This window comes from Pseudomonas sp. TE31087 (genome assembly GCF_057284075.1).
In genome coordinates, this window is the sequence record NZ_JBXVNN010000001.1 from 5778419 (window position 1) to 5836089 (window position 57671).

Sequence of the window (57671 nt, forward strand, 5' to 3'; positions counted from 1 at the left end):
AAGCTCATCTGCTGGCCCAGGTAGATGGTGCCCGGGCCAGGCAGGGTGCAGGCCACTGCGGCGCTGATCAGCGCGCCGCTGAACATGCCGTGGGCGATGCGTTCCTTGAACATGCTCTTGGCGGCGAACTCGGCATCCAGGTGCACCGGGTTGTGGTCGCCGGACATGGCGGCGAACAGCTGGATGTCGCGTTCTGCCACGGACTTCTTGTATTCAGCTTTCTGACCGACTTCGAGGGCTTCGTAAGGCGTGTTGGTGACCTGGGTCATCAGGGGCTTCCTTGTGGAACGGACGAGGCTGCCGATCATTCACTGCGGGCAGGGCGGCCAAGGGCCAGCGCCTGCTCCAGCCAGCCGATGATCTCGGCGGTGACCTCGTCGCGATGGGTTTCGTTGAGCACTTCGTGGCGTGCGCCGGGGTAGATGCGCAACTGTACATGACGGTTGCCGGTCGCGCGCAGGGCGTCGGCCAGGTGGGTGAGACGCTTGCCGGCACTCACCGGATCACATTCGCCGCCCAGCACGAAGATCGGCAGGTTCGGATCGATCTGCGCCAGGTTCTTCTTCTGACTGATCTGCGCCAACCCCTGCAGCAGGTCGAGCCACAGCTGGTTGCTGCAGCGAAAGCCGCACAGCGGATCGGCGATGTACTTGTCCACCTCCGCGGCATCACGGCTGAGCCAGTCGAAAGCGGTGCGGTTGGGCTTGAACGCCTTGTTGAACGAGCCGAACGACAGCCAGTCGATCAGCGCGCTCTTGCCCAGCGGGCCCTGGCGCCAGGCCTCGAGACGGGCAATCAGGCGCGCCGCGCGGTACAGCGCCACCGGCTGGAAGTTCGAACCGCTGAGGATCGCGCCCTGTAGGCTGGCGCTGTGGTGCAGCAGGTAGGCCTGGCCGATGTAGCTGCCCATGCTGTGGCCGAACAGGAACAGCGGGGTTCCCGGAAACTGCTGGCCGATGTGCTGGGCCAGCAGGCCCAGGTCGTTGAGCACGGCATTCCAGCCATTTTGCCGGGCGAACAGGCCCAGGCTGCCCAGTTCAGCGGTGCGGCCGTGGCCGCGCAGGTCGGGGGCGAGCAGCCCGTAGCCGGCCGCGTTGAGCGCATGGCCCAGGCGCTGGTAGCGCCCGGCATGCTCGGCCATGCCATGGGCCAGCAGCACCACGGCCTTGACCGGTGTGGCCGGCAGCCATTGGTGGACATAAAGGCTGCAATGCTCGCTGGCGGGGAGCCAGAAGGCGTCGTGGGGCATGGCGGGTCCTTGCGCGCGGAGGTTGCCCAACAGTGTATGCGCAAAGCCATCGATTGCAGGAAGGGCGGAAAAGAGATTCACAATGTTAATGGCGGCACTTGGCGTATTTGCCACCTTCGACAGAGCTGCTAACGTCGGCTGAACACCTTTTTGCCAGCAGGCGAACAGGTCAGGAATGTCCCGGTAGAGGAACAACAATAAATGCAAGCCGATTTCTGGAACGACAAGCGCGCCGCGGGCGTACCTTCCACCATTGACATGAATGTCTACACGTCCGTCGTCGACGTCTTCGAGCGCTGCTGCAAACGCTTCGCCGACCGCCCGGCGTACAGCAACCTCGGGGTCACCCTTAGCTATGCCGACCTCGAGCGTCATTCGGCCGCCTTCGCCGCCTGGCTGCAACAGCACACCGAACTGGTGCCGGGCGACCGCATCGCGGTGCAGATGCCCAATGTCCTGCAATACCCCATTGCGGTGTTCGGCGCCATGCGCGCCGGCCTGATCGTGGTCAACACCAACCCGCTGTACACCGAGCGCGAGATGCGCCATCAGTTCAAGGACTCCGGCGCCCGAGCCCTGGTGTACCTGAACATGTTCGGCAAGCGCGTGCAGGAGGTGCTGCCCGATACCGGCATCGAGTACCTGATCGAGGCGAAGATGGGCGACCTGCTGCCGACGGCCAAGGGCTGGCTGGTCAACACCGTGGTCGACAAGCTGAAGAAGATGGTGCCGGCCTACCAGTTGCCCCAGGCCGTGTCGTTCAAGCAGGTGCTGCGCCAGGGGCGCGGGCTCACTCACAGGCCGGTGGCACAAACCCTGGAGAACATCGCGGTGCTGCAGTACACCGGCGGCACCACCGGGCTGGCCAAGGGCGCCATGCTTACCCACGGCAACCTGGTGGCCAACATGCTCCAGGTGCTGGCCTGCTTCGGTCAGCACGGCCCCGATGGCCAGCCGCTGATCAAGGAAGGGCAGGAGGTGATGATCGCGCCGCTGCCGCTGTACCACATCTATGCCTTCACCGCGAACTGCATGTGCATGATGGTGACCGGCAACCACAACGTACTGATCACCAACCCCCGGGATATTCCCGGTTTCATCAAGGAGCTGGGCAAGTGGCGGTTCTCGGCGCTGGTGGGCCTGAACACGCTGTTTGTCGCGCTGATGGACCACCCGGGCTTCAAGTCGCTGGATTTCTCCGCGCTGAAGATCACCAATTCCGGCGGCACCGCGCTGGTCAAGGCCACCGCTGAACGCTGGGAAGCCCTCACCGGTTGTCGTATCGTCGAAGGCTACGGCCTGACCGAAACCTCGCCGGCGGCCAGCACCAACCCCTATGGCCAGCTGGCGCGCCTGGGCACCGTGGGGCTGCCGGTGCCCGGCACGGCGTTCAAGGTGATCGACGACGAGGGCCACGAGCAGCCGCTGGGCGAGCGTGGTGAGCTGTGCATCAAGGGGCCGCAGGTGATGAAGGGTTACTGGCAGCAGGTTGAGGCCACCACCCAGGTCCTGGATGCCGAAGGCTGGCTGAAGACCGGCGATATCGCCGTCATCGATCCGGACGGTTTCACCCGCATCGTCGACCGCAAGAAGGACATGATCATCGTCTCGGGCTTCAACGTGTATCCCAACGAGATCGAGGATGTGGTGATGGGCCATCCGCAGGTGGCCAGCTGCGCGGTGATCGGCGTGCCGGACGAGCGCACCGGCGAGGCGGTGAAGCTGTTCGTGGTGCCGCGTGCGGGTGGGGTGAGCGTCGATGAGCTCAAGGCGTTCTGCAAGACCAACTTCACCGGCTACAAGGTGCCCAAGCACATCGTGTTGCGCGAATCGCTGCCGATGACTCCAGTGGGCAAGATCCTGCGCCGGGAGTTGCGCGATATCGCCTGACGGTGGCTAATCCAATCCTGTGGGATCAGCGCAACGCCGTTCCCGCAGGCCCTCTCTAGGGCAGGGCTTTCAGGCGGATTCGCGACATTTTGTATAATTACTCTAAAAATGACCTGCATTGTTCATTGAGTCATTTTTGTGACCTGTCGGCCCATTTCGACCTCTAGGCGACCCCTTGCAAAGCTGTTACTCTCGGCGCGCTTTCAGAGGATCCGGTTTGCAATGAGCCGGCCTCTCATATCAATAATAAGCGCATCGACGCGTACCGAATTCGCTGTTGCTGAAGGAGCGGGCTTCCATGATCGAACATTTTTGGAAGGATAAGTACCCAGCCGGGGTCACGGCGGACATCAATCCTGACGAATTCCCCAATATCCAGGCGGTACTCAAGCAATCCTGCCAACGCTTTGCCGACAAACCTGCCTTTAGCAACCTGGGCAAGACCATCACCTACGGCGAGCTGTACACCCTGTCCGGCGCCTTCGCCGCCTGGCTGCAGCAGCACACCGACCTGAAGCCGGGTGATCGCATCGCGGTCCAGCTGCCCAACGTCCTGCAGTACCCCGTCGCCGTGTTCGGCGCCATGCGCGCCGGCCTGATCGTGGTCAACACCAACCCGCTGTACACCGCGCGGGAGCTGGAGCACCAGTTCAACGATTCCGGGGCCAAAGCCCTGGTGTGCCTGGCCAACATGGCGCACCTGGCGGAAAAGGTAGTGCCCAAGACCCAGGTCAAACATGTCATTGTCACCGAAGTGGCCGACCTGTTGCCACCTCTCAAGCGCCTGTTGATCAACAGCGTCATCAAGTACGTGAAGAAAATGGTGCCGGCCTACCACCTGCCGGGCGCCGTGCGCTTCAACGACGCCCTGGCGCTGGGCAAGGGCGGCGCGGTGACCGAGGCCAACCCGCAGTCCGGCGATGTCGCCGTGCTGCAGTACACCGGCGGTACCACCGGCGTGGCCAAGGGCGCGATGCTCACCCACCGCAACCTGGTCGCCAACATGCTGCAGTGCCGCGCGCTGATGGGTTCGAACCTGCACGAAGGGTGCGAGATCCTCATCACCCCGCTGCCGCTGTACCACATCTACGCCTTCACCTTCCATTGCATGGCCATGATGCTCATCGGCAACCACAACGTGCTGATCAGCAACCCGCGCGACCTGCCGGCCATGGTCAAGGAACTGGGCAAGTGGAAGTTCAGCGGCTTCGTCGGCCTCAACACGCTGTTCGTCGCCCTGTGCAACAACGAGACGTTCCGCAACCTCGACTTCTCGGCGCTGAAGATCACCCTGTCCGGCGGCATGGCCCTGCAACAGAGCGTGGCCGAGCGCTGGAAGACGGTGACCGGCTGCGCCATCTGCGAAGGCTACGGCATGACCGAGACCAGCCCGGTGGCGGCGGTCAACCCGACTTCGGCCAACCAGCTGGGGACCATCGGCATCCCGGTGCCGTCCACCCTGTGCAAGATCATCGACGACAACGGCCAGGAGCTGCCCCTGGGCGAGGTGGGCGAGCTGTGCATCAAGGGGCCGCAGGTGATGAAGGGCTACTGGCAGCGTGAAGACGCCACCGCCGAAATCATCGACAGCAATGGCTGGCTGAAGACCGGCGACATCGCCCTGATCCAGCCGGACGGCTACATGCGCATCGTCGACCGCAAGAAGGACATGATCCTGGTGTCAGGCTTCAATGTGTACCCCAACGAGCTCGAAGATGTGCTCGCCGCGCTGCCGGGCGTGCTGCAGTGCGCGGCCATCGGCATCCCGGACGAGAAGTCCGGCGAGGTGATCAAGGTGTTCATCGTGGTCAAGCCGGGCATGACCCTGACCAAGGAGCAGGTGATGGAGCACATGCGCGCCAACGTCACCGGCTACAAGGTGCCCAAGGCCATCGAGTTCCGCGACGCGCTGCCGACCACCAACGTCGGCAAGATCCTGCGCCGCGAGCTGCGCGACGAAGAGCTGAAGAAGCAGGGCCTGAAGAAGATCGCCTGATCCGCAGCGTGCGCGATCGATGTAGGAGCGGCCTTGTGCCGCGAAAGGGGTGCGAAGCACCCCCATCGATTGATGCGTTGCCGCTGAAATCCTGGGGCTGCTTTGCAGCCCTTTCGCGGCGCAAGGCCGCTCCTACAGAGAGGTTGCGGCTCAGCGCAGCTTTTCCAGCATCTGGTAATACCACATCCCCGCCGCCAGCAGCGGATTGCCCAGCAGGTCGCCCATCGGCACCTTGATGTGCCTGCACCCGGCAAAGGTATCGAACTTCTCCAGCGTCCCGGTCAGCGCCTCGGCCATGATCTCGCCCATGATGTGGCTGGTGGCGATGCCGTGCCCGGAATACCCCTGGCAGTACCAGACGTTGTCCGACAGCTTGCCCAGCTGCGGGATGCGGTTGACCACGATGCCCATGGCGCAGCTCCACTGGAACTCGATCGGCACGCCCTTGAGCGCCGGGAAGGTGCGCTCGATGCACGGGCGCAGCTCGCCTTCGATGTCCCGTGAATCACGCCCGGAGTAGTTGGCGCCGCCGCCGAACAGCAGGCGCTTGTCGGCGGTCAGGCGGTAGTAGTCGAGGACGAAACGGCAGTCGTACACCGCCAGGTCCTGCGGGTTGATCTGCTCGGCCAGCTCGCCCAGCGGCGCGGTGGTGACGATGCCGCCCATGGCTGGGAAGATCTTGCCCTTGAGCTGGCGCTTTTCCAGCTTGTGATACACATCGCCGGCCAGCATCACCTGGCGTGCCTCGATCCGTCCTTGGGCGGTGACCACCGCCGGGCGCGGGCCGTGGACGATCTCCAGCACCTCGGAGTTTTCGAACAGCAGGGCGCCCAGCCCGTGGGCGGCGCGGGCCTCGCCCAGGCACAGGTTGAGCGGGTGCAGGTGCAGGTTGCGGCGGTTCTTCAGCGCGCCGAGGTACAGCGGGCTCTGCAGATGATGTTGCATGGCGCTGCGGTCGAGCAGTTGCACCTGGTCGCCCATGCCGCGGCGCTGGGCCTCGGCCTCGAAGGCGCGCAGTTCGTTCATGTGCGACGGTTTCATCGCCGCGTGCAGATGGCCGTGCTTGAGGTCGCACTGGATACCGTAGCGCTCGACGCGCTGCTCGATGATCTGGTGGCCACGCCAGCGCAGGTGCCAGATGAAATCGTCCACCTCGGCGCCCAGTCGGTCGCGCATCTGCGTGCGCATGGCCTCGTCGCCCGACAGGCTGCCGGTGACCTGGCCGCCGTTGCGCCCGCTGGCGCCCCAGCCGATGCGGTTGGTCTCGACGATGGCCACTTTCAGGCCGCGCTCGGCCAGTTCCACGGCGGTGGCCACGCCGGTGAAGCCGCCGCCGATGACCGCCACGTCGACCTGCACCGTGCCCTTGAGCGTGGGGTATTCGGTGGTGTCGTTGAGGGTGGCGCTGTAATAGGACGGCGCGCGCTGGGCCGGGCCGTTGTTCACTGCTGCGTTCATGGTTGTTCCTTCTTGTAATCTCGTGGGCATCAGGCCTGGTGCAGGTACCAGCGCCAGTCCTGCTCGCCGACCTCGGCCATGAACTGGCGGTACTCGGCGCGCTTGACCTTCAGGTAGACGCCGAGGAAGGTTTCGCCCAGCGCCTCCCGGGCCCAGGTCGAATGCTCCAGGGCCTCGAGGGCGGTCAGCCAGTCGGTGGGCAGGTGTTCGGTGGCCTGGGCGTAGCCGTTGCCTTCGACCGGGGCGCCGGGATCGAGTTGTTCACGGATGCCCTGGTGGGTGGCGGCGAGGATCGCGGCGGCGGCCAGGTAGGGGTTGGCGTCGGCGCCACAGATGCGGTGCTCGATATGCCGGCTGGCTGCCGGGCCGCCGGGCACGCGCAGGCTGACGGTGCGGTTGTCCACGCCCCAGGTCGGCGCCAGTGGCGCATAGCTGTTGGCCTGGAAGCGGCGGAACGAATTGGCGTTGGGGCAGAACAGCAGCAGCGATTCACGCAGGTGACGCAGCATGCCCGCCACCGCCTGGCGCAGCAGCGGGGTGCCGGCCTTGTCCTCGCTGGCGAACAGGTTGTTGCCGGCGGCGTCCGCCAGGCTCAGGTGCATGTGCATGCCGGTGCCGGCCAGCTGGGCGAACGGCTTGGCCATGAAGCAGGCCTGCATGCCGTGGGCGTTGGCGATGCCCTTGACCAGGCGCTTGTAGCGCACGGCCTGGTCCATCGCCTGGAGCGCGTCGCCGTGCTCCAGGGTGATCTCCACCTGGCCGGGCGCGTACTCGGAGATCGCCGTGCGGGCCGGAATGCCCTGGGCCTTGCAGGCGGCATAGAGGTCTGCGAGGAAGGGTTCGATCTGCTCCAGCTCGCGCAGGCCATACACCTGGGTCCCGCACGGACGTCCGCCGTCGCTGTCCAAGGCCGGCTGCGGCCGGCCCTGGGCGTCGCGCTGCTGGTCGAGCAGGTAGAACTCCAGCTCGCAGGCCATCACCGGGTGGAAACCATCGGCCTTGAGCGCGTCGATCACCCGCAGCAGCACATGGCGCGGATCGGCCACGCTGGCCGGCAGGCCTTCGCTGGGGTGCATGCTGACCTGCACGGCGGCGGTCGGCACCCGGCGCCAGGGTAGGCGCACCAAGCTGCCGTCCAGCGGGTAGGCGCGGCAGTCGATGTCGCCGACGTCCCAGACCAGGCCCGAGTTTTCCACGTCGTCGCCATTGAGGGTCAGGCCGAGGATGGTGCTGGGCAGCGGGCGGCCGCTTTCGAACACCGCCAGCAGCTCCTCGCGGTGCAGCAGCTTGCCGCGGGGCACGCCGTTGGCGTCGAGGATGAACAGCTCGATCAGGTCGATATCGGGGTTGTCGGCCAGGAAACGCCTGGCTTGCTCTGCGGGGGCAAAGTGCATGGTGGATTCGCTCTGGGGCACACGTGACCGCCGCGCAGGCGAGCGGTCAGGCTGAGTCAATCGGCCAGAAGGCGGCCGGGTCGGGTCAGGAGTGCGTGAGCGACGTGTCCGGTGGGCGCGCGTGACGGCAATGCCACAGCGCCCAGAACGCCATGATGATATGGACCAGCGGATTTTCACCGGCACGGGCCCGGGCCTTCGGCAGCGAAGGGTAGGGCAGCGGGCGGGCAATCATCGGGTCGAGAAGCATCCCTGGATACTCACATGGCCTGTAAGGTTGATTAAAGCAGTGAATGGCGACGTTCATTCCGGTGGCAGCTAAACATTGGCAAGGTCTTTCCGCCGCGTTGCAGCAGCTTAGGAAGCTTCCCACAGTTTTATCGGACCTAGGCTAATTGGCAGGTGGCGCGCCAGCGGTGAAAGTCCCTTTCTTTGTAAGAATGGTCAGGGATCGCCATGCAAGCGCAAAGGACTTATCAGGTAATCGCCCATCTGGCATAGGTCCTCAGACGTCCAGCCTGATGTTCATTATTTGATCGAAGGGTAGCCATGACTGAGATCTTTTTTCTAACCCTTTATGGGCTGGTCGCCGGCCTATTGCTTGACTGGGCATGTCGCTCACCAACGCTCAGATGCTGCGTCTGCGTGGCGTTGATGGCAACTGGCATAACGGCGTGCACACAACTTGGCGAGCGTGAATTCTTGCGGCTGGATGGGATGTACTGGTGGATTCTTTGTGATGCAGTTGCAACGCTGCTGCTTTTCAAGCGCTCCCGCTATTTCGAGCGTGATCGTGACTGAACGGTGGGCACAGCAACCGTGAAAGGCGGTATTGGTCCCCAATCCAGCAGCCTGATGTTGATTATCTGAAGGGGAGCGGATATGTGGGTGCTTTATGGTATTTGCTATGCCCTCGTGGTCGGCACGTTGGTCGACTGGGCATGCCGGTCAAGGTGCATCAGGTTTCTTCTCTATATCGTCTTCAACGTCACGGGGATTACCGCCTGTAATCAACTGGGTGAAGAGCAGTTCCTGCAACTTGATGGTATTGGCTGGTCAGCTTTTTTCGTGGCAATTGCTACCCCGTTGTTGTTCAAGCGCTCCCGCTATTTCGAGCGTGATCGCGACTGAACGGCGGGCACAGGCAGCATCGATTTCGCAAATCTGCGACAATCGCGCCTCTTACGCCTGCCGATCATGAAAAAGCAGCACTCGCCTGCATCATTAAAAAGTCCCATGACAGACCACGCCATCGACCAACTGCTGAAGAACCTCGACCACGCCATGATCGCCGACCGCCATCGGTTGCGCCGGCAATTGCACGAGCTGCGCAAGCGCCCCGACGAGGGCAAGCTCGCGCAGTGGGTGGAAAAGGTCCAGGCCTCCTGCGCCCAGGTCACCGCGCGCCAGCAGAGCGTGCCGAGCATTCGCTACGACGACAACCTGCCCATCGCCGCCAAGCGCGACGAGATCAAGAAGGCTCTGGCCGAGCACCAGGTGCTGGTGATCGCCGGCGAGACCGGTTCCGGCAAGACCACCCAGCTGCCGAAGATCTGCCTGGAGCTGGGCCGCGGCAGCCATGGCCTGATCGCCCATACCCAGCCCCGGCGGATCGCCGCGCGCAGTGTCGCGGCGCGGGTTGCGGAGGAGCTGGGCACGCCGTTGGGGGCGCTGGTCGGCTACCAGGTGCGCTTCGAGGACCAGAGCGATTCGAACACCCTGGTCAAGCTGATGACCGACGGCATCCTGCTGGCCGAAACCCAGCACGACCGTTTCCTCGAGCGCTACGACACGATCATCGTCGACGAGGCTCATGAGCGCAGCCTGAACATCGACTTCCTGCTCGGCTACCTCAAGACCCTGCTGCATCGCCGCCCGGACCTGAAGCTGATCATCACCTCGGCGACCATCGATCTGGAGCGCTTCTCCAAGCACTTCGACGGCGCGCCGATCATCGAGGTGTCCGGGCGCACCTACCCGGTGGAAACCTGGTACCGGCCGCTGACCAGCGAGCACGACGAGGAGGGCAACCAGGTCGAGGAGGACCTGTCCGTCGACCAGGCGATCCTCGCCAGCCTCGACGAGATTGCCCAGCACGAGCGCAGCCAGGGCAAGGGCCCGGGCGATGTGCTGGTGTTCCTGCCCGGCGAGCGCGAGATCCGCGACGCCGCCGAGATCCTGCGCAAGGCGCAGTTGCGCCACACCGAGATCCTGCCGCTGTATGCGCGGCTTTCACCGGCCGAGCAGCAGCGGATCTTCCAGTCCCACAGCGGCCGGCGCGTGGTGCTGGCGACCAACGTTGCCGAAACCTCGCTGACCGTGCCGGGTATCCGCTACGTGATCGACAGCGGCACCGCGCGCATCAGCCGCTACAGCTACCGCGCCAAGGTCCAGCGCCTGCCCATCGAGGCGGTGTCCCAGGCCAGCGCCAACCAGCGTAAAGGCCGCTGCGGGCGTGTCGAGCCGGGCATCTGCATCCGCCTGTACAGCGAGGACGACTTCAACGGCCGCCCGGCGTTCACCGATCCGGAGATCCTGCGCACCAACCTGGCTGCGGTGATCCTGCAGATGCTGCACCTGCGCCTGGGCGCGATCGACGCCTTCCCGTTCATCGAGCCGCCGGATGGCAAGGCCATCAGCGACGGCTTCAACCTGTTGCAGGAGCTGTCGGCGGTCAACCGCGAGAACCAGCTGACACCACTGGGCCGCCAGCTGGCGCGCCTGCCGATCGATCCACGGTTGGGTCGCATGCTGCTCGAAGGCGCCCGTCAGGGCAGCCTGCAGGAAGTGCTGATCGTCGCCAGCGCGCTGTCGGTGCAGGACCCGCGCGAGCGCCCGCCGGAGCGCCAGCAGGCTGCCGACCAGGCGCACGCGCAGTGGAAGGATGTCGATTCCGACTTCGCCGCGCTGGTCAACCTGTGGCGCGGTTTCGAGGAGCAGCGCCAGGCGCTGACCGCCAGCCCGCTGCGCAACTGGTGCCGCAAGAACTTCCTCAACTACCTGCGCCTGCGCGAGTGGCGCGACGCCCATCGCCAGCTGGCGCTGATCTGCCGTGATCTGCAATTGGCGGTCAACAAGGACGCCTGCGACTACCAGCCCCTGCACAAGGCGATTCTCCGGCAGCGGCCTGCTCAGCCAGATCGGCCAGAAGACCGAGGAGGGCGACTACCAGGGCGCGCGTCAGCGGCGTTTCTGGGTTCACCCCTCGTCGGGCATCGGCCGCAAGCGCCCGCAGTGGGTGATGGCCGCGGAACTGGTGGAGACCACCAAGCTGTACGCGCGCATGGTGGCCAAGATCGAGCCGGACTGGATCGAGCCGCTGGCCACCCACCTGATCAAGAAGAACCACTTCGAACCGCACTGGGAGAAGAAGCGCGGCCAGGTGGTGGCCTACGAGCAGATCACCCTCTACGGGCTGATCCTGGTCGGCCGTCGGCCGGTGCATTTCGGCCCGATCGACCCGGTCACTTCCCGCGAGCTGTTCATCCGCGACGGCCTGGTCGGTGGCGAGATCCAGTCCCGGGCCAAGTGCCTGGCGGCCAACAAGCGCCTGCTCGAGCAGCTCGACGAGCTGGAGGCCAAGGCCCGTCGGCGCGATATTCTGGCCGACGAGGAGACGCTGTACGCCTTCTACGAGGCGCGCCTGCCCGAAGAGATCCACCAGACCGCGACCTTCGACAGTTGGTACCGGATGAACAGCCAGAAGGATCCGAACCTGCTGATCATGCGCGAAGAGGACGTGCTCGCCCGCGAGGCCAGCGAGGTCACCGCCGCGCAGTATCCCGACCACCTGCAGGTGGGCGAGCTGCGCCTGTCGCTGAGCTATCACTTCGAACCGAACCACCCGCGTGACGGTGTGACCGTGCGGGTGCCGGCGCCGCTGTTGCCGAACCTGCCGGGCGAACGCCTGGAATGGTTGGTGCCCGGCCTGCTGGAGGCCAAGTGCATCGCCCTGGTACGCAACCTGCCCAAGGCCCTGCGCAAGAACTTCGTGCCGGTGCCCGACTTCGTCAAGGCGGCCCTGTCGCGCCTGGCGTTCGGCCAGGGGGCATTGCCGCAGGCCCTGGGCCAGGAGTTGCTGCGCATGACCGGGGCGCGGGTGTCGGACGAGGCCTGGGCGGAAGCGGCCGGGCTGGTCGAGGGCCATTTGCGCATGAACATCGAAGTGGTCGATGCCCAGGGCAAGTTCCTTGGCGAAGGCCGCGACCTCGCCGAGCTGACCGCCCGCTTCGCCGCCGCCAGCCAGGCGGCGCTGGCCCTGCCGCGCAGCGAGAAGGCCGAGCAGCCGGTACAGGCCAAGGCCTTCGCGCAGGTGGCGCAGACCGCCCAGCAGAAGATCGCCGGGCTGTCGATGACGGTCTACCCGGCGCTGGTCGAGGACAACGGCACGGTACGCGAAGGGCGTTTTTCGACCCAGGCCGAAGCCGAGTTCCAGCACCGACGCGCCTTGCAGCGCCTGTTGCTGCAGCAGTTGGCGGAACCGGGCAAGTTCCTGCGTGGCAAGCTGCCGGGGCTGACCGAGCTGGGGCTGCTGTACCGTGAACTGGGCCGGGTCGAGGCGCTGGTCGAGGATATCCTCCTGGCCAGCCTCGACAGCTGTGTGCTGGAAGGCGAAGACCCACTGCCGCGCGATGGCGCGGGCCTGGCCTCGCTGGCCGAACGCAAGCGCGGCAACTGGACCGAGCACGCCGAGCGCCTGGCCCGCCTGACCCTGGAGGTGCTGAAGCTGTGGCATGGCCTGCAGAAGCGCTTCAAGGGCAAGATCGACCTGAGCCAGGCGGTGGCGCTCAACGACATCAAGCAGCAGCTGGCCAACCTGGTGTACCCGGGCTTCGTGCGGGAGACGCCGGGTGCCTGGTTCAAGGAGCTGCCGCGTTATCTCAAGGCGGTGGAACTGCGTCTGGAGAAGCTGGGTTCGCAGGTGCAGAAGGACCGGGTGTGGAGCGCCGAGCTGGCCAATTGCTGGGCGCAGTACCAGGCCCGCGCCGACAAGCATGCCCAGGAAGGCAAGCGCGATGAGCAACTGACCCTGTACCGCTGGCTGCTGGAGGAATACCGGGTGTCGTTGTTTGCCCAGCAACTGGGGACGAAGGTGGCGGTTTCCGACAAGCGACTGAGCAAACAGTGGAGTCAGGTGGAAGCCTAAGCTCCCAAAGTTGTGGCAAACTTGCAGGAATTTGCGGCCGCTGTGCGGCCGATCGCGGCACAAGGCCGCTCCTACAGGAGAACGCCGATTCTGTAGGAGTGGCCTTGCGCCGCGAACGAGGGCTCAGCCCTCGCCTCAAAATTGGTACCAAGGTGCCATTAAGTTGCCCTTATTCCGGCCAGCGCCTTGTGGCGATGGCCCCAGACCAGAGGAACGACCGTGCACAACGTCGTCATCAGCGGCACCGGCCTGTACACCCCGGCCCAAAGCATTTCCAACGAAGAACTGGTGGAATCCTTCAACGCCTGGGCACAGCGTTTCAACCGTGACAACGCCGCCGCCATCGAGCGTGGCGAGGTCGAGGCGGCGCCGCTGTCCGACGCCGCCTTCATCGAGAAGGCCTCGGGTATCAAGAGCCGCTTCGTCATGGACAAGGTCGGCATTCTTGATCCGCAGCGCATGAAGCCGCGCCTGCCTGAGCGCGGCAACGACGAACAATCGATCCTCTGCGAGATGGGCGTGGCCGCCGCCCGCCAGGCCCTGGAGCGTGCCGGGCGCACCGCCGCCGATGTCGACGGGGTGATTGTCGCCTGTTCCAATCTGCAGCGCCCATACCCGGCCATCGCCATCGAAGTGCAGCAGGCACTGGGTATCCAGGGCTTCGCCTTCGACATGAACGTGGCCTGCTCGTCGGCCACCTTCGGTATCCAGACCGCCGCCAACAGCGTGCAGCTAGGCCAGTCGCGCGCCGTGCTGGTAGTCAACCCGGAAATCTGCACCGGCCACCTGAACTTCCGTGACCGCGACAGCCACTTCATCTTCGGCGATGCCGCCACCGCCGTGCTGGTCGAGCGTGCCGACCTGGCCACCTCCGAACACCAGTTCGACATCGTCAGCACCAAGCTGCTGACGGCGTTCTCCAACAATATCCGCAACAACTTCGGCTTCCTCAACCGCGCGGCGGAAGAGGGCATCGGTGCTCGCGACAAGCTGTTCGTGCAGGAAGGCCGCAAGGTGTTCAAGGAAGTCTGCCCGATGGTCGCCGAGCTGATCGGCAAGCACCTGGCCGAGAACGATCTGCAACCGTCGGACGTCAAGCGCTTCTGGCTGCACCAGGCCAACCTGAGCATGAACCACCTGATCGTCAAGAAACTGCTGGGGCGTGAAGTGGCCGAGGAAGATGCGCCGGTGATCCTGGATCGCTATGCCAACACCAGTTCGGCGGGGTCGGTGATTGCCTTCCACCTGTATCAGGATGACCTGGCCAAGGGTTCGCTGGGGGTGCTGAGCTCGTTTGGTGCGGGGTATTCGATTGGTAGCGTGGTGCTGCGCAAGCTCTGATTTCCGGTTCGAGAATGCTGGGGCCGCTTTGCGGCCCTTTCGCGACACAAGGCCGCTCCTACAGGGAAATGCGATCCCCTGTAGGAGCGGCCTTGTGTCGCGAAAGGGCTGCGAAGCAGCCCCGGCTTTCTGACAGGCAAACAAAAAAAGCGGGAAATGCCGGATGGGGTCGGCATTTCCCGCTCAGAGTGGAGCAAGGGCGCGTAGCGCTTAGAACTTGGCTTCCAGGTCGACCTGCAGGGTATCGACGTCAGCATTGTTGTTCGGCAACTGCGACAGGTCGGTCTTGGCCATCAGGTAGGCCGCGCCCAGCGAGAAGTTCTTGTCGATCTCGTAGCCGACCTTGAACTTGTGGCCACGCGAACCGGTAAAGCCGGCGCCGAAGTCGGAGTCGGTGAACAGGCTGACCACGGCGTTGCGCTGCACGTCGCGGTAGTTGTAGTCCAGGCTCCAGGCGCCCAGCTTGGTCTTCAGACCCGCCAGCCAGGCCTTGTCCTCGCCGTCGGTGCTGTCGGTGTTCTTGACGAACTGGCCATAGGCCGACAGCGGGATAGCGAAGCCGGTGAAGTCCACCTGGCCAAAGCCTTCAGCCAGGTTGAACTCGGTGGTGGTGTTGCCGAAGCTGCGCAGCACCGGCCGACTTCTTGTCGTTGTCGAAGCCGTAGAGGCTGCCGCCGACGGTGACCTTGACGCTGTCAGCCAGGTTGAACTTGGTGCCCAACTGGCCGTGGTACAGCTGCGCGTCGTGCTTGAACTGCACGCCGTCGCCGTCGACGTTGTCCTTGAGGGTGTAGTGACCGGCGCTGCCGAATACTTCGGCGCCGCCCAGGTTGGTCTTGTAGGTGACGGCCACGCCTTCCGGGTTGATGTCGCTGTCCCAGATGATGTCGCCCATGCTCACCCACGGCTGCAGCATCTTGCCGCCGATCAGGTGCAGGTTCGGCACGGCGGTCGGGTGCCAGTCGAGGTAGGCAAGGTCCACCCACAGCGATTTCTTGTCGAAGTAGTTGTCCAGGCTCTGGTTGGTCGAGCGGGCGTCCGAGCTGCTGCCGGTGGCCACGCGAATGCCGGCGTCGACCTGCGGGTTGATCTCGCTGTAGAAACCGACGCGGGCACGCACACGCTCGCGGTCCTGGTTGCCGCTGCGGCTGTTGGGGTTGTCGACGTTGACGTCTTCGTAGCGCAGGCGCACGTCACCCTTGATCTGGGTCTTGGCGGCCCATGCCACTTTTTGTTCGAAGGAGCTCAGGCGCTCGGACTGAGCTTTCTGGTCGGCCTTTTCCTTGGTTTCCTTTGCCAGGTCGCCCTGCAGTTCGGTGTACTGCGCCTGGTTGATCGAGCCGTTGGCGCGGAGTATTTCGAGCAGCTTGGCGTCGACAGCAGCACTGGCCGGAGTACTCAGAGCCAGCATCATGCCGGTGAGGCTCACTCCAGTAAGTGTAGAAACAAGACGCATAAGGTTCTCCCTGTTGGAAAAGTGGGGAGGCTCAAGCGCCCGCCCCCGAGTTGGCATGTCTTCGGAAAGGGCCTGTGTAGACAGGTTCTGGGGTTCCGGAAAACAGGCGCAAGTATTGCGGGGGGGAATGACAGAATAATGTCTGAATAGTGGCACTGTTGTTAAGTAAACAGGACGTCATTTGTGTGTCACGGCGGCTTTGGCAATACTGGCGCCCTGTCCATAGCGAGTTGCAACCGTGATCAGCCTTCACAGCCTTGCCCACCTGCGCGACCTGCCGGCGACCACCTGGGACGCGCTGGTGCCCGATGGCCAGCCGTTCCTGCGCCACGCCTTTCTCAGTGCCATGGAAGACAGTGCCAGCGTGGTCCCCGACACCGGCTGGGCCGCCGAACACCTGGTGCTGGAGCGCGATGGCGAGGTGCGGGCGCTGCTGCCGGCGTACCGCAAATGGCATTCGTTCGGCGAGTACGTGTTCGACCATGGCTGGGCCGATGCCTGCGAGCGGGCGGGCATCGCCTACTACCCCAAGCTGCTCGGCGCGGTGCCGTTCAGCCCGGTCGCCGGGCCGCGCCTGCTGGCGTCCGACCCTGCTGATGGCCTGCTGCTGTTGCAGGCGATTCCCGAGTACCTGGGCAAGGGTGGGCTGTCGGGGGCGCACATCAATTTCACCGACAGCGTGCTGGACGCGGCCATTGCCGGCCAGCCGGGCTGGCTGGAGCGCCTGGGCTGCCAGTTTCACTGGCGCAACCGGGGTTACCGGGACTTCCAGGATTTTCTCGACACCCTCAGCTCACGCAAGCGCAAGCAGATGCGCAAGGAGCGCGAGCAAGTGGCGGGGCAGGGGATCGACTTCGCCTGGTACCGCGGTGATGAACTGAGTGAGGCGCAGTGGGACTTCGTCTACCGCTGCTATGTCAACACCTATGCCGTGCGCCGCCGGGCGCCGTACCTGACTCGCGAGTTCTTCAGCCTGGTGGCCGAGCGCATGCCCGAGGCGATTCGCGTGGTGATTGCCCGGCAGCAAGGGCGCGAGGTGGCGATGGCCTTCAGCCTGATGGGGGGTGACAGCCTGTATGGCCGCTACTGGGGTTGCCTGGACGAATTCGACCGCCTGCATTTCGAGACCTGTTTCTACCAGGGCATGGATTTCGCGATCGGCGAAGGCCTGCAGCGCTTCGATGCCGGGGCCCAGGGCGAGCACAAGCTGATTCGCGGGTTTGAGCCTGTGATCACGCGGTCGTGGCATTACCTGCTGCACCCGGGGTTGCGCCGGGCGGTCGCGGACTTTTTGCGTCAGGAGCGTGAAGGGGTGATGGCCTACGCCGAGGAGGCGCGGGGGATGTTGCCGTATCGACAGGTTTGAGGTGCCTGGCCACACGCTATCCCTGTAGGAGCGGCTTTGTGTCGCGAAAGGGCCGCAAAGCGGCCCCAGGATTCAGCGTTGATGCAAAGATCGCCGGGGCCGCGTTGCGGCCCTTTCGCGACACGAGGCCGCTCCTACAGGGGCCGCGTCTAACTCAATCGACGCCGACAAACCCCCCGGTCTGGTGATGCCACAACCGTGCATACAACCCGCGCTGTGCCAGCAGCTCGGCATGGCTGCCGCTTTCGACGATATGCCCCTTGTCCAGCACGATCAGCCGGTCCATGCGGGCGATGGTCGACAGGCGGTGGGCGATGGCGATCACCGTCTTGCCCTGCATCAGCGTCTCCAGGCTCTCCTGGATTGCCGCCTCGACCTCCGAGTCCAGCGCCGAGGTGGCCTCGTCCATGATCAGGATCGGCGCGTTCTTCAGCAGTACCCGGGCGATGGCGATGCGCTGGCGCTGGCCGCCGGAGAGCTTGACGCCACGCTCGCCGACATGGGCGTCGAAGCCGGTGCGGCCCTGGGCATCGGACAGCTGCGGGATGAACTCGTCGGCCCGGGCCCGGCGCACCGCCTCCCAGACCTCCTCGTCGCTGGCCTGCGGCCGGCCGTACAGCAGGTTGTCGCGGATCGATCGGTGCAGCAGCGAGGTGTCCTGGGTGATCATGCCGATCTGCGCACGCAGGCTGGCCTGGTTGACCTCGGCGATGTCCTGGCCGTCGATGAGGATGCGCCCGCTGTCGATGTCGTACAGGCGCAGCAGCAGGTTGACCAGGGTCGACTTGCCGGCGCCGGACGGGCCGATCAGGCCGATCTTCTCGCCAGGGCGGATGTCCAGGTTCAGGGCATCGATCACCTTGCCGCCTTTGCCGTAGTGGAACTCGACATGGTCGAAGCGCACCGCGCCGCGGCTGACCTTGAGCGCCGGGGCATTGGGCCTGTCGCTGACGGTGACCGGCTGGGCGATGGTCTGCAGGCCGTCCTGGACCATGCCGATGTTCTCGAAGATGCCGTTGACCACCCACATGATCCAGCCGGACATGTTGACGATGCGGATCACCAGGCCCGTGGCCAAGGCGATGGCGCCGACGCTGATCAGCGACTGGCTCCACAGCCACAGGGCAAGGCCAGTGGTGCTGACCACCAGCAAGCCATTCAGCGAGGTGATGACCACGTCCATGCTGGTGATCACCCGTGAGGCCAGCTGGGTCTTCTCGGTCTGCTCGCTGATCGCCTCGCGGGCGTACTGCTGCTCGTAGTCGGTGTGGGCAAACAGCTTGAGCGTGGCGATGTTGGTGTAGCCGTCGACGATGCACCCCATCAGCTTGGAACGGGCGTCGGAAGAAATCACCGAACGCTCCTTCACCCTGGGCACGAAGTAGTACAGCGCACCGATATAGCAGGCGATCCACACCAGCAGCGGCAGCATCAGCCGCCAGTCGGCCTCGGCGAACAGCACCAGCGCACTGATGGCGTAGATCAGCACGTGCCACAGTGCGTCCACCGCCTGCACCGCCGAATCGCGCAGGGAGTTGCCGGTCTGCATGATGCGCTGGGCGATGCGCCCGGCGAAGTCGCTCTGGAAGAAATTCAGGCTCTGCTTGAGCACGTAGGTGTGGTTTTGCCAGCGGATCAGGCTGGTCATGCCCGGACTGATGGTCTGGTGCACCAGCAGGTCATGCAGGCCGAAGAACACCGGCCGCAGCACCAGCACCACCACCAGCATCCAGATCAGCTCGCCGCTGTGCTCGCTGAAGAAATTGGCGTTGGGCGTGCCCTGGGCCAGGTCGATGATCCGGCTCAGGTAGCTGAACAGCGCCACCTCGATCAGCGAGGCGACCAGGCCGACGATCAGCAGGGCGAGGAAGCTCGGCCACACCTGGCGCAGGTAATAGAGATAGAAGGGCCAGACCTTGGCGGGAGGCGCCTCGCTGGGCGCCTCGCGGAAAATGTCGATCAACTGCTCGAAACGACGGTACAGCATGGGTGACTACACTCCTGTTCGACCCGACTCACGTCCCTGTGTGGCGCGGGATCAGTCGATGCGTTTGGCCGACTTGATGTAGACCGGATCCGCCGGTACATCGCGCATACCTTTCTTGACGGTGGTCGGCGAGTTGACGATCTGGTCGACCACCTCCATGCCCTTGGTGACCTTGCCGAACACCGCGTAGCCACGGTCGCGGCCCGGGTTGAGGAAATCGTTGTCGGCGACGTTGATGAAGAACTGGCTGGTGGCCGAGTTCGGGTCGGAGGTACGGGCCATGGACAGGGTACCGCGAGTGTTCTGCAGGCCGTTGCTCGCCTCGTTGCGGATCGGGTCTTGGGTGCTCTTCTGCACCATCTGGTCGGTGAAGCCGCCGCCCTGGACCATGAAGCCCGGGATCACGCGGTGGAAGATGGTGTTGTTGTAGAAGCCGCTGTCCACGTACTGGAGGAAGTTCTTGGTACTGATCGGCGCTTTTTCTGCGTTCAGCTCGATCTCGATCTTGCCAAAGCTGGTGACCAGCTCAACGTGCGGGGTCTTGTCGGAAGCCATGACACTGGTGGCGAAGGCGACCGAGCAGGCGGTGAGCAGAAGTTTTTTCAGCATGGGCTCAAAGATCCTTGAGAGGTGGAAGCGGCTGCGAGGAACTGCAGCACGGTACGGTTGAAGACTTCAGGTTGATCCAGGGGCGTAGCGTGCCGCGAATCGTCGATGACCGCCAGTCTGGCATTGGGCATCAGGGCGACGTAACGCTCCTTCAGTTGTATCGGTGTGTAATCGTGGTCGGCGGCGATCACCAGGGTGGGACAGCGGATCTGGCCGATGCGTTCCTGCACGCCCCAGTCGACGATGGCGTCGAAACTTTTCAAATAGGCACGTTTGTCGTTGCGCGCCCAGCGCTCGGCCATCTTGCGCCGCAATTCGGCCTGCTCCGGCTTGGGGAACAGCCGCGCGGCCAGGCCCTTGCCGACGGTCTCGACACTGAGCAGGCGCGCCAGGCTCCAGCGCTTGAGCCACCAGATCCAGTCGCTGCGGGTGCGGCGCTTGACCTCGGGGGCACTGTTGACGATGCACAGGCTGCGCAGCCAGTCGGGGTGGTCGACGGCGAACTGGAAACCGAGCATGCCGCCCATGGACAGGCCGACGAAGTGCACCGGGCCGGTGTCCAGATGGCGCAGCAAGGCCAATAGATCCTCGCTGAAGGTCTTTATCTGGTAGCCCTGGCGTGGCTTGGACGATTGCCCGTGGCCGCGGATGTCCATGAGGATCACCCGGTACTGGCGGCTGAGCTCGGGCACCTGCAGTTCCCAGTCCTGGCTGCTCGAACCCAGCCCGTGCAGCAACACCAGGGGCTCGCCCTGGCCGTGTTCCTGGTAATGCAGCAGGCATCCGTCATGTTCGAAACAGGCCATGGGCGCGGTCCTCTCAGGCTTGCGGGGGGGCTGCGAAGGGCACGTCCAGCGGCGCGGTGTCGAAGTTGCGCAGCAGTTCGATGAGGATCTGCGTGGCCGGGCCCAGGGTCTTTTCCTTGCTCGAGTAAAGGTAGAACAGTGGATGGCGGCTGCCACCCTGATCCAGCGGTAGGGGCTTGAGCACGCCTTCGCGCAGCTCGCGCTCGATCATGTGCCGGGGCAGCCAGGCAAAGCCCAGGCCGCTGCCGACGAAGGTCGCCGCAGTGCCCAGGCTGCCCACTGTCCAGCGCTGCTCGGCGCCGAGCCAGCCGACATCGCGCGGCTGTGCCCGGCCCGAGTCGCGGATCACCACCTGCAGCTGGCTTTCCAGGTCCTGGAAGGTGATCTCGCGACCCATGCGGTGCAGGGCGTGCTCGGGGTGGGCGACGGCGATGAACTCTACCGGGCTCAGTTCGGTGCCCAGGTAGCCGCCGATGTTGAAGCTGCTGATGGCAAGGTCGGCGATGCCTTCGTGCAGCACTTCCTCGACCCCGGACAGCACCTCTTCGCGCAGGCGTACCCGGCAGCCGCGGCTCTGCGGCATGAAGGCGGCCAGGGCGCGCACCAGGCGGGCGCTGGGGTAGGCGGCGTCGACCACCAGGCGCACTTCGGCCTCCCAGCCCTGTTCCATGTGGTGAGCCAGGTCTTCCAGCTGGCTGGCCTGCTTGACCAGTTGCCGCGAACGGCGCAGCAGCACGCTGCCGGCCTCGGTCAGCACCGCCTTGCGTCCATCGATGCGCAGCAATGGCACGCCCAGTTGCTCCTGCATCCGCGCCACGGTGTAGCTCACCGACGACTGCGAACGGTGCAGGGCCTCGGCGGCCTGGGCGAACCCACCGTGGTCGACCACTGCCTGCAGGGTCCGCCACTGATCCAGGGTAACGCGCGGTGCTTTCATCCAGGGCTCCTGTTGTCCTAAGCTGCGCTCTTCCCAAGGAGAGCGCCCGTATGAAGAAATGTTGTGCGGCTTTGCTGTTGTGCCTGCCCCTCGGGGCCATGGCATACCCGATCGATGTGGAAAAGGACCTGACCGGGGTCAAGGTCGACTACACCGCCTACGACACGGCCTACGACATTGGCTCGATCAGCCTCAACAACTATGGGCAGGTGCCGGCGGCGTGCAAGGTCACTTTCCGCAACGGCCCCGAGGCGCCACGGGTGCGCCGGGTCAATGTGCCCGCCGGCAGGAGCGTGGATGTCACCGCCAAGTTCAACCGGCAGATCATCAAGCTGCGCATCGTGCTCGACTGCAAAGCGCAATAAAACAGATTAATCGATAGGTTGATCCCACTTTTTACGCTTTTTTATCGATAGGTCAACCACTAATCTCACCTCCATCGAATCGCCACCCTTTACCGCCGATGGAGGCACCCCATGTCCCGCGTACTGATCATCGAAAGCAGCGCCCGCCAGCAGGATTCCGTTTCCCGTCAACTGACCCTGGACTTCATCCAGCAATGGCAAGCGGCGCATCCGGCTGACGAGATCAAGCTGCGCGACCTGGCCGTGAACCCCGTGCCGCACCTGGACGCCAACCTGCTCGGCGGCTGGATGAAGCCCGAGGAGCAGCGTAGCGCCGCCGAGCGTGACGCGCTGGAGCGTTCCAACGCGCTGACCGACGAACTGCTGGCTGCCGACGTGCTGGTGATGGCTGCGCCGATGTACAACTTCACCATCCCCAGCACCCTGAAAGCCTGGCTGGATCACGTGTTGCGCGCCGGCATCACCTTCAAGTACACCCCGACCGGCCCGCAGGGCCTGCTCAACGGCAAGCGCGCCATCGTCCTGACCGCCCGCGGCGGCATCCATGCCGGTGCCAGCAGTGACCACCAGGAACCCTACCTGCGCCAGGTGATGGCTTTCATCGGCATCCATGATGTGGACTTCATCCACGCCGAGGGCCTGAACATGAGCGGCGAGTTCCACGAGAAGGGCCTGAACCAGGCCAAGGCCAAGCTGGCCGCGGTGGCCTGAGCCGCGACGAATTCCCAACCCTGACACCTTGTTGCTCCTTTGGGTGTGCCTGCCCGGCCAGTTTATGGCCGGGCTTTTTTATGCTCGTAAGAACGACGTGGGAGCGGGCTTGCCCCGCGATAGCGCCAGATCGGTCGAAGTTGTTTGCCGAGCCTGTGCCATCGCGGGGCAAGCCCGCTCCCACGCATATCCGCCAGGCGGGCGTGCAACACAGGAGAGCGATGACCCCAAGCACCCCCACAATCCCCATGGTTGAACTGCCCAGGCCCAACCCGCTAAGGTCCCCGCCTTGATCCACGAGGGCCAACCATGGGCTACCTGATAATCGTCGCGCTGATCCAGGCGTACTCCTTCAACCTGATCGGCGAATACCTGGCCGGCCATGTCGACAGCTACTTCGCCGTACTGGCCCGCGTTGTCCTGGCCGGCCTGGTGTTCCTGCCGCTGACCCGCTGGCGCCAGGTCGAGCCGCGCTTCATGCGCTCGATGCTGCTGATTGGTGCGCTGCAGTACGGCATCACCTATGTCTGCCTGTACCTCAGCTTCCGCGTGCTGACGGTGCCGGAGGTGCTGCTGTTCACCATCCTCACCCCGCTGCATGTCACCTTGATCGAGGATGCCCTGAACCGGCGCTTCAACCCCTGGGCGCTGCTCGCCGCCCTGGTGGCGGTGGCCGGCGCGGCGGTGATCCGCTTCGACACGGTCACCGGCGAGTTCTTCATCGGTTTCCTGTTGCTGCAACTGGCCAACTTCACCTACGCCGCCGGCCAGGTGCTGTACCGCCACCTGGTGGCCCGTCACCCCAGCGACCTGCCGCACTACCGGCGGTTCGGCTATTTCTACCTGGGCGCGTTGCTGGTGGTGTTGCCGGCCTTCCTGTTGTTCGGCAATGCCCAGCACCTGCCGAGTACCGACACCCAGTGGCTGGTGCTGCTGTTCCTGGGCCTGTGTCCGACGGCGCTGGGGCTGTACTGGTGGAACAAGGGCGCCTGCCTGGTCTCCGGCGGTACCCTGGCGGTGATGAACAACCTGCATGTGCCGGTGGGCTTGCTGCTCAACCTGCTGATCTGGAACCAGGACGAACCGCTCGGGCGCCTGGCCATTGGCGGTATGGTGATCCTCGCGTCGGTGTGGTTGAGCCGTTTGGGCGGTCCGCGTGCAGGGCTGCCGGGGGCCGCCTCGTCGCGCTGAGGTATCTGCGCAAGACGAAGGCGCCCGCATGGGCGCCTTCGTCATTCACGGGGGCAATACCAAGGCAGGCTTTGCCCGGCCGATGGTGGCAGGCAAGATGGACACAGGCGGCTCAAGATCGCCCGTTCCGACAATGGATTTGCCTGACACTACAAGGAAGAGACCGTGAACCTTGACCTGACCGACCTGAAACTGTTCATCAAGATCGCCGAGTCCCCCAGCCTGACCCAGGGCGCCAAGCGTGCATGCCTCTCGCCTGGAGCCGCCAGCATGCGCATCAAGTCGATGGAAGCCGAGCTTGGCGAGGGGCTTTTTCATCGCCAGCACAAAGGGCTGGTGCTGACCCTGGCAGGTCAGCGGTTGTTGATCCATGCCCGCAAGATCCTGCGCCAGCTGGAAGTGCTCAAGGCCGAATTCGACCACCGCGAAGAGCCTGACGGAGCAAGCATGCGCATGTATGTCGCAGGCTTCAGCGCATTCGAGTCGACCCAGCGCCGGCTGGTGCGCTATCTCGCCGATCACGCCAATGTCGCCATCGACCTGCAGCAACGCACGGCCGGGGATATCGTTCGCGGCATTCGCGAGGGCGCCGTTGACATGGGCGTGGTGCTCGGCAGCGACCCTGTGGAGGGTTGCGCCTCGATCGCCCTGCCGGTGCTCAACTACGTGGCGGTGCTGCCCAGGCATCATGCATTGGCCGCCAGCGCCTCATTGCGCCTGGGCGATGTGCTGCGCCACCCCCAGGTCGGGTTGGCGACCGACAGTGCACTGTGCCGTCTGATCGAGCAGCAGGCCGATATCGATGGTGTCGCGGTCCAGTTCAGGATCAAGGTGTCCGGCGCCGAGTCGCTATGCCGGATGATTGCCGAAGGCGTCGGTATCGGTATCGCATCGGATGCGGCGGTGCAGCCTTATCTCGATGGCTGTGGCCTGGTGGCCCGACGCCTCGATGAAAGCTGGGCGCGCCAGCAGCACATGATGCTGGTCAGGCATTTCGAGCGCATGCCGCGGCATGTCACCGAACTGGTTTCCTACCTGAGCGCCGCCTGAGCAAACCCGGCAAAGGGGCCGCGTTGCGGCCCCGATGGGTCGGTCATCGTGTGCCGGGCACCAGGCTGAGGATTTCATCGATGGGCATGCAGGCCGGCTCGATCTCGTAGGCCCGGTCGTGCTCGAGGATGCTGGTGGCGACCTGGCGCATGGCCGAGTAGGCGCCGCGTAGCATGTGGTTGGCGTAGATCACCGCATTGAAACCGGCATCGGCCAGGCACGAGAAGGTCAGTTGCGGGTAGCTGGTCGGCACGCAGACCAGGGGTGTGTGCGGATGGGTCTGCTTGAAGCGGCGGGCGAATTCGAGGATCTCCTCGCCCGTGCTCTTGCGGCTGTGGATCATGATGCCGTCGGCGCCGGCCTCGGTGTAGGCGCGACAGCGTGCGAGGGCGTCATCCAGGCCTTTTTCCAGGATCAGGCTCTCGCAGCGGGCGAAGATCATCATCGAGCCCCCCAGGCGATGTTGGGTGCCGACCCTGATCTTGTCGCAGAAGTGCTCCATGGTTTCCTGCTCCTGGTGCACGCTCAGGCCCAACAGCGAGTTTTTCTTCAGCCCGCATTTGTCCTCGATGACGATCGCCGACACCCCGGCGCGGGCCAGCCACTGCACATGGATGGCGAAATGCTCGATCTTGCCGCCGGTGTCGGCGTCGTAGATCAGCGGCAGGTCACAGATTGCGAGGATTTCGTTCAGTCGTTCCAGGCGGTCGCTGGGCGAGAGGATCTCGATGTCCGGCAGGCAGCGCTGGGTCGAGTCGGTCAGCGAGCTGGACCAGATGGCATCGTAGCCCAGGCTGCTGTCGCCGGCGCCGAGGCGCACGCTCTTGGCCAGCATGGCCGAGATCGGGCTGTGTGCCTCGAGTACCCGCAGGCAGGCTTTTTCACTGAACAACTGGCGCAGGTCGATGCGCGCGTCACGCTTGATCACGTTCATATGCCTCATCCCTGTTGTGAGGTGTTCGTCAGGCGGCGAGCACCGACTCCATCTTGTCCAGGTGCTCGCAGGCTCTTTTCACGTATTCGCAGGACAGCGCCTCGATGCGCGTGTAGTCCAGTGCCTGGCGGGTGGCGCGGCAGTAGAGTTCGAGGGCGCTGGTGGCATGGAAGAAATGCTGCGCCTCGACCGCGCCGCAATGCACGCTGAGGAACGAGGCGATGCGATGCGCCTCGCCCGGGGTCTTGCCTTGCGCCTCCTTGAGCCAGTCCTTCCACAGGGGCGTCATCACGTTGTATTCCCCGGTATTGAACAGCTCGGTCATCGCCATCATCTCGATGGCCTCGACCAGTTGCGGGGCGAGCGGCCGCTTGCTGCCCACCCAGGTGGAGAATTCCTTGGTCACCGGGTTCAGGTAGCGGTCCTGCAGGCGCCAGTCCTCCGAGCCGCAGATGGCGGTGGCCATGCGCGCATACAGCTTGGAGTGGTGCGGGTGGCCGTGCATCTCGCCCAGGCCGATGTCCTCGACGATGATTTCGCCGCAGTGACGGGCGGCGTCCTGCAACAGCAGCCGGGCCTGGGGATCGTCGATGGCCTCGGACTCCTGCAGCAAGCGCACGATGATGCTTGATACCGCATGGGCGGCACCGTCCGGGCTGCGCCAGCCACAGAAGAAGGTGCACAGGCTTTCCCGTGACCAGGGTTTGGCGGTGATGCGCTGGTAGGTATCGAGGTAGTCCTCCAGCAGGTCGGCGTGCACCTCGAAGCCTTTTTTCAGGGCGCTGGCCAGCCGTTTGTCCTGCACATCGGTCAGGGCCTGGTCGACGAATGACAGCATGAAATCCATTTTCTTCATGTCATGTTCTCGCGGGTTGTGGGAAGTCCGGGGTCAGGCAAGCATTGCAATGAAGTCGGTGAAGCGGCCCAGGCCCTCCTCGAGGTCCTGCGGGCTTACCGAGTAGGACAGCCGCACGGCGCTCGGGTCGCCATTGCTGCAGCCGGGCACCAGGGCGATGCGCGCCTCGGTCAGCAACAGCTCGCAGAGGTGGCTGGCGTCGCGGATCGCCTCGCCCTGGTAGCGTTTGCCGAGCAGGCGGGTGATATCCAGGTAGAGGTAGAACGCGCCCTGTGGTGGCGAAAAGCGGATCGCCTCGAGCTTGCCGAGCAGCGCCGTGGCGATGGCCAGCTGCCGATCGAGCTGGGCATTGACCTGGGCACCGAACCGCTGCGCGCCGTCGCCATCCAGTGCGTTGAGCGCCGCGTACTGGGCCAGGCTGCTGGGATTGGAGGTGGTGTGGGCCTGCAGGTTGTGCATGGCCGCGACCACCGCCTTCGGCGCACAGGCATAGCCCAGGCGCCAGCCGGTCACTGCCTGGCTCTTGGAGAACGAGTCGATGATGATGGTCGAGGCCTTGAGCTCGGGCAGCAGCGCGACCAGGTTGTGGTGTTGCTGGCCGTTGCGCAGCAGGCTGCGGTAGCACTCGTCGAAGATCACCCAGAGCTTGTGCTCCAGGGCCAGCTCACCGATGGCGAGCAGTTCCCGTGGGTCATAGACCACCCCGGTGGGGTTGTTGGGGGTATTGATGATGATCGCCTTGCTGCGCGGCGACAGCGCGGCCTTGACCGCCGTGCCGCGCAGGCTGTGGTGGTCGCTCTTGGTGTCGACGAACACCGGACGTGCACCGGCCAGTTCGACCTGGGTGGGGAAGGTTTCCCAGTAGGGCCTCGGGATGATCACTTCATCACCCGGATTGAGCAGCACCATGGCGCTGTTGAACAGGGCTTGCTTGGCACCGCTGGACACCGCGATCTCGTCGGCGCCGTAGTCGACGCCCAGGCGCTGGCTGACACTGCTGGCCAGGGCTTGGCGCAGCCGCGGATTGCCCAGGGGGGGGGTGTAGCGGTTCCACTGTTCGTGGACCGCCGCGATGGCGCCGTGGCGCATGTCCGGTGCGGCGTCGCTGGACAGCTCGCCGGCGGCGAAGTTGATGACCTTGATGCCGGCGTCACGCAGGGCGTTGGCCTTGCTGCGCATGCTCGAGGTGCCGGGCGCGCTGATACGCGCGGATCGTTGCGACAGTCCGTTGCTCATGGTTCACGTCCTTGTTGTTCTTGATCTGGAGCGATGTTGCGGATCAGCGGCGCGGTAGTCCCTTCATGCCGTTGTAGATCACCAGGCACAGCGGCAAGGTCAGCAGCAGCACGCAGGCCAGCACTACCAGGCCTTCGACGACACCGGCCTGGTCGGATATCGCGCCGATCAGCACCGGGGCGAGGGCGCCACCACCCACGGTCCCGGTATAGAACCAGGCGAATACCCGGTCGCGCCGGTCCCGTGGGGCGAAATCCGGAACCAGGCCGCCAAGTACCGACGAGGTGCCGTTCAGCGCCACGCCGATCAGCGGCATCACCAGCATCAGGGCGCCATAGGGCAATACCAATGCCAGCAGGATCAGCAGCGCGGTCAGCACTTCCGTGCAGATCACCGTGCGCACCGGCCCCAGGCGTGCGCCGAGGTAGCCGCAGAACAGCTTGCCGAAGGCGCCGCCGATGAACAGCAGGGCCAGGGCCAGGCCGATGTGCTCGGTGTTGGCGCCCTTGCTCTGCAGCAGGAACGGCAGGAAGGTCAAAAAGCCCATGCGCACGCCGCTGTCGATGCTGCCGGTGGCGATCAGCGCCATCAGGCCGGTTGGCGTGCCGGTCGCGTCGGCGACCTTGGTCTTCTTGCTGGCGGTTTCGTGGGCCTGGTTCTTCGGCATCAGCCACCACAAGGCGAAGGCGGCGGCGATACCAAGCACGCCGAGCAGGGTGGCGTTGGTCTGCCAGGAGATGTAGACCAGCACCAGCCCGGTCAGACCGGGGATGACCGCCTTGCCGATATCCCCGGCGAAGTTGTACTGGGCCAGCGCCTGCTTGACCCGCCCGCTACCTTCGTAGGCGTCGGATACCAGCGCCGAAGCCAGCGGGTGCTGGGTGCTGGCGCCGAGGCCACCGATCATCAGCGCCAGCAGCAGCAGATTGATATCCGTGGCCTGGGCCGCCAGCAGGTAGGCGAAGCCGGCGAGGGCGGTGCCCCTGACAAGCAGGGTTTCGCGCCCCCATTTGCGTGCGCCGCGGCTGGCCAGCAACTGGAAGCCGGCCATCATCCCGGCGTAGGCGCCGCGCAGCAGGCCGACCTGGGCATAGCTCAGGCCGAAGGCGGCCTGCCAGATAGGCAGCAGCACATAGATAACGTCGGTCAGGCCATCGTGCACGCCATGGGCCAGGCTGCCGGCGGCCAGTGCCTTGCGGCGGTTGGCCGGATCGCTGCGGTCCGGTTCGTCGAGTGGTTTTTCCAGGGAGATGTCCTGACGCATCGCTTGCTCGCAGTCCTTTGGCCGATACCGTGCCGCCTGTCATTGGGGCGACCTGTTCGCTGCAGGTTAGGAGAAGCGGGGAGAGGCGGGTATTCGTATTTCTCGAAGGCTGGCGTTTAATAATTCTGAAATACTTGTAACTAATTGTTTCTTTGTGCTTTGTGAGAGCACAAGGCCATTGTGCACAGCTGAAAAAACTTTCCGTTCGTCAGCGATCCGTGGGAGCGGGCTTGCCCCGCGATTGGCCGTATCAGCCTTTTCGCGGGGCAAGCCCACTCCCACGCCCACCCAAGATCAGGCCTCGTCAAATTCTCGCATCGAGGTCACCAAAGGCGGCCTGGCCGCCAGCCCCGCGCGCATGTCGTTGCCACTCGGCTGCTGATACAGGCTCAGCCCGAACTCCGGCAGCACCGCCAGCAGGTAGTCGAAGATATCGCCCTGGATGCGCTCGTACTCGGCCCACACCGTGGTGGTGGTGAAGCAGTAGATCTCCAGTGGCACGCCTTCGGCGGTGGTCTGCATCTGGCGGACCATGCAGGTCATGTTCGGGTGCACGTTGGGGTGGTTCTTCAGGTAGGCCAGGGCGAAGGCGCGGAAGGTGCCGATGTTGGTCAGCTGGCGGCGGTTGGCCGAAAGCTCCGCCACCGGGCCCAGGGCCTCGTTCCAGTGATGCAGTTCCTGGCGCTTCTGCGCCAGGTAGTCGCCCAGCAGGCGTACCTGGCCCAGGCGCTGTTCTTCGTCCGGGCTGAGGAAGCGCACGCCGGCGGCGTCGATGAACAGGCTGCGCTTGATCCGACGCCCGCCGGACTGCTGCATGCCGCGGTAGTTGCGGAACGACTCGCTCATCAGGCGCCAGGTGGGGATCGAGACGATGGTCTTGTCGAAGTTCTGCACCTTGACCGTGTGCAGGGTGATGTCCACCACATCGCCGTCGGCGCCGGCCTGGGGCATCTCGATCCAGTCGCCGACGTGCAGCATGTCGTTGCTGGTCAGCTGCACGCTGGCGACGAACGACAGCAGGGTGTCCTTGTACACCAACAGCAGCACCGCCGACATGGCGCCCAGACCCGACAGCAGCAACAGCGGCGAGCGGTCGATAAGGGTGGCGACGATGACGATGGCGGCGAAGATCCACAGCATCATCTTGGCCAGCTGCATGTAGCCCTTGATCGAGCGGGTGCGGGCGTGTTCGCTGCGGGCATAGATGTCCAGCAGCGCATCGAGCAGGCAGGACAGGGCGCGGGTCATGAACAGCAGGGTCACCGCCAGGGCGACGTTGCCGAGGAAGTGCTGGGTGGTGGCCGACAACTCCGGCACCAGCTTCAGGCCGAACTGCACCACCAGCGACGGGGTGGTCTGTGCCAGGCGGTGGAACACCTTGTTGTGGCGCAGGTCGTCCAGCCACCTGAGTGCCTGTTGGCGGCCCAGCAGGCGGGTGGAGTGCAGGATCAGGAAGCGAGCGAGGCGGCCGACCAGCAGCGAGACCAGCAGCAGCACGATCAGGCCGAGGGCGGCATGCAGCAGCGGGTGTTGGTCGAGCGTGCCCCAGAGGTCGAGGGCGTCGCGCCAGAAGCGTTGGATGTCCATGGGCGTGGAAGCGGTCTGTGTTGCGGTATGAAGGGTTATTAGAGCGTGGATCGGCGCAAAGTTGCCAAAAGAAATTCGGTTCTGGCCACGGAAAACGTTACCCTATGCAACTGAATTTTTCGCACTTGCCCGAGGTTACCCCCGTGTTTTCCCAATTCGCCCTGCACGAACGCCTGCTCAAAGCCGTGGCCGAGCTGAAATTTGTCGAGCCGACGCCGGTGCAGGCAGCGGCCATTCCCCTGGCCCTGCAAGGGCGTGACCTGCGGGTGACGGCGCAGACCGGCAGCGGCAAGACTGCCGCCTTCGTGCTGCCGCTGCTCAACCGCCTGGTCGACCGCAGCGGCCCGAGCGTGGAGATCCGGGCGCTGATCCTGCTGCCGACCCGCGAGCTGGCCCAGCAGACCCTCAAACAGGTGAAACTGTTCTCGCAGTTCACCTACATCAAGTCGGGCCTGGTCACCGGCGGTGAAGACTTCAAGGAACAGGCCGCCATGCTGCGCAAGGTGCCGGACGTGCTGATCGGCACCCCCGGCCGTCTGCTCGAGCAACTCAATGCCGGCAACCTGGACCTGTCGCATGTGGAGGTGCTGATCCTCGACGAAGCCGACCGCATGCTCGACATGGGCTTTGCCGAAGACATGGAGCGCCTGTGCAAGGAGTGCGAGAACCGCAAGCAGACCCTGCTGTTCTCGGCCACCACGGGTGGTGCGGCCCTGCGCGATATCATCGGTAAAGTGCTCAAGGACCCTGAGCACCTGATGCTCAACAGTGTCTCGCAACTGGCCGAAGGCACCCGTCAGCAGATCATCACCGCCGACCACGACCAGCACAAAGAGCAGATCGTGCAGTGGCTGCTGGCCAACGAGACCTACCAGAAGGCAATCATCTTCACCAACACCCGTGCCCTGGCCGACCGTATCTATGGTCACCTGGTGGCCAAGGAGGTCAAGGCTTTCGTCCTGCACGGCGAGAAGGACCAGAAGGACCGCAAGCTGGCCATCGACCGCTTCAAGGACGGCGGTTCCAAGGTCCTGGTCGCCACTGACGTCGCCGCCCGCGGCCTGGACATCGACGGCCTGGACCTGGTGATCAACTTCGACATGCCACGCAGCGGTGACGAATACGTGCACCGTATCGGCCGCACCGGTCGTGCTGGTGGCGAAGGCCTGGCGATCTCGCTGATCACCCACAACGACTGGAACCTGATGTCGAGCATCGAGCGCTACCTCAAGCAGCAGTTCGAGCGCCGCGTCATCAAGGAGGTCAAGGGCACCTACAGCGGGCCGAAGAAGGTCAAGGCCTCGGGCAAGGCTGCCGGCAGCAAGAAGAAAAAGGGCGAGAAGAAGGCGGGCGCCGACAAGAAAGGCGCCGTCAAGAAAAAGCCTACCGCCAAGCCCAAGGCCAATGCGCCTCTGGCCAGCTCCGACGGCCTGGCACCGCTGAAAAAGCGCAAGCCGGCGGCTGAGTAAGCCCCTCCGGCCATGAGCCCGCCACTGCAACGGTGGCGGGTTGCTTCACCTCTTTCCCCAAGGCGCGTAGCCCGTTTCCCAAACCGTATTCCAGCCCGGGCGTTTTGTCGCCCGACCGCCACACTCCTCTGGCATCTGCAGTCAAGGAGGAGTAGCGTATGTACAGCTGTAAATACGATTGTCCCGTGCGATTTGAATGGGACGAGGACAAGAACCTGCTCAACATCCGCAAGCACGGTATCGACTTCAACGACGTGCCCGAGATGTTCCGCCAGCCGATGCTGGCGTTGCGCGATGAGCGATTCGAGTACCCGGAGGCACGCTGGATAGGCATGGGCTGGATCAACGCCTGGGTCAGCGTGGTCGCCTACACCGAACGGCAGGGTGATGTGATCCGCATCATTTCCGCCAGAAGAGCCACACGACGTGAGGTAACGCGCTATGTCGAAACCGTCCAGAAGCTGTGAGCAAGACCAAGCCCCGGTCGATACCTCGGACATCCCCGAACTCGACGATGACTTTTTCCGCCGCGCCGAGCTTCGAGTGCCGGCCAAGCAAACGGTGACCATCCGCCTGGACGCCGACGTGCTGGCCTGGTTCAAGGAACAGGGGGCCGGCTACCAGACCCGCATCAACCAGTTGCTTCGCCAGTACATGCAAGCCCAGCAGCGGCGCTGACACTGGCGCGGTCAGGTTTTCCTTTCCGCTTCTTTAAGCTCCTGGATGCGCTTGTCGATCAACTGGCATTTGTCCGGCAAGTCCTTGCTGGCCGTTCCGAGCTCCATGTGCTGGAGCTCGTCGTTTATCTCCTTGGCCTTGCGCGGGTTCTGTTCGGTCAACTGGCTGACCAGCCCTGCCAGTTCTTCTCTTTTCTGCGTGGCCTCTTCCGGTGTGCAGGCCCAGATGGGCTGTGCACAGAGCAGGGTGGCCGCGCAGATAAGGCATGGCAACGGTTTCATCCCTCGACTCCTTGTTACCAGTGGATTCAGTCCGGTGGAGGCGTCTGGCTGCCTGGAAGTTCAGTCCAGGTGATTGCTGGAAGGGTCCTTTGACGATTTCACGGTTTCTTGACGATATTAATTTGACGCCATGATGATGGCCAAATAATATCCCGCGCTCTTTTCCGTGGTCCAGGGACTGGATGATGTCTATGCGTTTTAACCGGGGGCGAGCTTGCATGCTTGCCGCCTTGCTGGCCTGCACGACCATGGGTACGGCCCGTGCTGCCTCACCCGGCGACCAGGACCTGATCCGCGACCGCCAGGACCGTCTGCTCGAAGAGCAGCAGCGCCGCCTCGAAGAGCTGCGCAACCTGCCCGGCAAGGCCGCTGAACCCGGTGAGTCGCAACCGGCGACCGACAGCCGCTGCTTCACCATCCACACCATCGAACTCAAGGGTGCCGACAGCCTGTCCGCCGCCGACCGCGACCGCCTGCTCAAGCCCTTCATCGACCAGTGCCTGGGCGTCACCCAGCTCAACGCCCTGCTCAAGGCCATCACCGACCATTACCTGGGCCGCGGCCTGGTCACCAGCCGCGCCTACCTGCCGCAGCAGGACCTGTCCTCGGGGCACCTGCAGGTATTGGTGGTGGAAGGGCGCCTGGAAGGGCTGCGCCCGGACCCGGCCAGCGGCCTGAGCGACCGCGAACTGGCCATGGCCTTCCCCGGCGATATCGACCAGCGCCTGAACCTGCGCGAGATCGAGCAGATGGTCGACCAGCTCAACCGCCTGCCGTCGAACAAGGCGCAGATGGAGCTGACCCCGGGCAAGGCCGTCGGCGGCAGCGAAGTGCTGGTGCGCAACACCCAGCAGAAACCCTGGCGCGCCTCGCTGTCGCGCAACAACGAAGGCCAGCGCAGCACCGGCGAGCAGATGCTCAACCTTGGCCTGGAATGGGACAGCCCACTGGGGCTGGCCGACCAGCTGATGCTGCGCGGCGGTCATGACGTGGTCAGCGACCATACCCAGGGCTCGAAGAACGGCGTGCTGTTCTACAACCTGCCGTGGGGCTGGTGGAACTTCACCTACAGCTACAGCGAGAGCGAATACCGCTCCCTGGCCCAGGCCAACGGCTTTACCTTCAAGCAGACCGGCGACAGCCAGAACCACCAGCTGCGCGCCGAGCGCGTGGTGCACCGCGACGCCACCAGCAAGACCTCGCTCAATGCCGGCATGGCCCACCTGCGCACCAACAACTACATCGAGGACAGCCGCCTGGCCGGCAGCAGCAACCGCCTGAGCGAGGCGCAGTTCGGCATCAACCATGGCCGGCGCCTGGGCAATGCCTTCGTCAACCTCGACCTGGGCACCCAGGAGGGCATCGGCGCCTTCGACGCCCAGGACAACGGCCATCCACGCCCGGGCCAGCCGGTGGCGCGCTACCGCAAGTACAGCGCCACGCTCAGCTACGTGCAGGGTTTCCAGCTCTTCGGCGAGCGCCTGAGCTTCAGCAGCCTGGCCACCGGCCAGCGCAGCGAGGACGTACTGTTCAGCCCGCAGCGCATCAGCCTGGGCGGGCTGTCGTCGGTGCGCGGCCTCAAGGACCAGTCACTGTCCGGCGACAGCGGCGGCTACTGGCGCAACGACCTGCGCTGGACCCGCCCGGTGAACTGGCAGGCTTTGCAGCCGCTGGTGGCCGAGTACGGCCTGGGCCTGGGCTACGACCTCGGGGTGATCCGCAACGATCGCTACAACGGCGAGTACCACGGCCGTGCCAGCAGCCATTCGCTGGAGTTGTTCGCCCGTGGCCAGCACATGGCCGCCAGCGTGACCTTCGCCCACAGCCTGGAACGCCCCGACGTGCTGACCGAAAAGGAACGCCCGGTGTATTTCCGCCTGGACTTCTTCATCTGACCGCCTGATTCACGAGACCTGACATGGACGTTCGCCTGTTTGCCTTCCTGGCCCGCCAACGCTCGGCCGAAATTCAGCCTCGTGAGCGTTTCTGCGGGTTGCCCAAGCGGGGCCTGGCGTTCCTGCTGGCCAACGCCATGTTCTGGCAGCCATTCTGGGCGCAGGCCGCCGAAGGCGTGGTGGTCAGCGGGCCGGGCACCCGGCTGGACCAGGCGGGCAATGGCGTGCCGATCGTCAACATCGCCGCGCCCAATGGCAGCGGGCTGTCGCACAACCAGTTCAGCGACTACAACGTCGGCCAGCAGGGGCTGATCCTCAACAACGCCACCGAGCGCACCCAGGCCACCCAGCTGGGCGGGATCATCCTTGGCAACCCCAACCTCCACGGCCAGGCGGCCAATGTCATCCTCAACGAGGTCAATGGCGCCAACGCCAGTCAGTTGCGTGGCTATACCGAGGTGGCCGGGCATGCGGCGCATGTCATCGTCGCCAACCCCCACGGCATCACCTGCGATGGCTGCGGTTTCATCAATACGCCACAGGCCACGCTGAGCACCGGCAAGCCGGTGATCGAGAACGGCCAACTGACCCGTTACCAGGTCGACCAGGGCCACGTCGCCATCGAAGGCGCGGGGATCAATGCCAGCAACGTCGACAGCTTCGAGCTGATTGCCCGCAGCACCAAGATCAATGCCGAGATCCAGGCCCGCAACCTGGCCATCGTCGCCGGGCGCAACGATGTCGATGCACGCACCCTGGCGGCCACTGCGCGTGCTGACGACGGCAGCGCCAAGCCGAGCCTGGCGATCGACTCCAGCGCGCTGGGCGGCATGTATGCCGGCGCGGTCAGGCTGGTCGGCACCGAGGCCGGTGTCGGTGTGCGCCTCGACGGGCGGATGATCGCCAGCGGTGGCGATATCCAGCTCGATGCCAATGGCCAGCTGAGCATGGCCCAGGCCAGCGCCGGGGGCGATGTGCGCATCCGGGCGACCGGTATCGAAACCCAGGGGCCGGTGCATGCCGGCAAGCAACTGCAGGTGGAAAGCCGTGGTGACCTGGTCAACCGTCAGGGGCTGACCGCGGCAGGTTCGGTGCAACTGGACGCGGCAAGTCAACTGAGCAACCTTGGGGGCATCCAGGCCGGCATCCAGGCCGATGGCAGCCGCGCGGCCGACGCCGACCTGAAGATCAACGCCGGAGCCGTGGACAACCGCAACCAGCGCCTGATCGCCAGCGGTGACCTGACGCTGACCACGGGCGGTCGCCTGGATAACCAGGGCGGCAGCCTCAGCGCCGGGCGCCATGTCGACATCAACGCCGCAACGCTGGACAACCGCCAGCAGGGCAAGGTTGTCGCGGACGGGCGCATGACCCTGGCCGGTGGACAACTGCTCAACAGCGACCGTGGCCAGATCATCAGCCAAGGGGCACTGAACGCCACCTGGGCGCACCTCGACAACCAGGCCGGTGAGTTGTCCAGCTTCGATGTGCTGACCGTGCATCTCGACCAGGCGCTGCTCAATGTCGATGGCGTGGTTTCTGGTGCTGGCATGGAGATCCATGCCCTGACGCTGAACAACCTGCGTGGCGTGGTGTCCAGCAGTGCCGGCCTGGAGCTGGTCAGTGGCGCCGATATCGACAACCAGCACGGTGAGATCTCCAGCGCCGGTGCCAGCCAGCTGCGCGCCGCCAGCCTCGACAACCGTGGCGGCAGGCTCAGTGCCGATCAGGCGCTGACGCTGACCGTCGGCCAGGCTCTGGATAACCGCAAAGGCGTGCTGGCCTCGGGTACGGCGCTGACGGTGAGCGCCGCCAGCCTCGACAACCGCGAGCAGGGCAAGCTGCTCAGCGATGGCACACTGACCGCCAAGGTCAGCGGCGTGCTCGACAACCAGGACAAAGGCTTGCTCAGTGGTACTGGCGCGACGCACATTGAGGCCGGCCAGCTGGACAATCGCGGCGGGCGACTGGTTGGCAAGGACTTGCTGACCCTGCAAGGCCTGCGCTGGGAGAACCGCGGCGGCAAGATCGAGGGCGATGGCGCGATGACGCTGACCCTCGACCACCTGGACAACCGCGACCTGGGCCTGGTCAGCGGCCAGGCCGGGGTGCGCTTCAATGGCACCGAACTGCTCAACCAGCTCGGCATCTTCGGTGCGAAGGGCAACCTGGACCTGGTCGCTGCGCACCTGGACAACAGCGGCGGCAGCCTGACCAGCGGTGGTGATCTCGATGGGCAGGTCACGCGCCTGGAACAGCTCGGCGGCAAGCTGTCCGCCGACGGCAAGCTGACCCTCAAGGGCAATTCGCTGGTCAACCGCCAGGGCGCCGTGCTGGGCGCCGGGCAGGGCATGCGCCTGACCGTGGGCAACGTCGACAACCGTGGCGGCGAGCTGTCCGCGGCCAAGGCGCTGAGCCTGACCGGCCAGCACCTGGACAACACCGGCGGCCAGGTCCTGGCCGACACCGACCTGTCGCTGACGGTGGCCGAGGTCATCAACCAGGCCCAGGGCCTGCTGCGCGGCAAGGGCCAACTGACCCTCGACGGCCAGACCCTGGACAACCGCGACGGGCGTGTTTCCGGCGAGCAGGGCGCGCGCCTGCGCCTGGGCCAGGCGCTCGACAACGGCAAGGGGCTGCTGACCAGCGAGGGAGACCTCGATATCGGCGCCGCCAGCCTCGACAACAGCGACGCCGAGCTGAGCAGCGCCGGCAAGCTCACCCTGGCCACCACCGGCAAGGTAGACAACCAGCGCGGTTCGATCACCGCCGACGGCACCCTCGACCTGCGCAGCGCCAGCCTGGACAACCGTGCCGGCGAGATCGGCGCCCAGGGGGCCGTGGACATCGCCACCGGCACGCTGGACAACCGCGACAGTGGCCATGTGGTCGGCAACGACCGCCTGACCATCAAGGCTGGCCAGGTCAACAATGCCGGTGCAGACAGCCGCATCGACAGCGATGGCGCAATGAGCCTGACCGCCACCGGCTTCGACCAGCAGGCCGGGCGCCTGCTGAGCAAGGCCTCGATCACCCTCGACCTGGGCCAGGGCGCATTGGTCAACCATGGCCTGATCAAGGCTCCGGTGCTGGTGCTGAACAACCTCGGCAGCGTCGACAACCAGCGGGGCGAGATTTCCAGCCCGCAAGGTTTCACCCTCGTCACCACGACGCTGGACAACCGCCAGGGCAAGCTGATCAGCGACCAGGCCTTGACGGTGCGTATCGCCCAGGCACTGGACAATACCAAGGGGCTGGTCTCGGCCAAGGGCCTGGACCTGCGTGCCGCCAGCCTGGACAACCGCGAAGGTGAAGTCAGCAGCCGCTCCAGCCTGGTCGTGGCTATTGATGATCGCCTGGACAATCGCCAGGGCACATTGGTAGGCGACACCTCGCTGAAGCTCGACGCCAAGACCCTGGACAACAGCAAGGGCAAGATCTCCGGCAAGGGCCGCGGCGAGATCGAGGCCGCCACACTGCTCAACACTGCGGGTTCGCTGGTCAGCCTGGAGCAGTTGCGGATCAAGGGTGGCGAGCTGGACAACCGTGAGTCAGGGCTGCTCGGCAGCAACGGCGCCCTGACCCTGGACGTCGATCGGATCGACAACCGTGGCGGCGAGATCACCGGCAAGGCCGCTGTCGCACTCACCGGCACTTCGCTGGACAACAGCGACGGCGGCCTGCTGGTCGCCGGCACGGGCATGACCCTCGCACTGCAGGCACTGCTCAATCGCAACAAGGCACGTATCGAGGCCCAGACCGGCCTGACCCTGACCGGTCTGACCCTGGATAACGACGGTGGCCGCCTGACCAGCCAGCGGGACATGACCCTGACCTTGACCGGCGCGGCGCTCAACCGCCTCGGCCTGATCAGCGCCGAGGGCCAGCTGGTGATGGCTGCGCAAAGCCTGGACAACAGCACTGGCAAACTGGATAGCGCCGGCAGCTTGAAGCTGACCACGGCAGGCGCGCTGCTCAACAAGGGTGGCGAGTTGCTGAGCGACGGTGACATCACCCTGGCCAGCGCCAGCCTGGAAAACACCGACAAGGGCGTTATTGCCAGCAAGGGCGCGCTGACCATTACCACTGGCCACCTGGACAACAGCCGCCAGGGCAGTATCAGCAGCAACCGCACCCTCGATCTGCATGCTGGTCAACTGGACAATCGCGACGGCGGCCGAGTCGGTAGCCGTGAAGCACTCAGTGCAACGGTGACCGGCCTCGACCAGCAGGGTGGCAAGCTGTTCAGTGACACTTCGGTGAACCTCGACCTGAGCCATGGCCACCTGGATAACCGTGGCGGCCTGATCAATGCCCCGTCGCTGCTGCTGAACAATCTCAAGACCGTGGCCAACCAGGGTGGCGAGATCTCCAGCGCGCAAGCGTTCACCGTCGCCGCCGAGCAACTCGACAACGGCAATGGCCGTTTGCTCAGTGACCAGCGCCTGCTGCTGCAGATCAGCCAGCGCCTGGACAACCTCAAGGGCCTGATCGGCGGCCAGTCGCTGGAGGTTCATGCCGGTGTGCTGAGCAACCGCGACGGCGGCCGCATCGAAGCCAAGGACGCGCTCACACTCACCAGCAAGGGCCTGGACAACCACGGCGGCAAACTGCTCGGCAGCAGCCTTGCACTGGACCTGCTCGGCGCCGACCTGGACAACGGCGCCGGCCTGATCACCACCGCCGGCCCATTGACCCTCGCCAACCTGGCCAAGCTCGTCAACCAGGGCGGCGAGATCTCCACCGCCCAGGCCCTGCGCCTGGACGTCAGCGAGCTGGACAACCGTGACGGCAAGCTGATCAGCGAGCAGGCGCTGAGCATCACCAGCGGCGCCATCGACAACCGCAACGGCCTGGTTTCGGGCTGGCAGGGGCTGACCGTTACCGGCCAGAGCCTGGACAACCGCCAGCAAGGCACCCTGTCGAGCCGTTCCGGCGCCGTGCAGGCGACCGTGGCCGGCGCCTTGCGCAACAGTGACGGCGGCGCGCTGGTCGCCCAGCAGCGCCTGGAGGTCAAGGCCGACAGCCTGGACAACAGCGCCAAGGGCATCCTGTCCAGCGGCAGCGGCCAGCAGCTGACCATCACGGCGGCCCTGGACAACCATGAAGGCGGCCTGATTGATGCCGGTGAAAAACTGGTCATCAGCGCTGGCGCCCTCGACAACCACGGCGGTCGCGTGGCCACCCGGCAGGACCTGGGCCTGAACGCCGCGAGCCTGAACAACAACGACGGCAACCTCGCGGCCCAGGGCGCCCTGACCCTCGACCTGCTCGGCGATTTTCTCAACCGCAAGGGCACGCTGTTCGCCGGCAAGGACCTGCTGATCCAGCGCGCCGGGCTGGTCGACAACCAGGCTGGCCAGATCGCCAGCCAGGGTCTGCTCAAGGTGCTGGCTGGCAGCATCGACAACAGCCAGCGCGGCACCCTGGCCGCCAATGGCGCGCTCGTGCTCAACAGCAGCGGGGCGCTCAGCAACACGAGCGATGGCCTGATCTACAGCCAGCAGGGTGAGGTAGGCCTGCAGGCGGCAAGCCTGAACAATGCCAAGGGCACCGTGCAGGCCAAGGGCGCGATCAGCGTGCAGGCCAACGGCGTGCTCGACAACCAGGGCGGCAAGCTGATCGCCCAGGAAGGCGTACTGAGCGTGACCGCCGACACCCTCGACAACCGCGGCGGCATCCTTGCCAGCCTCAAGCAGTCGCTGGGTGTGCGCACCACCGGTGTACTGCGCAACGGCAGCGACGCCAATGGCCAGCGCGGCGTTCTCCAGGCCCTGGGCCTCGATGTGCAGAGCGCCAGTCTGGACAACCACGGCGGGCGCATCGCGGCGTTGGGTGGTGATGCACTGATCCGCACCGGGCAGCTGGATAACCGCGACGGCGGCATCTCCGCCAGCGGCCTGCTCAAGGTCAACGGCGCCAGCCTGCTCAACGGTGGCGACGCGCGCGGCGAAATTGGTCGGCCAGCGTATCGACATCGGGCTGAGCGGCGCGCTGGACAACCGTGGCGGCATCGTCGAAAGCGCGAGTACTTTCGCCATCACTGCCGCCAGCCTGGATAACCAGGGTGGCCAGTTGCGTGCCGTGGGCAGCACAGGCAAGAGCCAGTTCGCCATTGGCGGCCTGTTCGACAACCGCACCGGGCTGGTGGAAGTCGGTAATACCGACCTGACGCTCGGCGTCGGCGTGTTGCAGAACGTCGGCGGCAAGGTGCTGCATGCGGGCAAGGGCGTGTTCGACATCGACACGCTCAACCTGACCCGCGCTGGCGGCAATCTGATCACCCGTGGCGGTCTGACCCTGACCGCCGACAGCTGGACCAACGCCAGCGTGATCCAGGCCGGGCGCCTGACGGTCAACGTCAACAACCTCACCCAGACCGCCGGCGGCCAGTTGCTGGCATTCGACAGCCTGGTGGGCAACGGCGGCAACTGGAGCAACGATGGCCTGATTGCCAGTGACGGTGATCTCAGCCTGAACCTGGGGGGCACTTACAGCAGCGCCAATGGGCGGGTGAACAGCCTGGGTACGCTGGGCGTGAGCGCGGCGCAGATGAGCCTGGGTGGCAACGCCAGCATCACCGGCGTGGGCAACACCACGGTCAACGTGGCGGGCCTGCTGACCAACCAGGGGCGGCTGAGTGCGGCAGGTGATCTGCTGGTCAATGCCGGCAGCCTGAACAACCTGGGGACCCTGGGAGGCAACCAGCTGGTGCGCGTGACCACCGGCAGCCTACGCAACGATCGCGGCCTGTTGTTCAGTGGCGGGGACATGCAGCTGTACACCGGGACCCTGACCAACTTCTATGGCGACGTTTACAGCCTGGGTGGGCTGACGGTGGCGGGCAATGCCGCAGGTGGGCTGGCGAGCAAGGTGGAGAACATCTCCGGCAGCCTGGAAAGTGCCGGGGACATGCGCCTGAATGCGCAGACGATCGAGAACCGCAAGGAAATCTTCAAGACCACGGGGGCCCCGACCTGGAGCTCGATCGGCATGCGTCAGACCGGTCCGGGCGGCGGTCATATGGTGCTTGAGGAGTACTACGAGAAGAAGGTCGAGATCGACTCGCCCGCCGGCGCCATCCGTGCTGGCCGCGACCTGTTCGTGCTCGGGGGGCGGCTGGAGAACTCGGCTTCGGTGATCACCGCACAGCGTGATATCACGGTCAATGTGCAGAACTTCCTCAACAAGGGCGAGGCACTGGGCACCTATTCGGTATTGAAGTCGTTCACCCTGTCAGGCGTGGACAAGGTCAAGTACGCCATGCCGTATTTTGCTGCGGTGATGCGCTACAACGCAGCCAATGACCCGCAATACACAAGGGCCAACAGTAACGGCGACAGACACCTCGTTGGCACATTGCGCATGTGGGATGCCAACTGGAACGAGTCACGCATCACGCCCTACACCCGGCTTGGCGGTACCGCGAACTTCAACACCATCGCGGTCATCGGTTGGAAGAGCTGGTTCGACGGCTTCTCGCTCAGTGCGCTGAACATTGCGCCGGCATACAACCCGAATGCGAGAGCGCCGCTGCCCGCGCAGATTCAAGGCGTCACGTTCTACGACCAGCGTACCATCGAGCACGGCACTCAGGTCGGTGCCGCGAATGCTGTGGTACAGGCGGGTGGCCGGGTAAGCATCAATGCCACCAGGGATGTGATCAACAGCGTCATCCAGGAAGGGTTGACGGTCAGTGGTCCGGCAGGCAAGGCGTTTGACCCCAAGCTGCCGGGCGCTGCCGGTAACACGGTTATCCGTATTCACGCCCAGCTTCCCCCTGACCTGGCGCAACAACAGGTCAACCCCCTGGCGTTGGGCGGCTTCACCTTGCCCACCGGCCAGAACGGACTGTTCCGCCTGAGTGGCCAGGGGGGCAGTACCGCGGGTGCCTCGCCGCAGGGTTGGACACTGGGAACTGCCGAGGTTTCGAACCAGGGCCGCCAGGCGCTGGCACCAGGCGGTCAGCCCGGCGCGCTGCAGGCCATGGACGCCAGTGCGGGGAACCAGAGCCATCAGGACATCGACCGCATCGCCCACCAGGGCGGTGCCGTGGGCGGCAACGCAAGTGCCATCGGTGTCTACGCACCGGGCGGTGCGCCGGTTGACGCCACCCCTGTGCCGCGCCATCCCGGTGCCAACGGCAACCCGTGGAGCAACTCACGTCCCGACATTGCGGGTGTCACCCGTATGCCGGACAGCCAATACACCAGCAAGCCACACAAGTACTTGATCGAGACCAACCCGGTCCTGACCGACCTCAAGCAGTTCATGAGCTCCGACTACCTGCTCGGCAACCTGGGCTACGATCCGGACCAGAGCTGGAAGCGCCTGGGCGATGGCCTCTACGAGCAACGTCTGATCCAGCAGGCGGTGGTGGCCCGTACTGGCCAGCAGTTCATCGATGGCCAGACCTCCGGCGAGCAGTTGTTCAAGTACCTGATGGACAATGCCCTGCGCAGCAAGGACCAGCTGCAGCTCAGCCTGGGCGTGGGCCTGACGGCTTCCCAGGTGGCGGCGCTGACCCATGACATCGTGTGGATGGAAAAACACCAGGTCAACGGCGAAGAAGTCCTGGTGCCGGTGCTTTACCTGGCCCAGGCCAACAATCGCCTGGCCCCCAATGGCGCGTTGATCGCCGGCCAGGACGTGGAACTGATCGCCGGCGAGAACCTGACTAACGTCGGGACCTTGCAGGCCAGCCGCAACCTGTCCGCCACCGCTGGCAACAACCTGGTCAACACCGGCCTGGTCCAGGCCGGAGAGCGCCTGGAACTGCTGGCCGGCAACAACCTGAGCAACAGCGCCGGCGGCATCATCACCGGGCGCGACGTGAGCCTGACCGCGGTCAATGGGGACATCCTCAACCAGCGCGACCAGGTGCGCGCCGTCACCAACTTCGGCGGCACCAGCCAGCACAAGGACTACCTGGATAACGCCGCCCGTATCGAAGCCGGGAACAGCCTCAGCCTCAAGGCGGGCCAGGACATCAACAACGTCGCCAGTGTGATCCAGAGTGGCGGCGACCTGTCCCTCAACGCCGGGCGCGATGTCAGCCTGCTGTCGGTCGAGGAGCGCGAAGGCTTCTACAGCAACCGCCAGCGCAACAACACCGTGCAGCAGCATGGCGCGACGGTTACCGCCGGTCGCGACCTGAGCATTGGCGCGGGCCGTGATCTCACCGCGGTGGCCAGCCAGATCGATGCGGGCCGCAACCTGTCCCTGGCCGCGGGCGAAGACCTGAACCTGACCTCCGCCGCCAACGAAGCCCACAGCTTCAGCCGCAGCAAGAAGGTCACCCAGTCCAAGGACCAGGTCACCCAGGTCTCGACCACGGTCAAGGCCGGTGGTGACGTGTCGCTGTCTGCCGGCCAGGACATGGCCATCGTCGCCAGCCAGGTCAAGGGCAAGGGCGATGTCGACATCGACGTCGAGCGCGACCTGACCATCGCTTCCGCCCAGGACGAAAGTGCGTCCTACTACCTCAAGAAGAGCAAGGGTTCGTTCGGTCGCAAGAGTTCGAACCAGAAGGAGAGCTACCACAGCACCAACGTCGCCTCGGTGATCGAGGCCGGTGGTGATCTCACCGTCAACGTCAGCAAGCAGGACTATGGCGGCATCTCCCTGGATGGCGGCCGCGATGTCACGGTGATCGGCAGCCAGCTCAAGGCCGGCGGCGACCTCATGATTGGCGCGACGGGCGATGTGGCGGTGCTGTCCGGCGTCGAAGAGCATGGCGAGTTCAGCAAGAAGACCAAGTCCGGCTTCCTCGGCCTGTCGAAGAGCGGCAAGAGCCAGCTCAAGACCAGCGCCACCCAGGTGGGCAGCGAGCTCGATGCCGGCAACGACATTGTCCTGGCGGCGGGCAGCGACGTGCGCCTGCGCGCGAGCAAGGCCAATGCCGGCAACGATGTGGAACTGCGCGCCGGGTTGGTGGATGACGAGGGCGATGTCAACCTGGTGTCGGCCAACGACACCGCCTATAGCCGCAGCGAGGAGTACAAACAGAAGCTCAAGCTGTCGCTTTCGGCCAAGGACATGCTGTCGCCGACAGCGCTGATGCTGCCGGGCGTGCAAAACGTCTCGATCCCCTCGGTGTCGATTGCGTCGGCAAAGACCTCCGGGCATGAAGCGCGCAGCAGCACCAGTGTCGGCAGCCAGGTGGTCGCCGTGCGCGACGCCACCCTGGAGGCGGAACGCGATATCAACGTGCTCGGTAGCGGGATCAATGCCGGACGCAATGTCAGCCTGAACGCCGGGCGTGACGTGAATATCACTGCGGCGCAGAACCAGCGTGACGATACGCAGTGGTCCAAGTCGAGCAGCGTCGGGCTGCATTCGGACACCGACGACAACGGTACCAATTTCTTCGCAGGCGTTGAAAAAGAGAAAGCCAAGGACCGCCTGCGCGAGCAGCTGGCTGCCGGCAGTCGCATCCAGGCTGGCAAGGACCTGGATATCAATGCCGGGCGTGATATCAACCAGACCGGTTCGGACTTGCTGGCAGGGCACGATATCAGCCTTGGCGCCGGACGAGACATCAACATCGATGCCGGCCGCGACACGCGGATTCAAGAGCAGGAGCGCGAATATGAGAGCCAGGGGGTCAGTGGCTCGATCAAACACAACGCCGGCAGTACCAAGGATGCGATAAGCAATACCGGCAAGGGCGAGGATGGTGTCAGCAAGGGTTCCAGCACCTTGCAGACCGTGGACGCCATCGGCCAGTTCTTCTCCGGCCCCACCGGAGACGGCAAGATCGGTACCAGCAAGCAGACCAGCAGCCAGCAAAGCGTGGAGCAGAGCAATCGGTCTTCGACGCTGGAGGCCGGCAACGATGTGAAGATGCAGGCCGGCAACGACGTCAATATCAAGGGCAGCAAGGTCCAGGCCGGGCGTGACATCGACATCAAAGGCCGGGATATCAATATTGATGTCGCCAAGGGCAGCAGCAGCCAGGAAAGCAACCAGTCGCAGAGCTGGGGTGGCGTGCATGGCGGCACCAGCGGCGGCTTCAAGGTCGGCATCGGTGGCAGCCATGGCACTGCCAGTGCCGATGGCCAGCAGGGCACCTCCACGCCTTCGCAGCTGGAGGCCGGCGGCAACATCAAACTCGACGCCAGCAATGACCTGAACATCGTGGGCAGCCAGGTCAAGGCCGGCCGCGATGTGGAGTTGAATGCCGGCAATGAGCTGAACATCGTCGCTGCCAAGAACGACAGCCAGCAGGAGCAGAACCGTCATAGCGGCGGTGGCGAGGTCGGCCTGACCTTCGGCTCTGAAGGTGTGGGCGTCTACGCCAGCGTCAACATGGGCAAGGGCGACCTGGAGCGTGAAACCCAGCGTCATCAGCAAGCCTATGTGTATGCCGGTGACCAGCTGAAGTTCACCAGTGGCAAGGACACCAACATCAAGGGCGCCCAGGTACGCGGCGACGAAGTGATTGGCCGTGTCGGTGGCGACCTCAACGTGGCCTCGGCCATCGACACTGGCAAGGTCAAGGGCAAGGAGTTCGACATCAATGCCACCGTCACCGTGGGCCCGGGTGCCGGTGTCAGTGGCTCGGTCGGCTATGGCAAGACCACCGGCAAGACCGAGTGGGTCGAGGACCAGACGCGCATCACCGGGCGTGACAAGGTCGATATCCGCACCGAGAACCACACCCAGCTCGACGGTGCGCTGATCGCCGCCGACAACGGCAATCTCAAGCTCGATACCGGCACCCTGGGCTTCAGCGACATTGCCGGCAAGGACAAGGAGCACGGTTACTACCTGAACGTGGGTGGCAGCTGGAAGAAGGGGTCAGCCAGTGCCGAGCAGGACCCTTCCAACGGCAAGGTCACCGCAGACGCGGGCAACGGCGAGAAGGGTTCGAAGAACCAGACCAGCTGGAGCGTCAGTGGCTGGGAGTATGAAAAGGACCGCGAGCAGACCGTCCGCGCCACCGTGGGTGCAGGTGATATCACTGTGCGCAAGGACGCCGAGACCGGCCAGGACTCCACCGTCGGGCTGAACCGTGACCTCGACAAAGCCTACGAAATCACGCGGGACAAGGAGTCGCGCACTGATCTCTATGTGACCGACAGCTCGCTGCACGATGTGCTGAATCCCAAGGAGACGCTGCAGAAATGGAGCGATGGGCTGCTCGACTACGACAAGACGGCGCTGAAGAACTTCGAACAGGCCGGCAATGCCCTCAACGCCCTGGTCAATCGTTACCAGCGCATGACCGGGCGGCCAATGGACAGCGGCGCTGTTGCGGTCGCGGGCCGGGCGCTGGCGGAAAACACCCTCGAGTCGCTGATCCTGGCAGGGATGTCGCCACGCGATGCCATGGCCTTGATGGGCAAGGAAGACTTCCAGACCCAGGTATTGCAGCAGCTCAACAACCTTGAGCATGTGTTCGAGCAGTCGCAGGATTTCACCCGCGAGCTTGAGCGAAATCTGGGGGCTCTGCAGCTAGACACGACACATGTCACGGCGGAGCGCGACAGCGTCCAATGGACGCTGACCTATGTCTCGACCATCAACGAGTACCTGGACGCGCATCCGGATGGGGCCGAAGCGGTCACCGTGGCACTTGCCATGCTGCAAGGCCCCAAGGCTGTCATCCAGTTGGCTGTCAGCCAGGTGATCGACCAGACGGAGCTGGGCAAGGACTTCAATGCCAAGGTCGAAGAGGCCGTGGCGAAGGTTGGCAAGTACATTGCCGAACGCATGGAAGGAGAGGACGACCTCGACAAGAAGGAAGGTGGCGACTTCCTGATTGGCGGTGGCAAGTTGATCACCAGCGTGATCATGGGCGCCATACCAGGACGCAAGGGCGGCACCCACCATGAAGGGAGCAATGGGCCGGGATCTCACCTGGATGTGCCGGACACCCGCAAGCCGCACGAGCCGCCTGCCGGCGATGTGCCGCCCAAGGGGCCGACATCGGCGTTCACCCAGCTTTCCAGCCAGGCACGGCGTTATCTCAATGAGCTGGAGGCGCACACGGGCCTCAAGGTCACCGCCGAGCAACGCGACAACCTGGCAAATGCCTTGCGCGAAAAGAACTACACCAAGCTCACGCCCAAGGAAACCCAGAAACACCGACGCGAGTTCAACAAGGTCAAGGACGAGCTGATCGGCCAGTGGGAAACCAAGACAGGCCAGACATGGCCCCGCTACACCGAGAACGTGATGAGCAAGGATGGAACAAAGGTGGTGCGCAAGGCCGGACAGCCCTACGATGCGCACCACATCATCGAAAGTGGGTTCGGCGGACCTAACGAATGGTGGAACATGCACCCGGCACGCTTCCCCGACCAGCATCAAGGTGGCATCCATGGGAAAGACAGCGTGAGCAGGGAAATCTTCACATCACGATAAGAGGGCAGGGTGAATGGGAATGTATGACGATCTGCAGCCGGACAAGGTGTCCGGCCCCCTTTCCAAACTGACGACAGCCGAAGCGCAGGTGCTCTTGGCGCTGGCTGGCCCCCATTCGCAGGTGCCGGCCGATTACCTGGCGTTCATCAGGGAGCTTGGATGGGGGGAAGTGGGTGAGGCGGCCTATATGTTGTACGAAGGCCTGCTCACGCCTGACCAGGTCTACGATGAGGACGGGGACAACGCCCTGGAAGGCATACTGTTGTTCGGCGATGACCTGCAGGGTTACTGCTCAGGGTTCGACACGAACAATGGCTGGGTGGTTGTCGATATCGACCCGGTGAGCCGTGAGGCCCATCAGGTGGCGGACAGTTTCTCCGAGTTCATACGCGAACTGTTGGGTGACTTGTAGTCCGTGTGAACTGCAAGGGCCGGGAATCACCAGGCGGTGTCTCCCGGTTTCGATTCGCGGGTCCTTGCTGGCCGCTGCGGCCAGTTCTTCTCTTCTCTGTGTGGCTTCTTGCGGTGCGCATGCCCAGATGAGGCATGGCACCGATTTCTCCCCTTCCGACGTCCTCGATAGCCCTGGATGCAGTGCGCGGGTGGCCTCTGGCTGCCTGGAGTTTCAGCCTGGGTGACTGCTGGAACAGGCAGTAGATGGTTTCACGGTTTTTTGGCGATATTAATTTGACGTTTCCGTGATGGCCAAATAACATCTCGCGCTCTTTTTTCGGGGGGCAGGCACTGGATGATGCCTGTGCGTTGTCGGCGGGGGCGAGCTTGCGTGCCTACCTTCGCCCACAGCCTGAAACGCCCCGACATGCTGACCGACAAGGAATGCCCGGTGTACTTGCGCCTGGACTTTGTCATCTGACCGCCTGATTCACGAGACCTGACATGGACGTTCGCCTGTTTGCCTTCCTGGCCCGCCAACGCTCGGCCGCAATTCAGCCCCGCGAGCGCTTCTGCGGGCTGCCCAAGCGTGGCCTGGCCTTCCTGCTGGCCAATGCCATGTTCTGGCAGCCGCTGTGGGCGCAGGCCGCCGAAGGCGTGGTGGTCAGCGGGCCGGGCACCAGCCTCGGCCAGGCGGGCAACGGCGTGCCGATCGTCAACATCGCCGCGCCCAACGGCAGCGGGCTGTCGCACAACCAGTTCAGCGACTACAACGTTGGCCAGCAGGGGCTGATCCTCAACAACGCCACCGAGCGCACCCAGGCCACCCAGCTGGGCGGGATCATCCTTGGCAACCAGAATCTGCAGGGCCAGGCGGCCAGCACCATCCTCAACGAGGTCAACGGCGCCAACGCCAGCCAGCTGCGTGGCTACACCGAGGTCGCGGGGCATGCGGCGCATGTCATCGTCGCCAACCCCCACGGCATCACCTGCGATGGCTGCGGTTTCATCAATACGCCACAGGCCACGCTGAGCACCGGCAAGCCGGTGATCGAGAACGGCCAACTGACCCGTTACCAGGTCGACCAGGGCCACATCGCCATCGAAGGCGCGGGGATCAATGCCAGCAACGTCGACAGCTTCGAGCTGATTGCCCGCAGCACCAAGATCAATGCCGAGATCCAGGCCCGCAACCTGGCCATCGTCGCCGGGCGCAACGATGTCGATGCCCGCACCTTGGCGGCCACCGCGCGTGCTGACGACGGCAGCGCCAAGCCGAGCCTGGCGATCGACTCCAGCGCGCTGGGCGGCATGTATGCCGGCGCGGTCAGGCTGGTCGGCACCGAGGCCGGTGTCGGTGTGCGCCTCGACGGGCGGATGATCGCCAGCGGTGGCGATATCCAGCTCGATGCCAATGGCCAGCTGAGCATGGCCCAGGCCAGCGCCGGGGGCGATGTGCGCATCCGGGCGACCGGTATCGAAACCCAGGGGCCGGTGCATGCCGGCAAGCAACTGCAGGTGGAAAGCCGTGGTGACCTGGTCAACCGTCAGGGGCTGACTGCGGCAGGTTCGGTGCAACTGGACGCGGCAGGTCAACTGAACAACCTTGGGGGCATCCAGGCCGGCATCCAGGCCGATGGCAGCCGCGCGGCCAATGCCGACCTGAAGATCAACGCCGGAGCCGTGGACAACCGCAACCAGCGCCTGATCGCCAGCGGTGACCTGACGCTGACCACGGGCGGTCGCCTGGATAACCAGGGCGGCAGCCTCAGCGCCGGGCGCCATGTCGACATCAACGCGGCAACGCTGGACAACCGCCAGCAGGGCAAGGTTGTCGCGGACGGGCGCATGACCCTGGCCGGTGGACAACTGCTCAACAGCGACCGTGGCCAGATCATCAGCCAAGGGGCACTGAACGCCACCTGGGCGCACCTCGACAACCAGGCCGGCGAGCTGTCCAGCCTCGATGCCCTGGCCCTGAACCTCGGTAGCCTGGACAACCGCAATGGCAAGGTCCTGGCCAATCGGGGTATTACCGTCACCAGCCAGGGCCTGGTCGACAACCGGACCGGCCGGATCGCCAGCCAGACCTCCCTCGACCTGACCGCCCAGGCCCTGAACAACGGCCAGGGCGGCCATATCAGCGGCAACCAGGCGGTCAGCGTCAATGTCGGGCGGTTCGACCAGCAAGGTGGCCATCTGAGCAGCGTCACCGAGCTGACCCTCGACCTGAACCATGGCCGGCTGGACAACCGCGACGGCGAGATCGTCGCCAACCAGCTGCATCTGCGGCAGATGGCCGATATCGACAACCAGCGTGGCGAGATCTCCAGCAAGAGGGCCTTCACCCTGACGGGTCGCAGCCTCGACAACACCGGTGGCAAGTTCTACAGCGAGCAGGCCCTGACCGTGCGCCTCGACCAGTTGCTCGACAACCTGGATGGCCTGGTCTCGGCCGACGGCCTGGATATCCAGGCCCTGGCGTTGCACAACCAGGGCGGCGTGGTCACCAGCAAGTCCGGCCTGGTGTTGACCACCCGCGCAGCCATCGACAACCAGCACGGCGAGATCTCCAGCACCGGCCACGGCCAGGTAAAGGCCGGCAGCCTCGACAACCGCGAGGGTACGGTAACGGGTGGGGCGTTGGAGCTGGTAGTCGCCCAGGCGCTGGACAATCGCCAAGGTGTGCTGGCTGCCGGCAAGGCACTGACGCTGAACGCCGCCAGCCTCGACAACCGCGAGCAGGGCAAGCTGCTCAGCGATGGCACGCTGACCGCCAAGGTCACCGGCCTGCTGGACAACCAGGCCAAGGGCCTGGTGAATGGCCAGGGTGCCACTGATGTCGACGCGGGACAGTTGGACAACCGTGGTGGCCGGTTGCAGGGCAAGGACCTGCTGACCCTGCATGGCCAGCATTGGGACAACCGCGGCGGCAAGATCGAGGGCGATGGCGCGATGACGCTGACCATTGACCACCTCGACAACCGCGACCAGGGCCTGGTCAGCGGCCAGGCCGGGGTGCGCTACAACGGCACCGAACTGCTCAACCAGCTCGGCATTTTCGGCGCGAAGGGCAACCTGGACTTGGTCGCTGCGCACCTGGACAACAGCGGTGGCAGCCTGACCAGTGGTGGCGATCTCGATGGGCAGGTCACGCGCCTGGAACAGCTCGGCGGCAAGCTGTCCGCCGACGGCAAGCTGACCCTCAAGGGCGATTCGCTGGTCAACCGCCAGGGTGCCGTGCTGGGTGCCGGCCAGGACATGCGCTTGACCGTGGACAGCATCGACAACCGTGGCGGTGAACTGTCCGCGGCCAAGGCGCTGAGCCTGACCGGCCAGCACCTGGACAACACCGGCGGCCAGGTCCTGGCCGATACCGACCTGGCGCTGACGGTGGCCGAGGTCATCAACCAGGCCCAAGGCCTGTTGCGCGGCAAGGGCCAACTGACCCTCGACGGCCAGACCCTGGACAACCGCGACGGGCGTGTTTCCGCCGAGCAGGGTGCACGCCTGCGCCTGGGCCAGGCCCTCGACAACGGCAAGGGGCTGCTGACCAGCGAGGGTGATCTCGACATCGGCGCCGCCAGCCTCGACAACAGCGACGCCGAGCTGAGCGCCGCCGGCAAGCTCACCCTGGCCACCACTGGCAAGGTAGACAACCAGCGCGGGTCGATCACCGCCGACGGCACCCTCGACCTGCGCAGCGCCAGCCTGGACAACCATGCCGGCGAGATCGGCGCCCAGGGGGCCATGGACATCGCCACCGGCACGCTGGACAACCGCGACAGCGGGCACGTGGTTGGCAACGACCGCCTGACCATCAAGGCCGGCCAGGTCAACAATGCCGGCGCAGACAGCCGCATCGACAGCGATGGCGCAATGAGCTTGACCGCCACGGGCTTCGACCAGCAGGCCGGGCGCCTGCTGAGCAAGACTTCGATCACCCTCGACCTGGGCCAGGGCGCATTGGTCAACCATGGCCTGATCAAGGCTCCGCTGCTGGTGCTGAACAATCTCGGCAGCGTCGACAACCAGCGCGGCGAGATAGTGAGTCCGCAAGGCTTCACGCTGGCCGCCGGTACGCTGGACAACCGCCAGGGCAAGCTGATCAGCGACCAGGATCTGACGGTCCGTATCGCCCAGGTACTGGAGAATACCAAGGGCCTGGTCTCGGCCAAGGGCCTGGACCTGCGCGCCACCCGCGCGGATAACCGCCAAGGCATTCTTGTGGGCGACACCGCCCTGAACATCGACGCCGGCACTTTGGACAACCGCCAGGGCAAGGTCTCCGGCAAAGGCCGTGGTGAGATCCAGGCTGGCACATTGCTCAACACTGCGGGTTCGCTGATCAGTCTGGAGCAGTTGCGGATCAAGGGCGGCGAGCTGGACAACCGCGAGGCGGGCCTGCTCGGCAGCAACGGCGCGCTGACCCTGGACGTCGATCGTATCGACAACCGTGGCGGCGAGATCACCGGCAAGGCCGCCGTCGGCGTGACCGGCACCTCGCTGGACAACAGCGACGGCGGCCTGCTGGTCGCCGGCACCGGCATGACCCTCGCCTTGCAGGCACTGCTCAACCGCAACAAGGCACGTATCGAGGCCCAGACCGGCCTGACCCTGACCGGTCTGACCCTGGACAACGACGGTGGCCGCCTGACCAGCCAGCGGGACATGACCCTGACGTTGACCGGCGCGGCGCTCAACCGCCTCGGCCTGATCAGCGCCGAGGGCCAGCTGGTGATGGCCGCGCAAAGCCTGGACAACGGCACCGGAAAACTGAACAGTGCCGGCAGCCTGAAGCTGACCACGACGGGCGCGCTGCTCAACCAGCGTGGCGAGTTGCTGAGCGATGGCGACATTACCCTGGCCAGCGCCAGCCTGGACAACACCGACAAGGGCGTTATTGCCAGCAAGGGCGCGCTGACCATTACCACCGGCCACCTGGACAACAGCCGCCAGGGCAGTATCAGCAGCAACCGCACCCTCGACCTGCACGCCGGCCAGCTGGACAACCGCGACGGCGGCCGCGTGGGCAGCCGCGAAGCTCTCAGTGCGACGGTTACCGGCCTCGACCAGCAGGGCGGCAAGCTGTTCAGCGACACTTCGGTGAAGCTCGACCTGGGCCATAGCCACCTGGACAACCGCGGCGGCTTGATCAACGCGCCGTCGCTGCTGCTGAACAATCTCAAGACCGTGGCCAACCAGGGCGGCGAGATTTCCAGCGCGCAAGCGTTCACCCTCGCTGCCGAGCAACTGGACACCAGCAATGGCCGCTTGCTCAGTGACCAGCGCCTGCTGCTGCGGATCAGCCAGCGCCTGGACAACCTCAAGGGCCTGATCGGTGGCCAGTCGCTGGAGGTTCATGCCGGAATGCTGGACAACAGCGGCGGCACCCTGAGCAGCCAGAGTGGCTTGCAGGTGACCGTAGATGGCTTGCTGAGCAACCGCGACGGTGGCCGAATCGAAGCCAAGGACGCGCTCACACTCACCAGCAAGGGCCTGGACAACCACGGCGGCAAACTGCTTGGCAGCAGCCTTGCACTGGACCTGCTCGGCGCCGACCTCGACAACGGCGCCGGCCTGATCACCACCGCCGGTCCACTGACCCTCGCCAACCTGGCCAAGCTCGTCAACCAGGGTGGCGAGATCTCCACCGCCCAGGCCCTGCGCCTGGATGTCAGCGAGCTGGACAACCGTGACGGCAAGCTGATCAGTGAACAGACGCTGAGCATCACCAGCGGCGCCATCGACAACCGCAACGGCCTGGTTTCGGGCTGGCAGGGGCTGACCGTTACCGGCCAGAGCCTGGACAACCGCCAGCAAGGCACCCTGTCGAGCCGTTCCGGCGCCGTGCAGGCGACCGTGGCCGGCGCCCTGCGCAACAGTGACGGCGGCGCGCTGGTCGCCCAGCAGCGCCTGGAGGTCAAGGCCGACAGCCTGGACAACAGCGCCAAGGGCATCCTGTCCAGCGGCAGCGGCCAGCAGCTGACCATCACGGCGGCCCTGGACAACCACGAGGGCGGCCTGATCGATGCCGGTGAAAAGCTGGTCATCAGCGCAGGTTCCCTCGACAACCACGGCGGTCGCGTGGCCACCCGCCAGGACCTGGGCCTGAACGCCGCGAGCCTGAACAACAACGACGGCAACCTCGCGGCCCAGGGGGCCCTGACCCTCGACCTGCTCGGCGATTTTCTCAACCGCAAGGGCACGCTGTTCGCCGGCAAGGACCTGCTGATCCAGCGCGCCGGGCTGGTCGACAACCAGGCTGGCCAGATCGCCAGCCAGGGCCTGCTCAAGGTGCTGGCCGGCAGCATCGACAACAGCCAGCGCGGCACCCTGGCCGCCAATGGCGCGCTCGTGCTCAACAGCAGCGGGGCGCTCAGCAACACGGGCGATGGCCTGATCTACAGCCAGCAGGGCGACGTAGGCCTGCAGGCGGCGAGTTTGAACAACGCCAAGGGCACCGTGCAGGCCAAGGGTGCGCTCACCGTGCAGGCCAACGGCGTGCTCGACAACCAGGGCGGCAAGCTGATCGCCCAGGAAGGCGTACTGAGCGTGACCGCCGATACCCTCGACAACCGCGGCGGCATCCTTGCCAGCCTCAAGCAGTCGCTGGGCGTGCGCACCACCGGTGTGTTGCGTAACGGCAGCGACGCCAATGGCCAGCGCGGCGTTCTCCAGGCACTGGGCCTCGATCTGCAGAGCGCCAATCTGGACAACCACGGCGGGCGCATCGCGGCGCTGGGCGGTGATGCGCTGATTCGCACCGGGCAGTTGGACAACCGTGACGGCGGCATCTCCGCCAGTGGCCTGCTCAAGGTCACCGGCACCAACCTGCTCAACGGTGGCGACGCGCGCGGCGAGATGGTCGGCCAGCGTATCGACATCGGACTGAGCAGCGCCCTGGACAACCGCGGCGGCATCATCGAAAGCGCCAGCACCCTGGCCATCGCAGCCGCCAGCCTGGACAACCAGGCGGGGAAACTGCGTGCCCTGGGCAACAGCGGCACAACGCGATTCCAGATTGGCGGGGTGCTGGATAACCGAAACGGAACCGTAGAAACCGCCAACACCGATCTTGCCCTGGTCATCGGCGATCTGGTGAACACCGGGGGCAGCATCGCACACGTCGGCAATGGCGATTTCGGTGTCAGCAGCCAGCAGGTCATGGCGGCGGGAGGTCGCCTGTTGACGCATGGCACCCTGAATCTCAGTGCCGACAGCTGGGTCAACAGCAGCGTGCTGCAAGCCGGCACGCTCAACCTCAATGTCAACAACTTCAGCCAGACCTCGAGCGGGCAGTTGCTGGCGACCAAGGCGTTGCTGGGCACGGGCGGCAACTGGCTCAATGACGGGTTGATTGCCAGCGATGGCACATTGAACCTGACCTTGGGTGGTGCCTATTCGGGCAACGGCCGATTGACCAGCCTGGGGAACATGACCCTGACTGCGGCGCAGATGAGCCTGGGCACCGCCACAAGCATCGCGGGTGGCGACAGCATTGTGGTCAACGTCGGCAACCAGCTGAGCAACCTTGGGCGCTTGTCGGCGGCCAATGACCTGACGATCAACGCGGGCAGCCTGTCGAACTACGGTGCATTGGCCGCTTCACGCAACCTGAACTTGATCGCCCAGTCCGTCCACAACGACCAGGCTGCCGACGGAAGTCGAGGCTTCCTATTCAGTGGGCGGGACATGACGATTAGCACCGCCGATTTCAGCAATCGCTACGCGGATGTGTACAGCCTGGGCAATCTGCTGGTTGCCGGCGTCACCGCGGGCAGCACTGCGGCAACCTTCCTCAACAGCTCCGGGACTGTCGAGGCGGCCGGTGACATCAACCTGCAGGCATCCAGTTTCGTCAACAAACGCGACAAGTTCAGGGCCAGCCACCAGATCACCGATGGCTACATGACCATCTACTGCGTCCAGCATTGCAAGGGATCGCGGTGGGTGAGGGGCCCGGTGCATATCTACAAGACCCTCGAGACCGTGATTCACGAGGACTCGCCCACGGCAACCCTGGTTTCCGGGCGTGACCTGACCATTGGCGCAGGCAGTGTGCTCAATGCTCGAAGCGTCATCTCGGCGGCCAACGATCTCACCATCACTGCCGGCAGCATTGACAACGAGGGCGAGCGTTCCAGGTCGGGAACCGTTGCAAGGGAAGTGGGGCCTGGGGTCAAGGTTCCCACGGGCTATTTCTTCCAGTTGATCAACGAAGTAAACGCCTACAACCAGGCCCACCCACGTTCCGGGCCGTTCGACGAAGCCGCCTTCAACACATTGGTCGCGAAGTTCGACCCCGGGGTATTTTACGGCATCGATGCAGAGCCCGTGGTCCAGCCGGATCAGAAGTTCATCGCTCCAGCGGTCATCCAGGCCGCCGGGACGGCCAAGCTCACTGCCGCAGGCAGCATCAGCAATATCGTTGTGAACAGGGCGGCAGCGGCTACCAGCAATCGCTCGTTCGATACCCAGGTATCCAGCGTGACGCAGCCCACGGTGGTCAACCTGAATGCGCAGTTGCCACCTGATCTGGCCCAGCGACAGGTCGATCCCACCACCCTGCCAGGCTTCAGCCTGCCAGCCGGGCAGAATGGCCTGTTCCGCCTGAGTGGCAAAGGCAGCGATGCAGCCACTGGCACCGCCCAGCGCTGGACATTGGGCAACGCCACTGTCACCTCGCATGAGCGTGAGGTGCTGGCCAGTTCCCGACCGGGCTCGATCCAGGCAATGGATGCGTCCGCGTCCA

Annotated in this window: 32 protein-coding genes and 3 pseudogenes (2 of these 35 running past the window's edge); 20 read left to right on the top strand and 15 right to left on the bottom strand. The window is 64.8% G+C overall.

Features of this window, described 5'->3' with window-relative positions; genetic code table 11:
• Both ACZ899_RS26255 and ACZ899_RS26260 read right to left on the bottom strand, forming a co-directional pair.
• Nucleotides 1-269: the 5' portion of a MaoC family dehydratase gene (locus tag ACZ899_RS26255; RefSeq protein WP_062574831.1), read on the bottom strand. It extends 202 nt beyond the left edge of the window; 269 of the gene's 471 nt are visible here — the first part of the coding sequence; the start codon lies at nt 267-269; its stop codon lies beyond the left edge, outside the window.
• Nucleotides 270-304: 35 nt separating this feature from the next.
• Nucleotides 305-1249, bottom strand: a complete 945-nt coding sequence (locus ACZ899_RS26260; RefSeq protein ID WP_110739167.1) for an alpha/beta hydrolase — start codon at nt 1247-1249, stop codon at nt 305-307.
• 201 nt (nt 1250-1450) lie between these two features.
• Here ACZ899_RS26260 and fadD2 point away from each other — a divergent pair, with 201 nt between their 5' ends.
• A complete protein-coding gene (fadD2, locus tag ACZ899_RS26265; protein WP_234560272.1) occupies nt 1451-3139 on the top strand; it encodes a long-chain-fatty-acid--CoA ligase FadD2 in 1689 nt (562 codons plus the stop codon).
• A 298-nt stretch (nt 3140-3437) separates the two neighbouring features.
• Nucleotides 3438-5135 (top strand): long-chain-fatty-acid--CoA ligase FadD1, encoded by a 1698-nt coding sequence (fadD1, locus tag ACZ899_RS26270; RefSeq protein ID WP_028693064.1) that lies wholly within the window; start codon nt 3438-3440, stop codon nt 5133-5135.
• Between the two features lie 150 nt (nt 5136-5285).
• Here fadD1 and ACZ899_RS26275 read toward each other — a convergent pair whose 3' ends face one another.
• Both ACZ899_RS26275 and ACZ899_RS26280 read right to left on the bottom strand, forming a co-directional pair.
• On the bottom strand, nt 5286-6593 hold the full coding sequence (locus tag ACZ899_RS26275) for an NAD(P)/FAD-dependent oxidoreductase (RefSeq protein ID WP_234560273.1): 1308 nt from the start codon (nt 6591-6593) through the stop codon (nt 5286-5288).
• 29 nt (nt 6594-6622) lie between these two features.
• Nucleotides 6623-7987, bottom strand: a complete 1365-nt coding sequence (locus ACZ899_RS26280) for a glutamine synthetase family protein (RefSeq protein WP_234560274.1) — start codon at nt 7985-7987, stop codon at nt 6623-6625.
• A 549-nt stretch (nt 7988-8536) separates the two neighbouring features.
• Between ACZ899_RS26280 and ACZ899_RS26285 the strand changes: the two genes are divergently transcribed.
• The 4 genes and pseudogenes from ACZ899_RS26285 to ACZ899_RS26300 all read left to right on the top strand — a co-directional run bounded on the left by ACZ899_RS26285 (nt 8537) and on the right by ACZ899_RS26300 (nt 14474).
• Nucleotides 8537-8788 carry a hypothetical protein gene (locus ACZ899_RS26285; protein WP_234560275.1) on the top strand — a complete coding sequence of 84 codons (252 nt, stop codon included), beginning with the start codon at nt 8537-8539 and terminating at the stop codon, nt 8786-8788.
• A gap of 81 nt (nt 8789-8869) precedes the next feature.
• The gene (locus ACZ899_RS26290; protein WP_203651406.1) at nt 8870-9118 is read left to right on the top strand and encodes a hypothetical protein; all 249 of its coding nucleotides are present in this window, start codon (nt 8870-8872) and stop codon (nt 9116-9118) included.
• A 105-nt stretch (nt 9119-9223) separates the two neighbouring features.
• Nucleotides 9224-13133 (top strand): annotated as a pseudogene (hrpA, locus tag ACZ899_RS26295) (ATP-dependent RNA helicase HrpA).
• A gap of 219 nt (nt 13134-13352) precedes the next feature.
• Nucleotides 13353-14474: a beta-ketoacyl-ACP synthase III gene (locus ACZ899_RS26300; RefSeq protein WP_234560277.1), complete on the top strand. Its 1122-nt coding sequence runs from the start codon at nt 13353-13355 to the stop codon at nt 14472-14474.
• A 210-nt stretch (nt 14475-14684) separates the two neighbouring features.
• On the opposite strand, the pseudogene ACZ899_RS26305 reads toward ACZ899_RS26300, so the two are convergent.
• A pseudogene (locus ACZ899_RS26305) lies at nt 14685-15930 on the bottom strand (putative porin).
• Nucleotides 15931-16168: 238 nt separating this feature from the next.
• On the opposite strand from ACZ899_RS26305, the gene ACZ899_RS26310 reads away from it, so the two are divergent.
• Nucleotides 16169-17296: a GNAT family N-acetyltransferase gene (locus ACZ899_RS26310; RefSeq protein WP_234560278.1), complete on the top strand. Its 1128-nt coding sequence runs from the start codon at nt 16169-16171 to the stop codon at nt 17294-17296.
• Nucleotides 17297-17450: 154 nt separating this feature from the next.
• Here ACZ899_RS26310 and ACZ899_RS26315 read toward each other — a convergent pair whose 3' ends face one another.
• The 4 genes from ACZ899_RS26315 to ACZ899_RS26330 are packed head-to-tail and all read right to left on the bottom strand — an operon-like array spanning nt 17451 to nt 21635.
• Entirely contained in the window at nt 17451-19283 is a 1833-nt protein-coding gene (locus ACZ899_RS26315; protein WP_234560279.1) for an ABC transporter ATP-binding protein, read from the bottom strand.
• 51 nt (nt 19284-19334) lie between these two features.
• Nucleotides 19335-19892 (bottom strand): peptidylprolyl isomerase, encoded by a 558-nt coding sequence (locus tag ACZ899_RS26320; protein ID WP_050706800.1) that lies wholly within the window; start codon nt 19890-19892, stop codon nt 19335-19337.
• Nucleotides 19886-20698 carry an alpha/beta fold hydrolase gene (locus ACZ899_RS26325; protein ID WP_234560280.1) on the bottom strand — a complete coding sequence of 271 codons (813 nt, stop codon included), beginning with the start codon at nt 20696-20698 and terminating at the stop codon, nt 19886-19888. Before ACZ899_RS26325 ends, ACZ899_RS26320 begins: the two co-directional genes overlap by 7 nt.
• 13 nt (nt 20699-20711) lie before the next feature.
• Entirely contained in the window at nt 20712-21635 is a 924-nt protein-coding gene (locus ACZ899_RS26330; RefSeq protein WP_028693074.1) for a LysR family transcriptional regulator, read from the bottom strand.
• Between the two features lie 50 nt (nt 21636-21685).
• On the opposite strand from ACZ899_RS26330, the gene ACZ899_RS26335 reads away from it, so the two are divergent.
• The 4 genes from ACZ899_RS26335 (at nt 21686) to ACZ899_RS26350 (ending at nt 24952) form a co-directional block, all read left to right on the top strand.
• Nucleotides 21686-22000 carry a 3-phosphoglycerate kinase gene (locus tag ACZ899_RS26335; protein ID WP_110739155.1) on the top strand — a complete coding sequence of 105 codons (315 nt, stop codon included), beginning with the start codon at nt 21686-21688 and terminating at the stop codon, nt 21998-22000.
• A gap of 111 nt (nt 22001-22111) precedes the next feature.
• Nucleotides 22112-22711 (top strand): FMN-dependent NADH-azoreductase, encoded by a 600-nt coding sequence (locus ACZ899_RS26340; RefSeq protein ID WP_203651432.1) that lies wholly within the window; start codon nt 22112-22114, stop codon nt 22709-22711.
• 309 nt (nt 22712-23020) lie between these two features.
• On the top strand, nt 23021-23902 hold the full coding sequence (locus ACZ899_RS26345) for a carboxylate/amino acid/amine transporter (RefSeq protein WP_203651434.1): 882 nt from the start codon (nt 23021-23023) through the stop codon (nt 23900-23902).
• Between the two features lie 165 nt (nt 23903-24067).
• Nucleotides 24068-24952: a LysR family transcriptional regulator gene (locus tag ACZ899_RS26350; RefSeq protein WP_203651436.1), complete on the top strand. Its 885-nt coding sequence runs from the start codon at nt 24068-24070 to the stop codon at nt 24950-24952.
• Nucleotides 24953-24995: 43 nt separating this feature from the next.
• Here the strand turns inward: ACZ899_RS26350 and aepX are convergent, their stop codons facing one another.
• The 5 genes from aepX to ACZ899_RS26375 form a co-directional block, all read right to left on the bottom strand.
• On the bottom strand, nt 24996-25886 hold the full coding sequence (aepX, locus tag ACZ899_RS26355; RefSeq protein ID WP_203651441.1) for a phosphoenolpyruvate mutase: 891 nt from the start codon (nt 25884-25886) through the stop codon (nt 24996-24998).
• A 28-nt stretch (nt 25887-25914) separates the two neighbouring features.
• Nucleotides 25915-26742, bottom strand: coding sequence for a hypothetical protein (locus ACZ899_RS26360; protein WP_234560281.1), 828 nt, complete (start codon nt 26740-26742; stop codon nt 25915-25917).
• A 33-nt stretch (nt 26743-26775) separates the two neighbouring features.
• The gene (locus tag ACZ899_RS26365; RefSeq protein WP_234560282.1) at nt 26776-27978 is read right to left on the bottom strand and encodes a pyridoxal phosphate-dependent aminotransferase; all 1203 of its coding nucleotides are present in this window, start codon (nt 27976-27978) and stop codon (nt 26776-26778) included.
• Between the two features lie 43 nt (nt 27979-28021).
• Nucleotides 28022-29242 (bottom strand): MFS transporter, encoded by a 1221-nt coding sequence (locus ACZ899_RS26370; RefSeq protein ID WP_234560283.1) that lies wholly within the window; start codon nt 29240-29242, stop codon nt 28022-28024.
• A 294-nt stretch (nt 29243-29536) separates the two neighbouring features.
• Nucleotides 29537-30829 (bottom strand): mechanosensitive ion channel family protein, encoded by a 1293-nt coding sequence (locus ACZ899_RS26375; protein WP_234560284.1) that lies wholly within the window; start codon nt 30827-30829, stop codon nt 29537-29539.
• Nucleotides 30830-30933: 104 nt separating this feature from the next.
• Between ACZ899_RS26375 and ACZ899_RS26380 the strand changes: the two genes are divergently transcribed.
• The 3 genes from ACZ899_RS26380 (at nt 30934) to ACZ899_RS26390 (ending at nt 32976) form a co-directional block, all read left to right on the top strand.
• On the top strand, nt 30934-32298 hold the full coding sequence (locus tag ACZ899_RS26380) for a DEAD/DEAH box helicase (protein WP_234560285.1): 1365 nt from the start codon (nt 30934-30936) through the stop codon (nt 32296-32298).
• A gap of 185 nt (nt 32299-32483) precedes the next feature.
• A complete protein-coding gene (locus ACZ899_RS26385) occupies nt 32484-32765 on the top strand; it encodes a BrnT family toxin (protein WP_203651449.1) in 282 nt (93 codons plus the stop codon).
• Nucleotides 32740-32976, top strand: coding sequence for a BrnA antitoxin family protein (locus tag ACZ899_RS26390; protein ID WP_023631177.1), 237 nt, complete (start codon nt 32740-32742; stop codon nt 32974-32976). Before ACZ899_RS26385 ends, ACZ899_RS26390 begins: the two co-directional genes overlap by 26 nt.
• A gap of 11 nt (nt 32977-32987) precedes the next feature.
• On the opposite strand, the gene ACZ899_RS26395 is transcribed toward ACZ899_RS26390, so the two are convergent.
• Nucleotides 32988-33257 carry a hypothetical protein gene (locus tag ACZ899_RS26395; RefSeq protein ID WP_050706787.1) on the bottom strand — a complete coding sequence of 90 codons (270 nt, stop codon included), beginning with the start codon at nt 33255-33257 and terminating at the stop codon, nt 32988-32990.
• A 218-nt stretch (nt 33258-33475) separates the two neighbouring features.
• On the opposite strand from ACZ899_RS26395, the gene ACZ899_RS26400 reads away from it, so the two are divergent.
• From ACZ899_RS26400 to ACZ899_RS26425, 6 genes and pseudogenes are all read left to right on the top strand, one after another.
• Nucleotides 33476-35152 carry a ShlB/FhaC/HecB family hemolysin secretion/activation protein gene (locus ACZ899_RS26400; protein ID WP_485627981.1) on the top strand — a complete coding sequence of 559 codons (1677 nt, stop codon included), beginning with the start codon at nt 33476-33478 and terminating at the stop codon, nt 35150-35152.
• Nucleotides 35153-35175: 23 nt separating this feature from the next.
• A pseudogene (locus ACZ899_RS26405) lies at nt 35176-37101 on the top strand (two-partner secretion domain-containing protein); the annotation flags it as partial.
• A 33-nt stretch (nt 37102-37134) separates the two neighbouring features.
• Nucleotides 37135-41214 (top strand): beta strand repeat-containing protein, encoded by a 4080-nt coding sequence (locus ACZ899_RS26410; RefSeq protein WP_485628020.1) that lies wholly within the window; start codon nt 37135-37137, stop codon nt 41212-41214.
• A complete protein-coding gene (locus tag ACZ899_RS26415; protein WP_485627983.1) occupies nt 41108-48523 on the top strand; it encodes a hemagglutinin repeat-containing protein in 7416 nt (2471 codons plus the stop codon). Before ACZ899_RS26410 ends, ACZ899_RS26415 begins: the two co-directional genes overlap by 107 nt.
• A gap of 19 nt (nt 48524-48542) precedes the next feature.
• Nucleotides 48543-48935: an SMI1/KNR4 family protein gene (locus tag ACZ899_RS26420; protein WP_234563030.1), complete on the top strand. Its 393-nt coding sequence runs from the start codon at nt 48543-48545 to the stop codon at nt 48933-48935.
• Between the two features lie 485 nt (nt 48936-49420).
• Nucleotides 49421-57671 carry the 5' portion of a hemagglutinin repeat-containing protein gene (locus ACZ899_RS26425; protein ID WP_485627985.1) on the top strand. The gene runs 5267 nt beyond the window's last position, so only the first 8251 of its 13518 coding nucleotides appear in the window; the start codon lies at nt 49421-49423; its stop codon lies off the right edge, out of view.

Coding starts and splice junctions, on each gene's coding strand:
- ACZ899_RS26260 (WP_110739167.1), bottom strand. CDS start 1,249: ATGCCCCACGACGCCTTCTGGCTCCCCGCCAGCGAGCATTGCAGCCTT.
- fadD2 (WP_234560272.1), top strand. CDS start 1,451: ATGCAAGCCGATTTCTGGAACGACAAGCGCGCCGCGGGCGTACCTTCC.
- fadD1 (WP_028693064.1), top strand. CDS start 3,438: ATGATCGAACATTTTTGGAAGGATAAGTACCCAGCCGGGGTCACGGCG.
- ACZ899_RS26275 (WP_234560273.1), bottom strand. CDS start 6,593: ATGAACGCAGCAGTGAACAACGGCCCGGCCCAGCGCGCGCCGTCCTAT.
- ACZ899_RS26280 (WP_234560274.1), bottom strand. CDS start 7,987: ATGCACTTTGCCCCCGCAGAGCAAGCCAGGCGTTTCCTGGCCGACAAC.
- ACZ899_RS26285 (WP_234560275.1), top strand. CDS start 8,537: ATGACTGAGATCTTTTTTCTAACCCTTTATGGGCTGGTCGCCGGCCTA.
- ACZ899_RS26290 (WP_203651406.1), top strand. CDS start 8,870: ATGTGGGTGCTTTATGGTATTTGCTATGCCCTCGTGGTCGGCACGTTG.
- ACZ899_RS26315 (WP_234560279.1), bottom strand. CDS start 19,283: ATGCTGTACCGTCGTTTCGAGCAGTTGATCGACATTTTCCGCGAGGCG.
- ACZ899_RS26320 (WP_050706800.1), bottom strand. CDS start 19,892: ATGCTGAAAAAACTTCTGCTCACCGCCTGCTCGGTCGCCTTCGCCACC.
- ACZ899_RS26325 (WP_234560280.1), bottom strand. CDS start 20,698: ATGGCCTGTTTCGAACATGACGGATGCCTGCTGCATTACCAGGAACAC.
- ACZ899_RS26330 (WP_028693074.1), bottom strand. CDS start 21,635: ATGAAAGCACCGCGCGTTACCCTGGATCAGTGGCGGACCCTGCAGGCA.
- ACZ899_RS26335 (WP_110739155.1), top strand. CDS start 21,686: ATGAAGAAATGTTGTGCGGCTTTGCTGTTGTGCCTGCCCCTCGGGGCC.
- ACZ899_RS26340 (WP_203651432.1), top strand. CDS start 22,112: ATGTCCCGCGTACTGATCATCGAAAGCAGCGCCCGCCAGCAGGATTCC.
- ACZ899_RS26345 (WP_203651434.1), top strand. CDS start 23,021: ATGGGCTACCTGATAATCGTCGCGCTGATCCAGGCGTACTCCTTCAAC.
- aepX (WP_203651441.1), bottom strand. CDS start 25,886: ATGAACGTGATCAAGCGTGACGCGCGCATCGACCTGCGCCAGTTGTTC.
- ACZ899_RS26360 (WP_234560281.1), bottom strand. CDS start 26,742: ATGAAGAAAATGGATTTCATGCTGTCATTCGTCGACCAGGCCCTGACC.
- ACZ899_RS26365 (WP_234560282.1), bottom strand. CDS start 27,978: ATGAGCAACGGACTGTCGCAACGATCCGCGCGTATCAGCGCGCCCGGC.
- ACZ899_RS26370 (WP_234560283.1), bottom strand. CDS start 29,242: ATGCGTCAGGACATCTCCCTGGAAAAACCACTCGACGAACCGGACCGC.
- ACZ899_RS26375 (WP_234560284.1), bottom strand. CDS start 30,829: ATGGACATCCAACGCTTCTGGCGCGACGCCCTCGACCTCTGGGGCACG.
- ACZ899_RS26380 (WP_234560285.1), top strand. CDS start 30,934: ATGCAACTGAATTTTTCGCACTTGCCCGAGGTTACCCCCGTGTTTTCC.
- ACZ899_RS26390 (WP_023631177.1), top strand. CDS start 32,740: ATGTCGAAACCGTCCAGAAGCTGTGAGCAAGACCAAGCCCCGGTCGAT.
- ACZ899_RS26395 (WP_050706787.1), bottom strand. CDS start 33,257: ATGAAACCGTTGCCATGCCTTATCTGCGCGGCCACCCTGCTCTGTGCA.
- ACZ899_RS26400 (WP_485627981.1), top strand. CDS start 33,476: ATGCTTGCCGCCTTGCTGGCCTGCACGACCATGGGTACGGCCCGTGCT.
- ACZ899_RS26420 (WP_234563030.1), top strand. CDS start 48,543: ATGTATGACGATCTGCAGCCGGACAAGGTGTCCGGCCCCCTTTCCAAA.